This is a genomic window from Streptomyces sp. NPDC001728, assembly GCF_040297565.1.
GTDB lineage: Bacteria > Actinomycetota > Actinomycetes > Streptomycetales > Streptomycetaceae > Streptomyces.
Genome location: NZ_JBEOZK010000034.1, coordinates 1 through 56,149, shown reverse-complemented (window position 1 = coordinate 56,149; position 56,149 = coordinate 1). Strand labels below are relative to the sequence as shown.

The following is a 56,149-nucleotide window of genomic DNA, read 5'->3' as shown; positions in this document are numbered from 1 at the left end:
CGCTTCGACACGGCGCGCGACGACACGGCCGGCTGCCGCTGAACCCGTCTCGCACCGCCCCGAGCCGACCCGCCCCACCCCGAGCGAACCGAAGCGCACCTCACCTCACCGCTTGCCCATCCGAACGGAGTCGTCCCATGGAACAGTCCACCCCCCTCCTCTCCCCCGCCCCCCAGTCGCCGCCGCCCCTCGGCGAGCACCTGCGTTCGCCCCAGTTGCGCGCCGCCATGCTGGTCCAGCAGGAAGCCCTTTACTCGGCGCGGGAGTTCCTGCGCGGCGAGGGGTTCACCGAGCTGCTGCCGCCGCTGGTCGGGCCGGTCACGGACCCGGGCGGGCGGGGTGCGAAGGCCCTGGACGTGGACTACTACGGGCACCCGTACAAGCTGATGACCAGCGCGATCCTCTACAAGCAGGCCTCGCTGCACGGTTTCCCGAAGCTCTTCTACATCGCGCCCAACGTCCGTGTGGAGCCCGAGGAGACCGCATCGACGGGACGGCACCTGGTCGAGTTCCACCAGATCGACGTGGAGATCGCCGGGGCGAGCCGGGAGGACGCGCAGGACGTGGCCGCCGGGATGCTCACCCACATCGTCGAGCACGTATGGACGGCCCTTCCCGAGGTTCTGGCCGAACTCGGCCGGGAAGAACTGGACTTCGCCGAACTGCGTACCGGCAAGTTCGACTCGTGCAGCCACGAGGAGGCCGTCACCCGCCTGGTCAACGGCGGGCATCCGCAGAGCCCGGACGCCGAGATCGACTGGACGGGCGAGCGCATCCTCTCCCTGGAGGCCGACCGGCCCTTCTTCGTCAACGACTACCCCAAGGGCTCGCGCGGCTTCTACGACCGCGAGGACCCCCAGAACCCGGGCGTGCTGCGGAACTTCGACCTGCTCGCGCACGGCGGCTACGGCGAGCTGGTGAGCGGCAGCGAGCGCGAGGCCGACTACGCCACGATCGTCACCCGGATGCGCGAGAGCGGTGAGAACCCGGCCAAGTACGCCTGGTACCTGGACCTGGCCCGCGAGGGCATCCCGGCCAGCGCCGGCTTCGGCATGGGCCTCCAGCGGCTCGTCCGCTTCCTCACCGGGCTCGACTCGCTCTGGCAGGTCAGCGCCTACCCGAAGCTCCCCGGGGTGGTGGCTCCGTGAGCGGGCTGCGGGCGGCGGGCTTCCCCGAGGGCGCGGTGCGCGCGCGGGCCAGGAACGGCACCGCGGAGGTGTTCCCTCCCGCGGGCGGCTACGGCGAGGAGCTGTACGGCCAGACCGGCGGCGACCCGGCGGACGGACAGGCCGGTGCGGGGCTCGCGGCTCCGCCGCCGGACGCCTTGGACCGGGCGCGGGTCGCCCCGCCGGTGTTCATGCCCCGGCGGCTGGAGAAGCTGATCGAGCTGGGCCGGGAACCGGGCCACGACGACGTGGAGCTGCGTACCGACGTGGGCGGGTTCACCAGTGAACTCCCGCTGTTCCTGTCGGCGTTCGGCTCCACCAGGGCGGGCAGCGGTGATCTGGGCGTGGCCGCGAGCCGGCAGGCGGCGCGGCTCGGCATCCCGATGGTGATCGGCGAGAACATGGTGCCGGTGCACGGCTACCGGCGGGGTGCGGGGGATGGCGTGCGCTCGGCGCTGCTCGCCCGGATCGCCGCGTACACGGAGTGCGTGGCCGACGGGGTCGGCGGGGTGGTGGTCCAGCAGTCCACCGAGGACGCCGACTCGGAGGTGTGGAACCTGGTCTACAGCGACCCGGGGACCCGCCCGCTGCTCGATTCGGGGCGGCTCGCCTTCGAGCTGAAGACCGGCCAGGGAGCCAAGCCGGGCCTGGGCGGGATGACCGTCGTCGGCCGGGCCGACGCCGAGCGTCTCGCCGGCCGGTTCACGGTCCGCGACGTGCTCGGTGACGACAGGGACGGTGACGGCCATCGGCTGCGGTGCGCCACTCCCGGCACCTTCACCGAGGAGATCGTCCGCCAGCAACTGCGGTTCATGCGGAACAACTTCCCCAAGGCCCGCACCTGGGTGAAGTTCCACCCGGGCCGTGACGTGGCCCGCGCGGCGGCGACCGCCTGGCGGGCCGGCGCGGACGCCGTCACCGTCGACGGCGCCGAGGGCGGGACCGGCTGGGCCCCCCGGGTCTTCCTGGACCAGGTCGGTCTGAGCCTGGCGGACTGCCTGCGGCTGGTCGCCGCCTCGGGCGGGCGCCCCGAGGGCGCCCACGGGTGCCTGCTGGCCACCGGCCGCATGTGGGAGGGCGGCAGGGCGGTACGCGCGCTCGCCCTCGGCGCCCGCGCGGTGGGCCTCGGCCGGGCGGCGCTGATCGCGGTGGACGAGGACCCCGAGAACGGTCTCGTCCGTCTGGCCGAGGCGCTGGCCCTGGAGACCCGCCTGCTGGTGAGCGCCCTCGGCAAGTACGCGGCGGACGCCCTCGCGCCGGAGGACCTCTGGTGGCCCGGCGGCCCGTTCGCCGCCCCCGGAGCGGACGTTCCGGTCCCGGCGTCGCTGGACGCGGGCGGCTCCGGAGGCCCGTCATGACCGCGCCGGGAACACCGTGTCCCGGCGGCGACGGCCGCGGGCCGGGGAGCCGACGGCCCGGCGGGAACCCCGGCTCCGGCGGCACTGCGAGGGGGACGGGGGGCGGCGGCGACGCGGGGCTCGGCACCGTGTGCGCGCGGTTCGCGCTCTCCGAGCTGCCCGTGGTCACCGTGCGCCCCGAGCGCGCCGGACCGGCCCGCGCCGCCGCCGGGCGGGCCCTCCGCGCGGCGGGCCGGGGCTATCTGGGGGGCCGTCTCGAGCTGCGTACCAGGGGGCCCGCGCCGCGCACGGCCCGGCAGGCGGCGGCGCTGGTCGCCGCGGAGGAGAGGGTGGCGGCGCTCGCCGTGGCCTCGGCGCTGCGCGGCGGCCCGGGAACGGCCCGGCTGAGGGTCCGCCCGCGCGGCTGAAACGCAGGGGGGCGGGGCCGCACCCGTACCCGGACCCGCACCACCGCCGCCGCCGCCGCCATCCGCACCCGCACCCGCACCCGCACCCATGCCACTCCTCCAGTCCCTCCCCTTTCCCGAAGACCGCCTGACACCGAGAGAAAGAGCACCCATGGCCACGACATCCCCGGCGACCGTGCACTGGGGCAAGGTGGGCGCCCTCGTGGGCGGCCAGGCCGCGGTCCAGGGCGGCAGTTTCGCCCTGCTCATCGCCATGAACTGGACCGCCGTCCAGCTCGGGGGCACCCGGGCCGTCACCCTCCTCATGCTGGCGGCGACCGTCCCCCGGGCCCTGATGCTGATCTTCGGGGGCGCCGTCGCGGACGTCCTCGGTCCCCGGATCATCATTCTGCGGGCCACGTCGGCGCGCGTGGCGGTCCTCGCGGCCGGCGCCCTGGTGGTGGCCGGGACCGACCGGCTCTGGCCGCTCGCGCTCGTCGCCGTGGTCGAGGGGTCGCTGCTCGGTCTGACCGGTCCCGCGTCCGGGGTGCTCCTGCCGCACTTCGCCGCCCGCGAGCACCTGGCCCGCGCCAATTCGCTGTACGGGATGGTGCTCCGGGTCGCCCCGATCGCCGGCGCGCCCGCCGGGGCGTGGCTCATCACCGTGGGGCACCTGTGGGTGGCGCTCGCGGTGGCCGCGGGAAGCTGCGCCGTCTGGCTGGGGTGCGCCTCGTACGTCACCCGGGGCTTCACCCGGCCGCGCCGGGAGCCCGGGGTGTCGCTGGTGAAGCGTTCCGGTGACGGTTTCCGGCTGCTCGCGGCGCATCCCCGGCTGCGCTGGATGTTCCTGGCCTCCTTCACCATGGACCTGGCCTTCAGCTGGCCGGCCGAGGTGGCGCTGCCTCTGCTCGTGACCGATCACGGCTGGGGGGTCGCCGCGGTCGGTGGCGTCCTCGCCTGTTTCGGGGCGGGGGCGCTCGCTTCGAGCGCGCTCGGCGCGGTCTTCGCGCACCGCATCCCGCTGTTCGCGCGCCTGGTGGTGAGCGGCGCGGGCCTGGCCGTGGGCATCGTGGTGATGGCCCTGATGCCGTCCGTGGTCACGCTGGCGGCGGTGGCCGCAGGGGTGGGTCTGCTGTCCGGGCTGAACGGTCCGGCGATCGTGACGGTCTATCAGCAGGCGTCGCCCGAGGGCCACATGGGGGCGGCGATGTCCACCCTCGCGCTGGCCGGCATCGGTACGGCGCCGGTGTCCATCGCCCTGTTCAGCACGGTCTCGCTGGGCCTCGGGGTCCAGCGGACCTGGCTGCTCTGCGGGGCGGTGGCCGTGCTCTCCCCGGTCTTCGCGCTGTTCGCGCTGCGCGCCCCGGCCTCGGCGGACGTTCCGGCCGCCGCCGTTCCCGTTCCCGACGACTCCCCCGCCACGGTGTGAGGACGCCATGACCGAACTGATCACCACTTCGCCTCCGAAGCCCCCGCCGTCCCCGCTCGCCGCCGCGCCCGCGCTGGCACCCGCCTCGCTGGCCGCCGTGTACGTGGCTCCGCCGCCGGCCTCCTCGCCGGTGGCGGGCACGCCGCAGGTGTGGCTGGTCGACACGGCGGCCCACCGGGTCACCGCCGCGCGGTACGCCCCGTCCCTGCTGGACCGTCAGGAACTGGCGCGTGCGGCGGAGTTCCTGCGGGAGGCGGACCGGGACGCGTATCTCTGCGCCCATGTGGGGCTGCGCCGGCTCCTGGGCGCGTACCTCGGCCTCGCGCCCCGTGCGGTGACCGTCTCGCGCGCGCCGTGCCCGGGGTGCGGGGAGCCGCACGGCCGGCCGGTGCTGCCGGGGGACGCGCTGCACTTCTCGCTCTCCCACTGCGAGGGGTTGAGCCTGCTCGCCTTCGCGACCAGCCCGGTGGGCGTGGACGTGGAGGCGGTGCCGCCGCCGGCGACGGTCGCCGAGACCGCCGACGTCCTGCACCCCCGGGAGGCGGCGGAACTCGCCGCGCTGCCCGAGGCCGAACGCGCCCTCGCCTTCACCCGGGTGTGGACGCGCAAGGAGGCGTATCTGAAGGGCCTGGGGGTGGGTCTGTCCGAGGATCCGGCCGCGGACTACGTCGGTTCGGGGCCGGTACCCGCCGCGCCGCCCGGCTGGTCCCTCACCGATGTCGTCGTCCCTTCGGGACACTGCGCGGCGGTGGCCCTGAGCCTGCCGTGAGCCGGGGGCGGGGTCGTGCCGGCCGACGGCGGTGCGGGTCGGCCGGCAGCGGGAACAGGCCGTACCCGACGGCTTGTTCTCGTCCACCCCGGTCCTGAACCCGCTGGTCGCGGCCTCCTGCCCGGTGATCTACTGGCGTGAGCCCCGGAAGGACGTACCCCATGCACACTGAGACGCTGCGGATTCCCATGCCCGACGGCGAGGCCGACGCCTTCGTCGCCTTCCCCGAAGGCGGCGGGCGCCGGCCCGGGGTGCTGCTGTACCCGGACGCCATCGGTCTGCGGCCGGCGATCGAGACGATCGCCCGCGAACTGGCCGGGCACGGGTACTACGTCCTCGCCCCCAACCTCTACTACCGGCACGGCCCGGCGCCGGTGGCCGGGATTCCCGCGTACATCTCGACGGAGTCCAGGCCCGAGGTGTTCGCCAGGCTGACGCCGCTCGTCGAGGCGCACACCACCGAGCGTGTCCTGCGCGACGCCGACGCCTACCTCGGGTTCCTCGCCTCGCGGCCCGAGGTCGACGCCGGACCGGTCGCCGTGACCGGCTACTGCATGGGCGCCGTCCTCGCGCTGCGCACGGCGGCGGCGCACCCGGACAGGGTGGCCGCCGTCGCCGGGTTCCATCCCGGCACCCTGGTGACCGACGGACCCGACAGCCCGCATCTGCTCGCCCCGAAGGTGACCGCCGAGGTGCACTTCGGGCTCGCGGTGAACGACCTGTCGCCCGAGGCCTGCGGGAGGCTCGGCCGGGCCCTGGAGACCGCGGGGGTACGCCACACCCTGGAGGTCTACCCCGACACCGTCCACGGTTTCACCATGGCCGACACCGACGCGTTCAGCGCCTCCGGGACGCGGCGCCACTGGGAGCGGCTGCTCCCCCTGCTCGACCGCGCCCTGAAGAACGGCTGAGATCCCCCGGCGGGCGTCCGGGGTCAGCGGCGGGGAGCCTCGTGCTCGACGTACGTGCGGACCTTCCGCAGCGTGGCGGGGTCCGGTGCCTTGACGCCGTAGGTGCGGTCGGCGGTCACCGGGGTGACGGAGATCCGGCCGTCCCGGAAGAGGGCGGTGGAGTCGGCGTCCGCGCGGGTCTCGGTGCACGGCTCGCCGGGCACCTCGTCGCACAGGCCGAGGCCGATGGCGAAGGAGTCCTCGCCGACCTGCTCGTACGCGTGCCAGACGGCCTGCCCGTGGCCGACGCTCGTCCAGCGCGGCGGCCCGGCGGGGTGGCCCGTGCTCACGTCGGGGTAGTCGACCTTGAGCGCGAAGTCCGCGGTCAGGAGGCCGCGCTGCCGGAGGCCCCCGACGAAGGCGGCGCCGAACTCGGCGTTGGCACGGTAGTTGGCGCGGGGGAAGTACGCGTTGCTCTCGTCGCCCGCCGAGGAGAAGGCGAGTGCGGGGACGCCCTGGTCGATGGCGGCGACGGCGGCACCGACGGTGCCGGAGTCGTTGACGTTCGCGGAGATGTTCGGGCCGGAGTTGATGCCGGTGAGGACGAGGTCGGGGGCCTCGGTCCAGCCCGCCTTCGCCCGGAGTCCGGCGCGCAGGGCGAGCTTGACCGTGTCGGCGGGGGTGGCGCTCGGGGAGTCCTTGGCGCAGGAGCCGTCGGCGACGCACACGCCGTAGACGGCGCCCCGGGCGGGGGCTCCGGCACAGTCGTTCTCGTAACCGGCGGGCAGGGTGGTGCGGTGCTGGGCGGTGAGGACGCCGCCGTTGGTGACGGCGGTGCCCTTGCCGGACTGGACCTGCCAGGGGGCCATGACGACGACGTCGGCGCCGGCGGCGCACATCGCGCGGCGGAGCTCGTACAGGCCGAGACCGTCGGAGTTGCTCGCCTTCGCGGCCTGCATCGAGTCGTCGTTGGAGATCAGGATCCGCATGCCCGCGAGCGGGCGGGCGCCGGTGGCGCCGGCCTCGGGCCGGGAGGGGGCGGTGGCCACGGGCGTCGTGGCGTACGCGGTGACACCCATGGCGGCGAGCACCGCGGCTCCCGCTGCCGCGGTGCCGAGTCTGCGCATCGTCCTGGACATACGCGAGGTCCCTTCGATCAGGAGGGGTGCCGGGCGGCGCTCGGTCAGGTCGCGCCGCCCGGCGTCGCGGCTCCGGTGGGGCCGCGAGCGAGGGGGAAGGGAGGGGCCTCGGCGGCCCGGCACACCCTTCGGGGGCTCAGCGCACCGACTTGATGGGGATGACTGAGGCGGCGCCGAACATGGTGATCACCGCGGCCGCGATGTACAGGCCGTCGTAGCCCACCGAGGCGACGAGCATGGACGCCAGGAACGGGGCGAGGATCTGCGGTCCGGCGTTGGCGATGTTGAGGACGCCCATGTCGCGGGCGGCATCCTCGGCGCTGGGCAGGACCAGGGTGACGAGCGCGGTGTCCACCGCCATGTAGCAGCCGAAGGCCAGGCCGCTGATGACCGTGAAGATCAGCATGCCGGTCCAGTCGGGCTTCACCACGGGCACCAGCATCGCGACGCCGGCGAGGGCGGAGGAGAGCAGGACCATCGGCTTGCGGCGGCCGATGCGGTCGGAGAGGAGTCCGCCCAGGACCGTGGCGAGCAGGGTGCAGCCCGCGTCGATGGGCGCGATGAACGCGACGGCCTCGGTGGGGCTGGTGCCCGGGGGAAGCTTGATGTGGTCCTGGAGGATGTACAGCTGGAACAGCGCGACCGAGAAGAAGCCGAGCATCATCAGGAACCGGCCGATGAAGACCCAGCGGAAGTCGTGCGACCCGAGCGTCCGGGCGAAGGCGGCGAGCTGGCCGCGCAGCGGCGCGGGCGCCGCCGCGGGACGGCGCTCCTCCCGCACGACGGCGGTGAAGAGGACGGCGGCGCCGGCGATCACGGCGCCCATCAAGAGGTAGCCCGTGGAGACGTCGGCCGGCACGAAAAGGGCGGCGACCGAGATGCCGACGGCGGAGCCGATGGGGGTGCCGATGCCGACCATCGCCGAGGCCAGACCGCGGCGTTCGACCGGGACCCGGTCGGGGACGACGGCGGTCAGGGCCGCCTGGTAGATGTTCATCATCGCCTGGACCAGACACCAGCCGATGGTGACCAGGATGACGGTGCGGGCGGCACCGAGGAGGGCGAGGGCGCCCAGCGCGGCGAGGCCGCCGCCCAGGATCCACGGGTTGCGCCGCCCCGAACGGTCGGAGAGCAGTCCGGCGAGCGGGTTGAAGAGCGTGGCGAAGATCGCCGAGACGCCGGAGACCAGGCCGAAGTTGGCGACCTTGTCCGCCGGGTCGACGAGCTCGACCTGGATCGGGAGGAGAACGGCCCCGATGCCCATGTAGACCATGTACATCGCGGCGTTCGCCACGGTGAGCATGGGCATCAGCCGGAACAGGCTCCTGCGGTCGGTCGCGGCGCTGCGGGCCGGTTCCGGAGTCGCCGGTGCGTTCGGCCGGACGTCGGGTGCGTTCATGTGGGGTCTCCTGCCGCGCCGCGCCCCGGAGCGGGGTGCGGCGCGGGTGATGCGAAGGGGAAGGAAGAGCGGGCGGTGCGGCTGCCCGCTCAGCTGTCGAAGCCGAGACCGAAGCGGTCGAGGGTGCGCAGCCAGAGGTTGCGACGGCCCTGGTTGTGGTCGGCACGGGTCATGGCCCAGGTGGTGATGTTGATCCCGACCGAGCGGATCGGCTCGGGCGGGAACGGCAGGGGCTTGCGGCGTACGAGTTCCAGTCCGGTCCGCTCGGTGCTCTCGCCGGACAGCAGGTCGAGCATCACGTCCGCGCCGAAGCGCGTGGCGCCGACGCCGAGGCCGGTGAACCCCGCCGCGTAGGCGACCTTGCCGTGGTGACTCGTGTCAAAGAAAACGCAGAAACGTGTACTCGTGTCAATGGCTCCGCCCCAGGAATGGGTGAATCGGATGCCTTCGAGCTGCGGGAAGGTGGTGAAGAAGTGCCGCGCGAGGGTGGCGAACGTCTCGGGCCGCCGGTCGTGCTCGGCGCGGACCCGGCCACTGTAGTGGTAGATCGCGTCGTAACCGCCCCACAGGATGCGGTTGTCGGCGGAGAGCCGCACGTAGTGGAAGTGGTTGGCGCTGTCCGCGAAGCCCTGGCGGTTCTTCCAGCCGATGCCGGCCAGCTGCTCGTCCGAGAGCGGCTCGGTCATCAGCGCGTAGTCGTACACCGGCACGGTGTACAGGCGGTGGCGCCGGAGCAGGGAGGGGAACGCGTTGGTGGCGAGCGCGACCCGGCCGGCGGTGATCCGCCCGAAGGGGGTCTTGACGGTGACCACTGCGCCCTGTTCTTCGAGCGAGGTCGCGGGGGTGCGCTCGTGGATGCGGACGCCGAGGTCGAGGCAGGCCTGCTTGAGGCCCCAGGCGAGTCGGGCCGGGTTGACCATGGCCACGTCGTCCTTGTTCCACAGGCCGGCGAGGAAGGTCGGGGAGTTGATCTCGGCGCGGACGGCGTCGGCGTCGAGGAACACCGAGTTGCCGCCGTAGCGGGCGGAGGCCTCGGCCCCCTCCGCGAGCCATTCGACCTGGTGGGGCTCGGTGGCCACGGCGAAGGAGCCGGTGCGCTCCCAGTCGCAGTCGATGCCGTACCGCTCCAGGGTGTCCTGCATGCCCTGGAGGTTCTCGCGGCCGAGCCGCTCCAGGAGGCCGATCTCGTCGGGCCAGCGCTGGATGCCGTTCTCGAGGCCGTGGGTGAGGCTCGCCTCACAGAATCCTCCGTTGCGGCCGGAGGCGGCGCCGCCGACCTCGTCCGCCTCGACGAGGACCACGTCGGTGTTGGGGTCGCGCTCCTTGGCGCGGAGCGCGGTCCACAGTCCGGTGTAGCCGCCGCCGACCACCAGGAGGTCGCACGTGGTGCCGCCGACGAGGGCGGGGGCGGGCTGTGGGCGGCGGGGGTCGTCGAGCCAGAACGGGGTGGGGTCGGCGTCCCGGAGCGAAGCGAGGGGGTCCATGGGCGTTCCTTCGGTTTCGCGGAGGCGCCCCGGGCGAGGGGGAACCTCCGAATTGCCGATATGAGACTCCGCCGCACGCAACAAGGTCAATGGTGTTGACATAAGAACCGCCGACGGGGTGCCGTCAGGGCGCCCACCTGGGGCTTCGTCCCCGGCGGGCGAAGTACCGGAGGGGCTACGCCCCGGCCCCTCCGGCGGCCCGACCCCCTACGGCCGCCCGGACCCCTCTGCCGGCTCGGGCTCCTCCGGCGGCTCCCAGCGGTCGAGGATCTCCTCCGCGATCCGCCGGGCCCCCGGCTCGTAGCGCCCGGAGAGCTCACGGAAGAGCGCCTCCGCGCCCACCGCCGGCCAGTCGGCGGGCAGGTGTTCGGCCGGCAGGTGCGGGTCGCGCCGGACCAGGTCGAGCCAGTCGGTGTGGAGCAGGAGCAGGCGGCCAAGGTCGTCCCGGGCCTCGGCCGGGGCGGCGGTGTCGCCCCAGCGCGCCAGGAAGGCGTGGTACTCCCCGGCGATGGCGTCGATGTCGAAGGCGGTACGGAGCAGGGGCCCGGCCTCGGTGGGCGCGGCGGCCTCGCCGTGGAAGGCCTTGATACGGTCGCCGAGCCCGAGTTCCGCGGCGATGGGGGCGACCTCGACGCGGCCGGGTGCGACCCAGAGGCCGCTCTGCACGGGGCCGAAGCCGGCCCAGACGAGCCGTGAGCGCAGGTCGTGGCGTTCCCGGCGCCAGGATTCGGGCAGCGAGAAGCCGACCAGGGTCCAGGTGCCGTCCCAGTCGTCGTTGACGGCGCCCGTGCGCCGCACCCTCTCCTCGCCGTCGGCGAGGACCTGGGCGGCGCGGGCGGTGAGCGAGAAGTACATCCTGCGACCACGCCGGTGCCGGGCGAGCAGACCCCGGGCGACCATGCGCGTGAGGGTCGAGCGGACGGCGTCCTCACCCACCTCGACCCGGGCGAAGGCGTCGATGACGCTCGCCGAGGACAGGGCGGTGCCGGTGCCGAGGACATGGATGCCGAAGAAGCTCAGCATCAGGGACTGGGGGCGGGGCGGGACTCCGCGTCCGGCCGTCTCCGGGCCGGATTCGGGTCCCTGTTCCGGGTGGGGAGGGATCACGGGGACAGCGTAGGCGCGGAGACCGGCCTCGAACATCAATGTTCGGCAGTTGATTGACCGCAGACGAGAAAGTGCCTAACTTTGGCGCCGTCGGTGCGTGTTCCTGGCCGCGGCTCCTCGCGCGCCCCGCACCCGGCCTACGGAAGGACCCCCGCTCATGACTGATCTGGATCTCTCGGCCCGCCCCGCCCGCGTGGACCTCACCGGCAAGGTCGCCGTCGTCACCGGCAGCGGCCGCGGACTCGGTCTCGCCTACGCCCGTTCGCTGGCCGCCGCGGGCGCCGCCGTGGTCGTCAACGACGTGGACGCCGAGGCCGCCGCCGACGCCGTGCGCCTGATCACCGCCGACGGTGGCCGCGCCGTCGCCGAGGTCGTGCCGGTCGGCTCCACCGAGGCCGCCGAGGCCCTGGTCGCCCGCGCGGTCGACAGCTACGGCCGCATCGACGCCATGGTCACCAACGCCGGCGTCCTGCGCGACCGGGTGCTCTGGAAGATGACCGACGACGACTTCGACACCGTCGTCGAGGTGCACCTGCGCGGCACCTTCACCTGCGTCCGCGCCGCCGTCGAGCGCATGCGGGCCCAGGGTGAGGGCGGCCGGATCGTGGTCGCCGGCTCCCCGGCCGGCCAGCGCGGCAACTTCGGCCAGACCAACTACGCCGCCGCCAAGGCCGGCATCGCCGCCATGGTCCGCACCTGGGCGATGGAGCTGGCGAAGGCCGGCATCACCGCGAACGCCGTCATCCCGGTCGCCGCGACCGCGATGACCAAGACGATCCCCGTCTTCGCCCCGCACGTCGAGGCGCTGGAGCAGGAGGGCATCGCCTTCCCCGACAGCCTCCGCAAGGGTGAGGGCTTCGGTACGCCCGAGGACGTCGCCGGTCTGGTGACCTTCCTCGCCTCGGAGGCCTCGGCGGGCATCACCGGCCAGTGCGTCGGCATCGGCGGCGACAAGCTCGCCCTGTGGTCGCACCCGCAGGAGGTGTCGGTGGCCTACGCCGACGGGGGCTGGAGCGCGGAGGCCATCGCCGCCGCCTGGCCTTCGACCGTCGGCCGCACCCCCGAGACCTTCGGCATCCCCGCCCCGAAGCTGTGAAGGGACCCGGCATGCTGAACCTCGACGAGCTCGTCGCCATCGACATGCACACCCACGCCGAGGTGTCCGAGAAGGGCGGGGCCTCGCTCTCCGCCGAGCTCGACGCCGCGGCGGGCGCGTACTTCAAGGCGGAGCACCGCCACCCGACACTGCCGGAGATCGCCGCGTACTACCGCGAGCGCCGGATGGCGTGCGTGGTCTTCACCGTGGACGCGGAGTCCGCCACCGGCACCCCGCCGGTGCCGAACGAGGAGATCGCCGAGGCGGCCCTCGCCAACCCCGACGTGATCATCCCGTTCGCCGGGGTCGACCCGTACAAGGGAAAGGCGGCGGTCCGTCAGATCCGTCGGCTCGTCGAGGAGTTCGGGGTCAAGGGCTTCAAGTTCCACCCGAACATCCAGGCCTTCCACCCGAACGACCGCATGGCGTACCCGCTGTACGAGGCGATCGAGGAGGCCGGCGCGATCGCGGTCTTCCACACCGGACAGACGGGCATCGGCGCGGGCGCTCCCGGTGGCGGCGGCATCCGGCTGAAGTACTCCAACCCGATGGACGTGGACGACGTCGCCGCGGACTTCCCCGGGATGAAGATCATCCTCGCCCACCCGTCGTTCCCGTGGCAGGACGAGGCGCTCGCGGTGGCCACCCACAAGCCGCAGGTGTACATCGACCTGTCGGGCTGGTCGCCGAAGTACTTCCCGCCGCAGCTGGTCCGGTACGCCAACAGCCTCCTGAAGGACAAGGTGCTGTTCGGTTCCGACTTCCCGCTGCTCGCACCCGACCGCTGGCTGGCCGACTTCGCGGAGCTCCCGATCAAGGACGAGGTCCGTCCGAAGATCCTCAAGGAGAACGCGGCCAGACTGCTCGGAATCACCGGAAGCTGAGGGATCACACCATGCGCAACCAGGGCATCGGCTCGTGGCCCGCACGCCGCGACCGCAGGTCGCCCCGGCGCACCGCTCTCCTCCACGAGGGCCGCGCGATCGGCTACGCCGAACTCCACGACCGCTGCACCCGGCTGGCCCACACCCTGCGGGGTGCCGGGATCGGACACGGCGACCGCGTGGCGTTCCTCGGCCCCAACCATCCGTCCTACCTGGAGACGCTCTTCGCGGCCGGCCTGCTGGGGGCGGTGTTCGTACCGCTCAACACCCGGCTCGCCGTACCGGAGCTGCTCCACCAGCTGACCGACTCGGGCAGCACCGTCCTCGTGCACGCCGGGCAGTCGCCCGAGCGGGTGGGGGAACTGGTGGAGGGGGCCGCTGTCGGCACGGTCCTCGCCGTGGACGGCGGGCCGGGGGCCTCGTACGAGGAGCTGCTCGCAGCCTCGTCCACCCAGCCGGTCGACGAGGAGGTGGGGCACGACGACGTCTGCCTCATCATGTACACCTCGGGTACCACCGGCCGCTCCAAGGGCGCCGTGCTCACCCACGGCAACATCATCTGGAACAGCCTCAACGTCCTCGTGGACACGGACCTCGCCGGCGACGAGGTGGCCCTGGTCGCCGCGCCGCTCTTCCATACCGGCGCCCTCAACATGAGCTGTCTGCCGATCCTCCTGAAGGGCGGCACGGTCCTTCTGGAGCCGTCCTTCGAGGCAGAGCGCACCCTGCGGCTCGTGGCACAGCACCGGGTGACCTTCATGTTCGGCGTGCCGACGATGTTCGACGCGATGGCGGCGACCGCCGGGTGGGCGGAGGCGGACCTGACCAGCCTGCGCACGCTGCTCTGCGGCGGCGCCCCGGTGCCGACCCGCACCGCCCACGCCTATCTGGACCGGGGCCTCGCCTTCGTCCAGGGGTACGGCATGACGGAGACCGCGCCGGGCGCCCTGATCCTGGACCGGGCGGACTCGCTGAGCCACGCCGGTACGGCGGGAGTACCGCACTTCTTCACCGACGTCGAGGTGCTGCTGCCCTCCGGCGAGGAGGCGGGACCCGGCGAGAAGGGCGAGGTCGTCGTCGCCGGACCGAACGTGACCCCGGGCTACTGGAACCTTCCGGACGCGACCGCCTCGGCCTTCCACGACGGGGGGCGCTTCCGGTCGGGCGACGTGGCCACGGTCGACGAGGACGGCTATGTGCGGCTCGTCGACCGGCTCAAGGACATGATCATCTCGGGCGGGGAGAACATCTACCCGGCCGAGATCGAGGACGCCCTGCTCGGGCACCCGGACGTCGCCGAGGCGGCCGTCATCGGCGTGCCCGACGCCCGGTGGGGCGAGGTGGGGCGCGCCGTCGTCGTCACCCGCGCGGGATCGACCGTCACCGCCGAGGAGCTGATCGCCCATCTGGAGGCCCGGCTCGCGCGCTACAAGATCCCCAAGAGTGTCGTCCTCGCACCGGACCTCCCCCGCAACGCCACCGGAAAGCTGCTCAAGGCCCCGATCCGGGCCCGCTACGGCAGCGACACCTGACATCCCCTCCCGTCCCCCCATCCCCCTGAGGAGTACCACCATGGCTCTCACCGTCCACGGCATCGACGAGATCAAGGCCCAGGCGGGCGCCGACCTCGGCCACAGCTCCTGGGTCGAGATCGCCCAGCCGCGGGTCGACACCTTCGCCGACGCCACCGACGACCACCAGTGGATCCACGTCGACGCGGAGCGCGCGGCGGCCGGTCCGTTCGGCGGCACCATCGCCCACGGCTACCTGACGCTCTCGCTGCTCATCCCGATGTGGAGCGAGCTGCTCCATGTCGAGGGCGTGTCCATGGCCGTCAACTACGGCCTGAACAAGGTCCGTTTCCCCTCCCCCGTGCGCGTCGGCTCGAAGATCCGTACGCACGGCCGTGTGGTGTCCGTCGAGGACGTCAAGGGCGGGGTGGAGGTCGTCGTGGACCTGACCGTGGAGATCGACGGCGTCGCCAAGCCGGCGTGCGTGGCGCAGGCGGTGTACCGCTTCTTCGCCTGATCCGCCGGATCCCGGAGGCGCGGCCACATGATGCGGCCGCGCCCTTCGGCGTACCTCCGTGTCCCCAGCCCGTCCCGGACGCCGGCCGCCGCCATACCCTCGGCCGCGCCCTTCGGCGTACCTCCGTGTGCCCAGCCCGTCCCGGACGCCGGCCGCCGCCATACCCTCGGCCGCGCCCCTCGGCGTACCTCCGTGTGCCCAGCCCGTCCCGGACGCCGGCCGCCGCCATACCCTCGGCCGCGCCCCTCGGCGTACCTCCGTGTGCCCCCGGACCCCGGCCGCCCTCACTCCCGACCGGATTCCTCCCCCGGAGGCAACAGCGCCGCCATCGAGCCCAGCATCAGTTCCAGGGCGAAGGGGTAGCCGCTGCCGACCATGTCGACGGCGAGCAGCGGGAAGGTCGCGGCGATGTGCGGATGGGTGTCCGGCGACAGCCTGCCGTACACCTCGTGCCAGACCGTCTCGTCCGCCTCCCTCGCCGCCGTCGGCAGGGCCAGGGCGGCGGCGTCCTGCGCCGCGAAGGCGAGGGCCTGATCGACGAAGGCGTGGTACGTCCGCACGGCGAGCGCGTCCGGGAATCCCGCCTTGCGCAGTATGCCGAGGATCCGCTCGACGGCCTGGGTCTCGTGGCGGCGTCCCGTGGTGCGGTGCGCCGCGAGGACCGCCGCCTGGGGGTGCGAGAGATAGCGGGCGTGGATCCGCAGGCCCATCGACCGCAGGTCCTCCCGCCAGTCACCCGTCTCCGTGTACCCCTCCTGCGCCCGGCCGATCAGCTCGTCCGCGAGGGCGAGGAGCAGGGCGTCGGTGTTGCGGAAATAGCGGTACAGCGCGCTCGGGTCGGCACCGAGCGCGGCCCCCAGCCTGCGTACCGACAGCGCCTCGGCGCCGTGCTGGGCGACCAGCCGCAGCGCCGTGTCGACGATCAGCTGCTCGGAGAGGACGGCGCCCTGCTTGGTGGGCCGGCGTCGCTGCCGGCTGCCTTCGGGAACCACACGTTCGGACATGGCCGGGACCTTACGTCAACACCATTGACGTGTAAACGCTCTTCCCGCTTCCATGGCGCCCACACCCACCGCCACCTCACGTTCTGGAGCATGCGCATGGCCAAGGCCGATCTGGTCTTCACCCGGGGTCCCGTCTTCACCGCGGACTCCGCCCGTACCCGGGCGTCGTCGGTCGCCGTCGTCGGCGACCGGATCGTGGCAGTCGGTCACGACGAGGTGCGGGAGCTCATCGGTCCGGGCACCGAGGTGGTGGACCTGACGGGGAAGCTGCTGATCCCCGGCTTCCAGGACGCCCACATCCACGCGGTGTCCGCCGGCGTGGAACTGGCCGAGTGCGACCTCACCGAGACGGTCGGTGTCGACGACTACATCAACCGGATCCGCGCCTACGCCGACGCGCACCCGGACCGCGCGTGGATCACCGGCGGCGGCTGGTCGATGGAGAGCTTCGAGGGCGGGCTGCCGACCCGGCAGCTGCTGGACGCCGTCGTCTCGGACCGGCCGGTCCTGCTGTCGAACCGCGACCACCACGGCGCCTGGGCCAACACGCGGGCGCTGGAACTGGCGGGCATCACCGCGGACACCCCCGACCCCGCCGACGGCCGCATCGAGCGCGAGGCGGACGGCACCCCGAGCGGCATGCTCCAGGAGGGCGCCACGGCGCTGGTCTCCCGGCTGGTGCCGCGCGGCACGCCGAAGGAGAGCCTCGACGGGCTGCTCCGGGCCCAGCGGCTGCTGCACTCCCTGGGCATCACCGCGTGGCAGGACGCCATGCTCGGTGAGCTCATGGGCCAGCCGGACCCCTCGGACGCCTACATGGCGGCCGCGCTCGACGGCTCGCTCACCGCCCGGGTGACCGGCGCGCTGTGGTGGGACCGGACGCGGGGCGCCGAGCAGATTTCCGAGCTGGTCGCCCGGCGCGAGAAGCTGAACACCGGCCGGTTCCGCGCGACCTCGGTGAAGATCATGCAGGACGGCGTCGCGGAGAACTTCACCGCCGCGATGACCACGCCCTACCTGGACGGCTGCGGCTGCGCCACCGGCAACTCCGGCCTGAGCTTCGTCGACCCCGAGGCGCTGCGCGGCTACGTGACCGAGCTGGACGCCCTGGACTTCCAGGTCCACTTCCACGCCCTGGGCGACCGGGCCGTGCGCGAGGCCCTGAACGCGGTCGAGGCCGCGGTGAAGGCCAACGGTCGCCGGGGCAACCGCCACCACCTGGCCCACCTCCAGGTGGTCCACCCCGAGGACCTGGCGCGCTTCGCGGAGCTGGGCGCCGTCGCCAACATCCAGCCGCTGTGGGCGGCGCACGAGCCGCAGATGGACGAGCTGACGATCCCGTTCCTCGGCCCGGAGCGCGCGGCCTGGCAGTACCCGTTCGGAGACCTGCTGCGGGCCGGTGCCACGCTCGCCGCCGGCAGCGACTGGCCGGTCAGCAGTCCCGACCCCCTCATGGGCATCCACGTGGCCGTGAACCGCAAGGATCCCGAGAACCCCGACGCGAAGGTCTTCTACGCCGAGCAGCGGCTCGACCTGACCACCGCGCTCGCCGCCTACACCGCCGGCACCGCGCATGTGAACGGTCTCGACAACACGGGCAGCCTCCAGGCCGGCAACCTCGCCGACCTGGTGGTCCTGGACCGCGACATCCTCACGGCGCCGCCGGAGGAGATCGCGGAGGCCAGGGTCGAGCAGACCTATGTCGGCGGCCGGCTCGTGCACTCCGTCTGAACGGCGCTGACCGACGACTCCCGTACGTGGAGGCGGGTGGGGACGATCGCCCCTGGCACCTCGCGGAGGCCGTGTTCCAGGACCGCCACCAGGTGCTCGACGCCCGCCTCCGCGACCGCCTCGGGCCGCAGGCTCAGGGTGGTCACGGTCGGGGCGGTGTGCTCGGCGGTGACGTCCTCGCTCACACAGACGAGGAGGAGGTCACCGGGAACTTCGTATCCGTGGCGGCGCACCGCCTCCAGGACGAGGGGCGGGCTCACCTCGGCCACGATCAGGAGGGCGTCGGGGCGGTCCTCCCCGGCACTCTCCAGGGCGGCCTCCACGGCCTGTACGACGGGACCGTTCCCGTGCGCGGTGACACGTACGACCCGCTCCGGCAGGCCGTGCGCGGCGCACCACGCGCGGTGGGCGGCGACGACCTCGACGTGGAAGCGGGTGGTGCTGTCGGGCACGACGAGCACCGGCCGCCGGGCGCCCTGGTCCCGGAGGTGGTCCAGGGCCTGGCGCACGGCGGCTCCCGCGTCGACGTCGATCCAGTACGCCCCCGGCCGTCCTTCGACCGAACGGTCGCTGAACACCGGGATGCGAGCGGCGATCAGGTCCTCCACGACCGCGTCGTCGGCGACCGGGTCGGCGACGATCACGGCGTCGAGCGACAGGTCGGCCCATTCGCTCTGCAGGGAGCCGGCGGGCAGCAGCACCACGGCGTAGCCGCGTCGCAGCGCGGTCGCCGAGGTCGCCGCGGTCAGCCGGGCGAAGTACGGGGATTCGAGGAAGCTCCACGGGGCGTCCGCGAACTCCCCGATCACGTAACCGATCAACCGGGCCCGTCCCGCGCGCAGGTGCCGCGCGGTGGCGTTGGGCCGGTAGCCCATTCTGCGCGCGGTGTCGCGGGCCTTCTCCCGGACTTCGGGAGAGAGCCTTCCGGTGCCGTTGAGCGCCGCCGAGACGGTCGTCTTGGACAGCCCCGCCTCGCGGGCCACGTCGATCAGGCGGACGCGCGGGAGGGGCGGCGAGGGCTGCCCTCCGGGCTGTGGGACATCAGTCATGGAAACGATGTTGCCACCCTCGCGACCTGCGGAAAACCGTTCCCGCAAACCCTTGTGCGGGAACGTTCCCGCATCAATACTCGCTCCATCCCCCAGCGCCCGTCACTACACCCGTAAAGGGGTGGGTCTGCATGCGCATGCCCCGAGCCATCGCTCTACTCGCCTGTACCGCCGCTCTCGCGGCCACCACCGCCGCCTGCTCCGGCGCCACGACGCAGCAGCCGACCGTCGGCGGCGGCACCGGCGGCGACTTCAAGGTCACCCCGCTCTCGCCCCCCGCGAAGGGCAACCTGGACTCGTTCACCTGGTCGCTGTACGCCGAGCCGTACACGCTCGACTACGCCCTCGCGTACGACTACCCGCCGAACACCGTCCTCGCGAACGTGTGCGAGCAGCTCTTCCGTGTCACCCCCGACATGAAGATCGAGCCCGGTCTCGCGCTGAAGTACACCCAGCCGGACCCGCGCACCCTCGTCTACACACTGCGCCCGGGGGTCAAGTTCCACGACGGCACCACGATGACCGCCGACGACGTCGTCGCCTCGCTCAAGCGGCAGATGAACCCGGCCACCGGCTCCCCCTGGGGCTCCGTCTTCAAGAACGTCGACGCGATCGAGAAGACCGGCCCGCTGGAGGTGACGCTCCGCCTCGGCAAGGCCGACGTCCTGCTGAACGAGCTGATGGCCGCCTCCCCCGGCACCATCGAGAGCGCCGCCTACCTCGCGAAGGCCGGCAAGGACTACGGAACCCCCAAGGGCGGGGTGAACTGCACCGGCCCGTACGCCCTCGACAAGTGGTCGCAGGGCTCGGACATCACCCTGAAGAAGCACGACGCCTACTGGGACCCGAAGCTGGCCCCCAAGTCGGCCGCCGTGAAGTTCACCTTCATCGAGGACGCCGCGGCCCGCGCCAACGCCTTCCGCTCCGGCACGGCCGACGGCGGTTACATGGTGCCGTCCTCCTCCTTCGGCCAGTTGCGCTCCAGCGACAAGGGATCGCTCCTCTTCGGCCCCAACACCGCCGCGTCGAACCTCGCCGTCCTCGACTTCCGCGGCACGCTCCGTGACCTCCGGGTCCGCAAGGCCCTCTCGATGGCGCTGGACCGGAAGAACATCATCAAGGCCGCGGCCGGCGGTGTCGGCGTCCCCGCCAAGGCTCCCGCCGCACGCGGCGCCTGGGCGCTGGCCCCAGAGAAGACCGCCGCGCTCTACGACACGTTGCCCGAGCCGGCGTACGACGTCGAGGGCGCGAAGAAGCTCATCCAGGAGGCCGGCGCCACCGGCCGCACGCTCACCGTGGCCACCAGCACGCTCTCCCCCGAGATCAGCGTCGTCGCCAACGCCGTGCAGGCCGCCGGCCGCCAGATCGGCCTGAACGTGGAGCTCAAGTCCGTCTCCCCGGACGCGTACAGCAGCATCTTCGTCGACCCGAACGCCCGCACCGGGCTCGATCTGGTCATCACCAACGGGTACGACAACACGCCCGACCCGCTGGAGTTCTACCAGTACCTGCGCACCGGGGACTTCGGCAACTACGGCAAGTGGTCGAACGCCGAGTACGACGTCGCCTTCGACCGTGCCAACTCCGAGCCGAACCCCGCCGCCCGCGCGGAGCGGACCGCCGAGCTCCAGCGCATCGCCATGGCCGAGCTCCCGATCATCCCCGTGTACGAGGCCCCCTTCACGGTCTTCCTCGGCAAGCGGATCACCGGCGCGCCCACCGGCATCGCCCAGCTCTACTACCCGTGGGCCGCGACGATCGGGGCCGCGAAGTAATGACCCGCTACCTCGTCGGACGGCTCCTGGGCCTGGTGGCGGTGCTGTTCGTGACCTCGCTCGTGGTCTTCGGCAGCGTCCACCTGGCCCCCGGCGACCCGGTGTCGTTCCTGCTCCACGGCCGCCCCGCGACCCCCGAAGCGGTGGAGGCCCTGCGGTCCCAGTACCACCTGGACGACTCACTGCCCTCGCAGTACCTCCAGTGGCTCGGCGGTGTCGTGCGCGGTGACTTCGGCACCTCCGCCCAGTTCCACCAGGACGTGGCCGAGCTGATCGGCTCACGTCTGGCCGGCACCGCGCTACTCGTCGGCTACGCGGCCGTGCTCGTCGCGGTCCTCGGCGTGACGGCCGGTATCCTCGCCGCGCTGAAGCCCGGCCCGCTGGACCGGGTGGTGCTGATGGGCACCGGCGTCGCCACGGCGACCCCGTCGTTCGTCACCGCCATCGCGCTCGTCTCGGTGTTCTCGGTCCAGCTGGGCTGGTTCCCCGGGCCGGGCGGCACGCCCACCGGCCTGTCGGAACGGCTCTACCACCTGACGCTGCCCGCCGTCGCCCTGGCGCTGACCTTCGCCGGTCTGCTCGCCCGGGTGACCCGCTCGGCCATGCTCGACGAGCTGGGCCGCGAGCACGTCGAGGTGTCCCGGGCCCGCGGTGTCGCGGGCCGGACCGTGATCCGCCGGCACGTGCTGCGGAACGCGCTGGGCCCGGTCGTCACCGTCGGCGGCACCATGCTCGCCGGACTCCTCATCAGCACCTCGATCGTCGAGACCGCCTTCGACGTGCCCGGCCTCGGCTCGCTGCTGGTGCAGTCGGTCACCGCCAAGGACTTCGCAGTCGTCCAGGCGATCACCCTGCTCAGCGTGGCCGCGTTCGTCCTCGTCAACCTCGTCGTCGACCTGCTCGCCCCTCTCATCGACCCCCGGCTTTCACTCCACGGGGAAGGCTCCTCATGACCACCACCACCGCCGCCACGCCGGTGCCCTACCGCAGGCCCGGCCTGCGCGGCCTGCGCCTCCTGTCGCAGGGCCCCCTCTTCACCCTCTCGGTCGTGGTGCTCGCCGCGCTCGTCCTGGTCGCCGTGTTCGCCCCCGTCCTCGCCCCGTACGACCCCGAGGCGCTGGACCTGTCGGCGAGCCTGACCGGGACCAGCGGTACCCACCTGCTCGGCACCGACCAGTCGGGGCGGGACATCCTGTCCCGGCTGCTGCACGGCGCCCGGACCGGACTGCTCGGTCCCCTGCTCGTCGTCGTCGTGTCCACCCTGCTGGGCACCCTGCTCGGCGTGGTGGCGGCCTGGCGCGGCGGCTGGGCGGACTCCGTCCTGTCCCGCTCGATGGACATGATCTTCGCCATCCCCGGCCTGCTCCTCGCGATCCTGCTGGTCTCGGTCGTCGGCTCCGGCATGACCGCGCCGGTGATCGCGATGGCCGTGGCGTACACCCCGTACGTGGGCCGTCTGGTCCGCGGGATCGCCCGGCAGGAGAAGGCACGCCCGTACATCGAGGCGTACCGGGTGCAGGGCTGGTCCGGCTGGACCGTCTGTGTGCGCCACCTCCTGCCGAACATCGCGCCCACCGTCTTCGCGCAGTCCGCGATGAACTTCGGGTACGCGCTGATGGACCTGGCGGCGCTCTCCTTCCTCGGCTTCGGCGTGCAGCCGCCGACCGCCGACTGGGGCGCCATGATCAACGAAGGCCAGTCGGCCGTCCAGCAGGGGGCGATGCTGCCCGCCCTCGCCCCCTCGGTGTGCATCGTGCTCGCCGTGGTGGCGTTCGGCATCGTCGGCGAGGGGCTCGCCGACCGGATCGCTCGGCGGGAACGGTGAACGCCATGACAGAACAGACGGACCGGGCACCGGTCCTGGAGATCGAGGACCTCGGGATCCGGCTGGACGGCGACCGCGCCGCCCGCCCCATCCTGGACGGCGTATCGCTGACCGTGCGGCCCGGGGAGACCGTCGGCCTGGTCGGCGAGTCCGGTTCCGGCAAGTCGGTGGCCTGCCGCAGCGTCCTCGGACTGCTGCCGTCGGGCGCGCACACCAGCGGCCGGGTCAAGGTGGCCGGCCGGGACGTGCTCGCCATGAGCCGTACGGAGCTGGCCGCGACGCGGGCCCGGAAGGTCGCCATGGTCTTCCAGGACCCGCGCGCCTCCGTCAACCCGCTGCGCCGGGTCGGCGACTTCCTCACCGAGGGACTGCGCGCGGCCGGTACACCCGCGAGTGAGGCCACCGCGCGCGCCGAGGAACTCCTCCACGCGGTCGGCATCCGCGACCCGCGCGGGGCCCTGCGCCGCCGGCCGCACGAGTTCTCCGGCGGCATGCTCCAGCGGGTGGTCATCGCCGCCGCCCTCGCCGCCGAACCGGACCTGCTCGTCGCCGACGAGCCCACCACCGCCCTCGACGTCACGACGCAGGCCGAGATCATCGCGATCCTGACCCGCATGCGCGCCGAACGCGGCACCGGACTCCTCTTCGTCACCCACGACCTGGAGCTGGCCTCGGCGATCTGCGACCGCGTGTACGTGATGTACGCCGGCCGGATCGTCGAGACCCGGGGCACCGACGAGCTGTTCGACCGGCCCCGCCACCCCTACACCGCGGGCCTGCTCGGCTGCACCCCGCGCATCGAGGCGGGCGCACCGGCCCCCCGGCCCATCCCGGGCCGGCCCGTGTCCCTCGCCGAGCAGCCGCCCGGCTGCGCCTTCGCCGCGCGCTGCGCCCACGCGCTGCCGCGATGTACCGAGGAGGCACCCGTGCTCGCCCGGCACGGCGAGGGATTCGCCGCCTGCCACCGCGCCGACGAAGGGATCACGCTGTGACCGTGTTGACGAAGGAGGGCCTCGTCGTCGAGGGCCTGCGGAAGCGGTACGGCGACCACACCGCGGTCGACGACGTGTCCTTCACCCTGGCGCCGGGCAGGTCCCTCGCGCTCGTCGGGGAGTCCGGCAGCGGCAAGACGACGACCGTCCGGATGCTCGTCGGTCTGGAGCGCCCCGACGGCGGCAGCGTCCGCCTCGACGGCCGGGACCGCTCCACGCGGCCCCGGGGCCGGGCCGAGCGGCTGTCCAGGGCCCGCGAGATCCAGATGGTGTTCCAGGACCCGTACCTCTCGCTCGACCCCCGGATCACCGTGTCCGGCTGCCTCGACGAGGTGCTGCGCCTGCACACCGACCTGGACCCCGCCGCCCGCAAGGCCAGGGTCGGCGAGCTCCTGGACCAGGTGGGCCTGGGCGCCCGCGAGGCGGGCGCCCTCCCCCGGGGTCTCTCCGGCGGGCAGCGGCAGCGGGTCGCCATCGCGCGCGCCCTCGCCGTGGAGCCCCGGGTGCTCGTCCTGGACGAGGCGGTCGCCGCGCTCGACGTGTCGATCCAGGCCCAGATCCTGGACCTGCTCGCCACGATCCGCCGCGAGGCCGGCATCGGCTACCTGTTCGTCACCCACGACCTGGCGGTGGTCCGGCACATCGCGGACGAGGTCATGGTGCTGAAGTCCGGCCAGGTGGTGGAGGCGGGTCCGACCTCACGGGTCCTGGACGCCCCGGAGCACCCGTACACCCGGCTCCTCCTGGCCTCCGTGCCGCGGCGAGGCTGGTCCCCGGAAGGGCTGCGGACGCGCGGGGAGGGAGCGTAGCGACGCGCTATCCGGCGCGTTCGCTCGGCGCGTTCTGACGCCGGGCGGGCCCTGACGCGTCCGTCCCCGCGCGTGGGCCCCGGGGGTTGCGGGGGTCAGTCCCGCAGCCGGCCGAGGACGGCCCGCATCGCCCGTTCCACGGCCGCGCGGGACTCCTCGGTGCGGTCGGTCACCTCGAAGCCGTGGTGGCCGTTCGGTACGTCGACGATCTCGACGTCGGTCCCGTTCCTCACGGCGGCGGTCAGGAACTCCTCGACCGTCGCCGTGAAGGCCGGGTGTTCGAGTCCGGCCCGGGTCAGCACGATCGGCGGCCCGGCCTCCGTGCCGAGCGCTTCCGCCGGGCGGAAGCGGGACTCCACCGTCCGCCAGCCGGGCAGCGGCGCCAGGGCGGGATAGGTCGCGGCCAGGCACCGCAGCCACGGCGGGGGCGCGGCGAGCCAGTCCGCCGCGAGCAGCCCGCCCGTGGAGAAGAACCAGAGCGCGATCCGGTCCCCGTCGACCCTCGGATCGGCGCGCACCAGCGCGACGGCCTCCGTCAGGTCCTCCGCGGCGAGCGGGTAGTCCGCCAGACCGTGCAGCCGGTGGTCCAGGGTCACGCCGACCACGCCCAGGCTCGCCGCGTAGCGGCCGTACCCGAGGAAGAACGGGGTGTCGCGCGGGGTGGGCCGCTGCTCGGGGGCGACCGGGCCGCCGTGCACGAACACGACGGCTGGCCGGGGCCGTTCGCCGTCCGGCAGATGGAGATCGACCCTGCCCCGGCGCTCGCTGTACCCCTCGGGCACGTCGAGGAGGAACGGCACATCGTGCGCGGGCCGCTCGTGAGCCTGCTCCGGTGCGGTCACGCGGTGGCCCTCCCCGGCCGCCGCGCGCAGCAGCGCCCCGGCGAGCGCGGCGGGGGCCGAGAGCATCGGCCAGTGCCCGGTGTCGATCTCGAGGAAGCGCACCCGGTCGTCGGCGAGCGCGAGGAACTGCGGCGGCCCCGATTCCACCAGCATCCGCACCAGGTCGATGCTCCCCCCGTTAGCGGTGCACAGGACGCCCGTGGACGGCAGCGCCGCCGCCGCGCCGGTCAGCCGGAGCGGCCCGGTGAGCGTGCCGGCCGGCTGCGGCACGGCCCGTCGCTCCAACCGTTCCAGTGCCTCGGCCGGTACCCCTTCCGTACTGCCCCAGCGCGCCCGGTCGCCCGGTCGCGGCGGCGCGACCCACGCGATGTCCTCGCCGTCGCGGGCCGCCTCGGCCAGCCGTGCGCGGACCTCGGGGTCGGGTACGGAGTCCACCCAGGCCGCGCCGTTCTCGGGAAGCGCCGTGTCGACCGAGACGATCCGGGCGACGCGGCCGGCACGCCGGTCGGCGGCGCCGAACACCGGGAACAGGCCGTATCCGTGCCCCACGAGGACCACCTCGGGTGCGTCGATCCCGTCGACCAGCCGTACGAGGTCCTCGACGTGCGTCTCCAGATCGATTCCGGCCTCTTCCCCTGTCTCGTCCCGCCGTTCCCCGAGGCCGGGCAGGGTCACCGGGTACGCCTCGGCTCCCGCCTCCCGCAGCAGGGCGGCCACCTCCGCCCACACCCAGCCTCCGGTGAAGGGGCCCGGCACCAGCACGAACGCCGTCATGGTCGTCTCCTCGGCACATCAGTGGGTCGCTGTGCCGCCACGCTAGGAACTCCCCCTGCGGGAGATTCAAGTCCGGCGGAGGACCGGTCAGGCCGTACGGCGGGGCGGCCCCGTGCCGCACACTGAACGCGTCCACCAGAGACGTACGCGGGGCTCCGGCAGGGCCCCTGAGGGAGGCTCACGACGTGTCGACCGACGGGCTGTGGAGCATCGGGGAACTCGCCGAACGCGCGGGGACCACGGTGAAGACCGTGCGCTACTACTCGGACCGGGGACTGCTGCCCGAGGGCGTGCGCAGCTCCGGCGGGCACCGCAGGTACGGTCCCGAGGCGCTCGACCGGCTCGTCCTGATCCGCTCCCTGCGCTCCCTGGAACTGCCCGTCCCCGCCGTCGAGCGGGCCCTCGACGGCGACGAGGCCCTGGAGGAGGCCGTGTCGGGCCGGTTGTGCGAGCTGGGCGGCCAACTGGCCGCGCTGCGCTGGCGCGAGGCGTCGCTGCGGCTGGTCAGGGACGCCCCGCCCGAGGAGCGGTCTGACCGCTTGCGGCTGGTCGGCGCGGTGCCGCTGCCGCCCGACACGACGGCCCTCACCCGGTTCTGGCGCCGTGTCCTGCCGGCCCGGCTGCCGGGCCGGGTGGTGACGGCGGTCCTGGACTCGGTGGTGCCGACGGCTCCGGCGGAGCCCACTCCCGCGCAGGTACTGGCCTTCGCGCGGCTGCACGCGCTCGTCTCGGGCCGTCGCCCGGACGACGCCGAGGTGCGGGCGGCGCGCCCGCTGCCGGACGGGGAGTACCGGCCCGACGTGCTGTACGAGGGGCTGGCGGAGGCGTACGAGGCGTCCTGGAACGCGGTACGGGCCGGGCTGGGCCCTGCGGAGGCGGGCGCCCTGGACGGATTCGTCGCCGCCTACGCCCACGCGCTCGGGGTCCGTGACACCCCGGCGTTCCGCCGCCGGCTGACCGGTCTGCTGGCGGCCCAGGAGGGTCCGCTGATCGTCCGCTACTGGAAGCTCGCCGGGGCCCTGTTCGCCCCTGACGAGCCGGTCCTCGGCGTCCTCCACCACCAGCTCTCCACCGCGCTGCGGGCCGAGGTCCGGGAGCGCACGGCCTGACGCCGTCCCGTCTCCCGCGCCGGTGTACGGGCCTACGCCTCCTGGGCGGCGCGCTGGGCCGCGCGGGCGAGCCGGGGTCCCGCCGCCGTGTGAAGGTGCTGGGCCCTCGGCCGTACCGGCGGGGCGGCCCGCAGGGTGTCGGTGAGGGCGTAGCCGCAGGTCAGCGCGGTCCGGCAGGAGCCCTCGTTGCCCACCGCGTGCACGAGCTCCAGGGCGCGCCCCGCGAAGGGCCCGTCGCCGTGCGCCGCCCACCGGGTGACGAGCGTGAGGGCCCGGGTGGCGACCCCGCGCCCGCGCGCCTCGGGGGCCGTCCAGTAGCCGACGCGTACGGGTGCCGCGCCCGCGCCGGTGAGGGAGATGTGGCCGAGCGCCGGCGAAGGGCCCGTCGCGGTGTCCTCGGTGACGGCGAACGCCGCCCGGTGTCCGGCCGCCCACCCCTCGTTCTGGGCGTCCACCCAGGTGCGCGCCTGCTCGGCGGTGTCCAGGTGGGTGGCGAGCCAGGCGCGCAGCTGCGGGTCGCGGTGGTGGCGTACGAGCGTCCCGACGTCCTCGTACGCCCACGGGCGGAGCAGCAGGGAGACGGTGGGGTGCGTTCGGCCGCCGTCACCCGCCCTGCGACCCGTGCCTTCGGGGGATTCACGGAGGGTGACGTACGGCGAGCGCATGACCGGACGGTATCCGTCCTCCCGGCGCCCGGCGCACCCGGGCGGGTGGAGATCGGCGGCAGACGGGTGAACCGGCGCATGCGCCGTCACGAGGCGGGGATGGCGCGCACGACGCACGCTGGAGGCAGGACGAGGAGGTGGTGCCGGTGTCGGGGCCGAAGACCGGGGAGGCGATGGGAGCACCGTGCTGGCTGAATCTGGCCGCACGGGATCTCGGCGCGGCGAAGGGCTTCTACGGGGCGGTGCTGGGCTGGACGTTCCGGCACGGTTCCCTGGGCGAGGCGTTCGCGGTGGCCGAGCGGGACGGCGTACCGGTGGCCGGGATCGCGGCGCTGGCCGCCGAGCCGGCGATGCCGGTGGCCTGGACGGTGTTCTTCGCCGTCGACGACGCCGATACGGCGGTCGCCCGGATCAGGGAACGCGGCGGCACGGTCGGGGTGGGCCCTGTCGCGTTCCCGCCGGGCCGTGCGGCGCTCGCCACCGATCTGGAGGGCGCGGCGTTCGGGGTGTGGGAGGGGGAGCTGATGTCGGGCTGGCACGTCGGTGAGCGGCAGGCGCCGGCCTGGCTGGAGCTGCACACCCGCAACGCGTTCGACGCGGCGGTGTTCTACGGCGGGGTGCTCCGGTGGGCGGACGGGACTCCGGGCTGCTGCGAGGTCTCGTACGAGCACGACGCGGTGGTGCTGCGGCGCGAGGGCGAGGCCGTGGCCCGCCTGGACAGCGGTCCGGTCGAGTCCGCCTCGTCGACTCCGCAGACGCGGCCCCGGTGGCTCGTACGGTTCCGGGTGCGGGACCTGGAGGCGGCGAAGGCCTCGGTCGTGGAGCACGGCGGGGAGCTGGTCCCGGGCGGCGAGTGGGGCGGGGCGCACTCTCCGGCGGGCGAGGAAGGACGCCGGGCGGTGGTGCGGGACCCGGACGGGGCTCTGTTCACGCTGGAGGCGGAGGACCGGGGCGCCGCGCCGGGCGGGGCCGGGTCGTAGGGCGGTCGCCGTACGGCGAAGGGTCCCGCCCACCGCGTCTCTGCGGTGGGCGGGACCCTTCCCCTGAGGGCTCTCGGGATGTCGGTCTCTCAGGCGGTGGCCTCGGACGGGGCCACCGGAGCGCTCCCGGCGCCGGCGCCGGCCGGGTCGCCCGCACCGGCCGCCGCGAACCGGGCCGGGATCAGGGCGGCGACGACGGCGGCGACCAGGCCGACCCCGCAGCCGATGAGCATGGCGACGCGGAAGCCGTCCTCGGAGGGCAGTGCGTGGCCGCCGAAGTCCGTGGTCATCTGGGCGAGGACGACACCGATCACGGCGGCGGACACGGAGGTGCCGATGGAGCGCATCAGGGTGTTGAAGCTGTTCGCGGAGGCGGTCTCCCGCAACGGGACGGCGCCCATGATGAGGGCCGGCATGGCTCCGTAGGCGAGGCCGACGCCGGTGTTGCAGATGAGGGTCACGGCCAGCAGCCCCCAGGTGGAGCCCATCAGGGCGAGCGAGGAGCCGTATCCGGCGGCGATGACCAGGGCGCCGACGGAGAGCGTGACCTTGGGGCCGCGGGCGGCCGAGAGCCTGGCGCCGAGCGGCGCGAGAATCATCATCATCAGGCCGGCCGGGGCCATCCACAGGCCCATGGCCATCATCGACTGGCCGAGTCCGTAGCCGGTGGCCTCGGGCAGCTGGAACAGCTGGGGGACGACCAGGGACTGCGCGTACATGGCGAATCCGACGAGGACGGACGCCAGGTTGGTCATCAGGACGACCGGGCGGGCGGTGACGCGCAGGTCGACGAGGGGCTCGGGGGTACGCAGCTCCCAGCGGCCCCAGGCGAGCAGGACCACGACGGCGACGGCGAGGAGGCCGAGGGTGGTGGCGCTGCCCCAGCCCCAGGTGGCGCCCTTGGAGACGGCGAGCAGCAGGGCGACGAGTCCGACGCCGAGACCGAGGGCTCCGGGGATGTCGAAGCGGCCCGTGGCGGGGGCGCGGTGGCCCGCGGGGGCGACGCGCCAGATCAGGAGGCCGACGACGACGCTCAGGCCGGCGGCGACCCAGAAGAGCACGCGCCAGCTGGCGTTCTCGGCGACGGCGGCGGAGAAGGGCAGGCCGAGGGCGCCGCCGACGCCCATGGAGGCGCTCATCAGGGCGATGGAGCCGCCGAGCTTCTCGGGCGGCAGGATGTCGCGCAGCAGGCTGATGCCGAGGGGGACGACGCCCATGCCGAGGCCCTGGAGTCCGCGTCCGACGATCATCGGGACGACGGAGGAGGCGAGCGCGCAGACCACCGAGCCTACGACGAGCGGGACGACGGAGACGAGCAGGACGCGCCGCTTGCCGAGGGTGTCGCCGAGCCGTCCCGCGACGGGGGTGGCGACGGCGCCCGCGAGCAGGGTGGCGGTGATGACCCAGGACGCGTTGGACGCGGTGGTGTCGAGCAGCTTGGGGAGGTCGCCGATGAGCGGCACCACCAGTGTCTGCATGAGTGCGGCCACGATGCCCGCGAGCGCGAGGACGCCGACGACGCCTCCGGGTCGGGCGTCGGGCTTGGAGCCGTCCACGGGTTCTCCCTCGGTGCTTCTTCGATTCTTCGGAACTGTAGTATGCATCATGCACATCGATTGCAGCATGCACAAGTTGTGCTGGATGCATACACTCCGGCGGCAGGGGAGAATGGACGCATGGACAAGCCCACCCACCTGGTCGAGTTCGAGAGCATGCTGATCGGACGCCACGCCCATCTGTACGGGCCGCGCTCCCGGGCGGCCGGCGGCCACCTCGACCGCAGCGCGTACGTCCTGCTCACCCGCATCCGGATGCACGGGCCGATGTCCATCGGACAGCTCAGCGAGGCCTTCGGCCTCGACGCCTCCACCCTCAACCGGCAGACGGCGGCGATGCTGCGCGCCGGGGTCGTGGAGCGCATCCCCGACCCGGACGGCGGGATCGCCCGCAAGTTCCGCATCACGGAGGAGGGCGAGCGCCGCCTCGAGGCCGACCGGACCTCGAACATCGAGGGCCTGGAACGGGTGATGGAGCACTGGTCCCCCGAGGACGTGGCCCACTTCGCCGCCTACCTGCAACGCTTCAACCGGGACATCGAACGCCTGGAGGGCCGCCCCTGGCCCCGGCCGTGACCCACCCCGTCAGACGTGGCGCGGCGCCGACTCCCGGGCGCCGCGCCGACTGAACCCCCTCAGGCGCCCCGCCGCATCGCCGCCCGCCGGTCCGTCGTCGCCAAGGTCGTGTTGACCAGCGCCACCGCCGCGAACGTCATCGCCCAGCCCGGCCGGTCCAGGGCGTAGAGGGCGAGTGCCGCCGCGCCGAAGACCAGGGCCTTCACCGCCAGGACCGCCGCCGGCGGCACGTTGATCCGGGCCTTCGGGGCGGCGAACAGGCCCCAGACGACGGCCGCCAGCGCGGGCGCGGCCAACGCGAGCAGCAGCCGTAGCGCCGTGTTCTCCGCGCTGTCCCAGCCCCACCAGGCCAGCGCCGCCAGGGCCGCGAGCTCCAGCAGGAACGCCAGCCCTTCGTTGAACGCGCTCAGCGCGGCGGGCAGTTTCATCGGGAACCTCTCGACGTTCCTCACACATACGGGCCGCCCCGAGCGTAGACGCCGCCTCCGCCCCCGCGACCGCCACCACCGGGGACGCGCCCACGACGCCCGCCACCGGGAAGCCGCTGGGCACCGACTCGCGCAAGGACCCGATCTGCTTCGTCCTCACCGCCCGCTTCAACGGCGGCGACCCGTCGAACAACCGCGGCGGCAGCCAGCACACCAAGTCGGGCACAAGTCGGGCAACGCCGCGAACGACGACCCCATGTGTCGAGGTCCTTCCAGCTCCCGTCCTCCCGCGGCACCCATCGGGGTGCGGCGGAGAGCTCGGCGGTGAAGCCGCCCTCGGGCTCGGCGAAGACCCGATCGGCGATGCCTCGCTGTGATACGTCCTCGACTGGGCGGCCGGTCTCCCCGGCCTCCTCGACGGCCTCCTGGGTCACCGCGTTGAGACCGGGAAGCGTCGGCTCCGGTTCTTCGGCGGACCCGAGCCCGAGCAGCAGATCCCGGGCGACCGGTGGCGACGGACACGGTGTAGGGCTGGCGGGATGGAGCGTGGTGTCAAAGGTGGTCCGAGTCCTGTGCGACGGGACCCGGCCCCAGCCAGCGGGCGGCCGCAGAGCTGGCCCCAGACTCCTGGCGCCCGTGCTAGGTACGCTCGGCTTGGCGTTCGTATGTGACGGCGCACTGCTTGCAGTCGCCGCACAGGTGCGGGTGGGTCTCCCCGTGACACGTCCCACCCGGCGGGCTCGATGACCTTCCACCGCTCGTCGGTGAACTTCGTGCCGCAGTCGGCTCGCACGGGACGGCGGGCCTCCCGCTCAGCCGCGCCTCCCGCGCCACGCGGCGCAGCCGCTCCTGTACTGGCGCTCGCAGGCTTCGTACTCGGCCCGCTGGTGAGCAGCGTGGGCTTCGCGGCGGTCCGGGAGCAGCTACCACACCCCCGTCCACAGCGGGTTCTCGGGCATGAACGTCATCGGCATGCGCATGCACATGCACACGCACATGAAATTCGGCGACGCGTCGAACGCCTTCTTCAACGGCAAGGACTCGGACGACAGTTACAACGACGCCACCTACAACGTCGTCTACGTCGACAGCCGCGACTACGGCCCGAACAAGTCGAGCGAACGGTACGCGGGCGGCACGGACGCCTGGGCCGAGAACATGTCCCTGATGTGGACCTTCCGGGGCATCCCGACGCTCTACTACGGCTCCGAGATCGAGTTCCAGAAGGGGAAGAAGATCGACTGCGGGCCGACCTGTCGGCTCGCCGACACCGGTCGCGCCTGCTTCGGTGACCATGTCGCGGGATCCGTCACGGCCTCCGACTTCTCCCGGGTCACCTCGGCCTCCGGAGCGGTCGCGACGACCCTGCGGCAGCCCCTGGTGCAGCACCTGCAGCGGCTCGACCTGATCCGGCGCGCGATCCCCGCGCTCCAGACGGGCCAGTACTCCACCGAGGGCATCTCCGGCGGCGTGGCGTTCAAGCGCCGCCACACCGCGGGCGGGACGGACAGCTTCGCCCTGGTCACGGTCACGGGCGGCGCCACCTACACGGGCATCCCCGACGGCACGTACACGGACGCCGTCACCGGCGACGTCCGCGTCGTCACCGGCGGCACCCTCACCGTCGCCGCCCCCGGCCAGGGCAACCTTCGGGTGTACGTCCCGAACGGCCCCGGCAGGATCGGGACTTCGGACCCGTACCTGAAGTAGCCGAAGGGCCGGCCCCGCTATGCCAGGGGTGTGCGGTGCAGGGTGACAAGGAGGCGCCAGACCTGGTGGGCGATCCGGTCGGGGTCGCCCTCGACCAGGCCGTGCAGCCAGTCCGCCAGCACCCCGGCGAAGGTCGCGGCGACGGCCGAGGCGATCAGCTCCGGCTCGGGGGCGCCCGCCAGGCTGCGCTCGTGGAAGCTGCGGGCCCGCAGGTCCTCGTGGAGCACGAGGCCGAGCGGTCCGCCGCCTCCCGGGCGCAGCAGGGCGCGGTAGAGGCCCGCGTGCGGGGCGAGGCCGGTGAGGAACTCGCGGAGCGCGGGCGGTGGGGCCGCGGGGTCGGGGACGCCGCGCCAGGCGTGCAGGGCGTCGACCGCCTCGCGCACCACGTCGGCGCAGGCGTCGACGGCCAGCGCCTCCAGGTCGGCGTAGTGGACGTAGAAGGTGGCACGGCCGACTCCGGCCCGGCGGACCAGGGTGGCGATGGTGACCTCGGGCAGCGGGCGCTCGGCGCACTCGTCGAGGAGGGCCTGCCGCAGCCTGGCCCGGGTCCTGGCGGCCCGGGGGTCGCCCGGTGCCGCCTCCGCCGGCCGGTTCACCGGCTGAGGAGTACGGCGCCGAGGGCGAGCGCGCCGGGGAGCGCCTGGGCGACCAGGATGCGGCGGTTCGCGGTGGCACCGCCGTACAGGCCCGCGACGACGACGAAGGCGAGGAAGAAGATCTGCACCCGGTATCCGGTGGGGTCCCCCGCGATCAGCCCCCAGACGAGTCCGGCGGCGAGGAAGCCGTTGTAGAGGCCCTGGTTGGCGGCGAGCGGCGCGGTGGCGCGGGCCATCTCGGCGTCGAAGCCCGACAGTTCGCGCCCCGGCCTCCGCTCCCACAGGAACATCTCCAGGACCAGGATGTACGCGTGCAGGGCGGCCACCAGGCCCACCAGCACGTTCGCGGTCGTCTCCATCGCCTGCTCCTGCGCCTCTGACTTCCTGGACAGATGTCCAGCATAGATGGACACCTGTCCAGGATCTCCCCGGGCCGTGTCCGAACGCTTCCTTCCGCCCGGGGAGTCTGGGATCTTGCCTCCACCCCACACACCACAGGGCCCGGCGGGCGCCACCCGCGCCACCGGACCATCGGAGGACGCATTGTTTTCCCACATATCCGGCCGGATGAGACTCTCGGCCCTCGCGCTCGGCACCACCCTGGTGCTCGGCACGACCGCCGGCCTCGCACAGGCCGCCCCCCTGGACAACGAGCCCCTCGCCGCCCGCCCGGCCGGTCCGGCCGCCGCACCGGCAGCCGCCGCTGCGCCCGCCGCCTGGGCCGCGGGCACCCGCGCCTACCTGGTCGTCACGACCCCGGGCGACACCACCGCCGTCCGCACCGCCATCGCGAACAACGGCGGCTCGGTCTTCTCCTCGTACGACGCGATCGGCGTGATCGTCGCACACTCGACCTCCGCCACGTTCGCCGCCACGATGCGCGGCGTCTCCGGCGTCCAGAAGGTCGGCGCGACACGTACCTCCGACGTCCCCGCCGACGCCTACAACCCGGCGCTCCCGGCCAATCCGGCACAGTCCGCAGCCCCCACGACGGAGCCGGTCCGCTCGGACATGACCCAGATCAAGGCCGACCAGGCCTGGGCCGTCAACCCGGGCTCCGCCTCGGTGAAGGTCGGCATCCTGGACACCGGCGTGGACGACCAGCACCAGGACCTGGCGCCGAACTTCAACGCCGCGGACTCGGTCTCCTGCGCGTACGGCAAGACGGACACCCGCGCCGGAGCCTGGCGCGACGTCGACCAGCACGGCACCCACGTCGCCGGCACGGTCGCGGCGGCCAAGAACGGCAAGGGCGCCGTCGGCGTCGCGCCGGGCGTGAAGATCTCCTCGGTGCGCATCGCCGAGCCCGGCAGCACCCTGTTCTTCGCGGAGAACACCATCTGCGGTCTGGTGTGGGCCGGTGACCACGGCTTCAAGGTCACCAACAACAGCTACTACACGGACCCGTGGCAGTTCAACTGCCCGAACAACCTCGACCAGGCGGCCATCCTGGAGGGCGTGGGCCGCGCCCAGGCGTACGCCGAGAGCAAGGGCTCGCTCCAGGTCGCGGCGGCCGGCAACTCCAATGTCGACCTGGCCAACAAGACCACGGACTCGTCGAGCCCCAACGACTCGACGCCGGTGACCCGGACGATCACCAACGACTGCCTCGACATCCCGGCCGAGCTGCCGGGCGTGGTCACGGTCGCGGCGAACGGCACCAGCGGCTCGTCCAAGGCCTCGTTCTCCAACTACGGCCGTGACGTCATCGAGGTCTCGGCCCCCGGCGAGTCCGTCTACAGCACGATCCCCGGCGGCAAGTACACCTCGATGAGCGGCACGTCGATGGCCTCCCCGCACGTGGCGGGCGTGGCCGCGCTGCTGGCCTCCGCCAACCCGGCGTACACCCCGGCGGACATCCGGGCGAAGCTCGGTGAGCAGGCCACCGACCTGGCCTGCCCGGCGGACAACCGCTGCACCGGCACCACGGCGAAGAACAGCTTCTTCGGCGAGGGCCGCGTCGACGCCCTCAAGGCGACCGGCGGCTCCACCCAGCCCCCCGGCGCGTACTTCGAGAACCTCACGGACGTCACGATCGCGGACAACTCCACGGTCGAGAGCCCGATCACGGTCAGCGGGGTGACGGGCAACGCCCCGGCCACCCTCAAGGTGGGCGTCGACATCAAGCACACCTACATCGGTGACCTGAAGGTCGACCTGGTGGCCCCGGACGGGACCGTGTACACGCTGCACAACCACACGGGCAGCAGCACGGACAACATCGCCCAGACGTACACCGTCAACGCCTCCTCGGAGGTCGCGAACGGGGTCTGGAAGCTGCGCGTGAACGACAACGCGAGCCAGGACTCGGGCAGGATCGACGCCTGGAACCTGACCTTCTAGCCCCCCCGACAGCACAACCCGACCAGCGCGTCCCGACCAGCACGTCCTGGCCCGGGGAACGGGGCCGGAGCCGCCATGGCTCCGGCCCCGTTCGCGTACCCGGGCAGCCCGGTGGAGAGAAAGTCCGTACCGAAGGGTGGGCCTCCCGCGGCTCTTGCTATACGTTCCGTCTAACAAGCTTGCTAGACGCGGAGTCTAACAAGCGCCCGAGCCGACCGAGCGACCCCGAGGAGCCGCACCATGGCAAGCAGCAGCGTTCGCCCGGAGAACCACGACCAGGACGACGTCGCCGAGCGGCTGCTCCGGTCGGCCGCCAAGCTCTCGTACGACCCCGCCGTCGAGGTGGACTGGGACACCCCCCTCGACAAGGACTTCCACGGCCAGAGCCCCGAGTGGAACAGCCTCTACGGCACCGCGTACTGGAACGAGATGACCGAGGACCAGCGCAAGGAGCTGACCCGGCAGGAGTCCGCCTCGGTGGCCAGCACCGGCATCTGGTTCGAGATGATCCTCCAGCAGATGGTGCTCCGCGACATCTACCTCATGGACCACACCGACCCCCGGTTCCAGTGGGCCCTGACCGAGATCGCCGACGAGTGCCGGCACTCCATCATGTTCGCCCGCGGCTCCCAGAAGCTCGGCGCACCCGCCTACCGGCCCCGGCGCACGGTCCTCGAACTCGGACGCTTCATGAAGACCGTCGGCTTCGGCGAGGCCGCGTACGCCGGCATCCTCGTCGCCGAGGAGGTCCTCGACGTCATGCAGCGCGACTGGATGCGCGACGAGCGGGTGGTCCCCTTCGTCCGCACGATCAACAACATCCATGTCGTCGAGGAGTCCCGGCACATGAAGTTCGCCCGGGACGAGACCCGCCGCCACCTCGCCCGAGCGAGCCGCGCCCGCCGCCGGTTCCAGTCCCTCGTGGTCGCCATCGCCGCGTACTACATCATCACCAACCTGGTGAACCCCGAGGTGTACGTGCGCGCCGGGCTCGACGCGGAGCGCGCCCGCCGCGAGGCCGCCGCCAACGAGCACTACAAGTCCCAGCTCCGCGCCAGCTGCGCCGGGCTGATGGAGTTCCTCTCCGACGTCGGCATGCTCACCCGTCCCGCGCTCTTCTTCTACAAGCGCGCCCACCTCCTCTGAGCCGCCCCCGCGGACCCGGCTCGCGCGCACGCCGCGCCGACCCGCCCGCGCGGCCCCGCCGAGACCCACGAGCAGACCCCGACGAGCAGAGCCGAGCCGCTGCCATGACCTACGCCATCACCCAGACCTGCTGCAACGACGCGACGTGCATCGCCGTCTGCCCGGTCAACTGCATCCACCCGACGCCCGAGGAACCGGACTTCGGCACCACGGAGATGCTGTACATCGACCCGCGGACCTGCATCGACTGCGGGGCCTGCGCCGACGCCTGCCCGGTCGACGCGATCTTCCCCGCGGACCGGCTCACCGGACGGCTCCGTGAGTACGAGGCGATCAACGCCGCCTACTACGCGGGCCGGACACCCGCGCCGACGCCCGCCTCCCCCACCTTCCACCCCTGGGGCGCGCCCGCCTTCGCCCGGTCGCTGCCCGCCGATTTCGGGCCGCTGCGCGTCGCGGTCGTCGGCACCGGACCGGCCGGCATGTACGCCGCCGAGGACCTGCTCCTCCACACCAACGCCCAGGTGACGCTGATCGACCGGCTCCCGGTCGCCGGCGGACTCCTCCGGTACGGCGTGGCACCCGACCACCCCGCCACCAAGGGCGCGGGCGACACCTTCGCCCGCTTCCACTCCCACCCCCGGGTCACGATGCGGCTCGGCGTGGAGGTCGGCAAGGACGTCACCGCGGGGGAACTGGCCGCGCACCACGACGCGGTGGTCTACGCGGTCGGCGCGCCCTCCGACCGGCGGCTCGGCATCCCCGGCGAGGAACTGCCCGGCAGCGTCTCGGCGACCTCCGTCGTCTCCTGGTACAACGCCCACCCCGAGACCGGCGCCGACGCCGTCCACCTGGCCGCCTCCACCGAACGGGTCGTCGTCGTCGGCAACGGCAACGTCGCCCTGGACGTCGCCCGCGTCCTCGTCATGGACCCCGCCGAACTCGCCGCCACGGACATCGCCGACCACGCGCTCGCGGCACTGCGCGCCACCCCGGTCCGCGAGGTCGTACTCCTCGGCCGCCGGGGCCCCGAGCACGCGGCGTACACCGGCTCCGAACTCCTCGCCCTCAAGCACCTGCCGGGGGTGGACCTCGTCGTCGACGACCGCGACCCGCGCACCGGAGCGGCCGTCGACGCGGCGGCCACCGGCGAGAAGGCCGCGCTCCTGAGCGATGTCGTCCGCGAGACGGTGGACTGGACGCGGCCCCCCGCTCCGGGCCGGCGCCGGATCGTCCTCCGCTTCCACTCGGCCCCGGTCGAGGCGCTCGGCGACGGTTCGGTACGGACCGTTCGGGTCACCGAGGAGGGTTCGCCCTCGGGTACGGAGATCGGCACGGGTCTCCTCGTCCGCGCGATCGGCTACCGGGGCGTCCCGCTCGCCGGGCTGCCCTTCGACGAGGCCGGCGGAACGGTGCCGCACGAGGCGGGACGCGTGACCGGGCTGCCCGGGAGCTATGTCGTCGGCTGGATCAAGCGGGGGCCGTCCGGCGGCATCGGCGCCAACCGGTCGTGCGCGGAGGAGACGGTCGGGACACTGCTCGCGGACGCGGTCGCCGGGGCGCTGCCGAAGCCCACGGGTACGGCCCAGGAGTTCCGCCGGCTGACGCGGACCCGCAGCCGGCACCTGGTCGACGCGCGCGGGCTCGCGGCCATCGAACGGGCCGAGCGGGCCAGGGGGAGGGACGCGGGGCGCCCCCGGGTCAAGATCGCCACGGTTCCTGAACTGGTCGCGGCGGCGCGGGCGGGACGGCGGCGGCTCAAGGGCTGAGGTGTCGCGGGAAGGCGCGGAGGTACGGGGGCGGGCGGGTGCCCATGTGTTGGCGCTGTGCGGTGCGCGGTGCCCGGGAGCTCGTACGGGGTTCCGGCCCGGGACGGCGGGCCGGTACGGCGCAGTAGGGCGTACGTCCACGAGGACGCACGACGGCCCACGGTCGCGTACGACGGACGGCGACGGGGAACGTCAGGCCGCGAGGCCCAGGGCCTGGCGGACCACGATCGCGTTGAGCCGCACCGCGAAGGGCACCACGTCCGTCAGCTCCAGGGCCACGGCCTCGGTCTTCGGCAGCTCGACGGTCACGTCGACACAGAAGGCCAGCGCGTACATGTGCCCGCCCGTCTCCTCGTCCTGGAGGGCGAAGAACAGGTCCCGGTAGAAGCGGGTCCGCTCCCCCGACTCCTCGTAGAAGGAGAGCCCGGGCTGCCCCTCCTGCGCGGCGAGGCCCGTGAGGGCCCCGACGAGTTCCCGCTCGACGGTGGCCCAGAAGCCGGCCTCCGCGCACTCCGGAGGCAGGGCCTGCCGGACGGCCTCCTTGAGCGAGAGCACCATGACGAGGACGGGGGCGTACTCCTGGAGCCCCCACCCCCGCACCATCTTCACCACGGTGCTGTCCGGGACGGCCGCTGCGGCCTCCCGTATCGCGTCGAAGTCGAAGTTGACGGTCGCCGGGGCGATCGCGTCCTGGAACACCCGGTCGATGGACCGGGCCTGGTCGAGGTGGTCCGGTGCGACCTCGACGACGGTCCTGAAACTGGCGGCCAAAGCTCCTCCTGCGTGATCTCGGTGATCAGGAGGGGTCAGTATGCAGGAGGGGCGGTACGGAGGATCAGGACTTCCGGCGCGGCTTCCCACCGGTACGGCCCTTGCCGGAGCCCCCGGCGGCGCCGCCGCTCTTGCGGGCCGCGGGCCTGCCCGCCGTACGGGAGCCGCTCGCCGGCTTCCCCGGCCTGGCGGGCTTCCCCGACTTCTGGCCGCCCTTCTGTTCCTTCGGCTGCTTCTGGCCCTTCTGGGCCTCGGCGCGGCGGCCCCGGGTGCTGTTCACCGTGCGACCGCGCACGATGCCGATGAACTCCTCCACCAGGTCGGGCGCCTCGTCGGCGGCGAGCCAGGAGAGCGCCACCCGCGACTGCGGGACCTCGGTGAGCGTCCGGTAGGTGAGGTCCTTGCGGTGGTGCAGCCGGGCGAGGGACTGGGGGAGGGCGATCAGGCCGACACCGGCGGCGACCAGTTCGATCGCGTCGGCGGTCGTCTCCGGGCGCTCGTTGGCCGCGCGGCCCGGCGGGCGCTCCCAGCCGAGGGTGTCGTCGAGGGGGTGCAGGACGAGCTCGTCGGCGAGGTCGTCGGCCGAGACCTCCTCGGCGGCGGCGAACAGGTGGTCCTTGGGGAGGACCACGACCGTCGTCTCGGTGTAGAGCGGGATCGCGCTGAGGTCGTCCCGGTCCACGGGCAGCCGGACCAGGCCGGCGTCGGCCGTGCCCTCCCGGAGCGCGCCGAAGGCCTCGGCGGGCGTCACGGCGAGGAGGGAGAGGGGGACGTCGGGCAGCCTCTCGTTCCAGACCCGCACCCACTTGGAGGGCGTCACACCGGGCACGTACGCCAGCCGGAACGGCGGGGAGCCGGCGGGGGAATCCGTACGGGGATCTGAGGGAGAAGCGTCCGAGCCAGTCACCCGGCCAGGTTACCGGTAGCTGCCGTGGTCGGAGTTCGTCCGCACGCTCGATACCCTTGACCCCATGACGTCGCACCAGAACACCCAGACGATGAAGCCCGCCACCGCGGCGAAGAAGCTGGGTGTGTACCTCGAGGCCACCCCCGCAGAGTTCCAGGAGGGTGTCGTCTCGCGCACCGAGCTGACCGAGCTCCAGGCGAACCCGCCCGCCTGGCTCCAGGAGCTCCGGAAGAACGGCCCGCACCCCCGCCCGGTGGTCGCGCAGCGCCTCGGCATCTCCATCGCCGGTCTGGCGCGCGGCGGCATCACCGAGCCGCTCACCACCGAGCAGATCGACGAGCTGCGCCAGGAGCTGCCCGAGTGGCTCCAGAAGGAGCGCGCCACGCAGGCGGAGGTCCGCAAGGAGACCGTCCGCATCAAGGAGCGCGACGCCGAGCGCGCGGCGCGGAGCGAGCAGGGCGCCTGACCGCTCCGTCCGGGGACCGGGCGGCCCGTCGGGCCGCCCGGTCCCGACTTCTTCTGACCGGTGTGGCGTACGGGCGGGTGCGGGAGTCATTCCTCCATGAGTGACACGAGCACCGCGTCCGAGCCGCCGGTCGTCGTCGGCGTGGACGGGTCCGAGCACAGCCTCCGCGCCCTCGAATGGGCCCTGAGCTCCGCCGAGCACCTGGGATCACCGCTGGTCGTGGCCCATGTCCGCTCCGACGCCCTCCAGCTCGGCGCCGCCCGCATCGCCTCCCTGGGCCCGGCCCCCGAGCTGCCCGACACGGTGCTGGACGCCGTGCGGACCGTCGTCGAGGAACGCGGGCACCGCGCACCCGTTCGGTACGAGTCCCTGGACGGGACCGTGAACGACGCCCTGCCGGTGGCGGCGCGAGGCGCCCGGCTCCTGGTGACCGGTTCCCGTGGACACGGGGGCGTCGCCTCCCTGCTCCTCGGTTCCACCAGCCGTACGCTCGCCGCGACCGCGCCGTGCCCGCTCGTGGTCGTCCCGCACGCGGCACGCGCGGCCTCCCTGGACGGCGGGGCGGAGGCCGGCCGGGTCCTGCTCGGCCTGCACGTGGAGGAGACGGCGGACGAGGTGGTGGCCTTCGCGTTCGAGGCGGCGCACCACCGGGGCGTACCGCTGGAGGCCGTGACCGCCTTCCGGGTCCCGCCGCAGCCGGGCGCGCTCGTCGTCGCCCCCTCCCCCGCCCTCCAGGTCCCGCCGCCGCCGGCCTTCGCGGACGACACGGAGGAGCTCGTACGGGAGGCGGAGCGGGAGCAGTCCGAACGGCTGCGTCCCTTCGCCGAGCGCCGGCCCGGGGTCGAGCTGGTCCCCGCGGTGGTCCCCGGAGACGCGGCGGGCCGCCTGGTGGAGGGCTCGCGCGACGCGGCCCTCCTGGTCGTGGGCCGCCACCACCGCCACCGCCTGGGCTCCCTGCTCATCGGCTCGGTGGCCCACGCGGTCCTCCACGAGGCCCACTGCCCGGTGGCGGTTGTCCCACCGGCACCGCCGACGGCCTGAGAGGACGGGAGGCCCGGGTCGGCTGTCAGTGCGTGCTGGTAGAAGTGCGGGCATGAGCAACAGCACCGACCGGGCCGCCACCGCCCGGCGCAATGTCCAGCCGCCGCCCGCCCGTGCCTCCCTCGGCGCGGGGGTCGTCGTGACCGACGACGCCGGGCGGGTACTCCTGGGACTGCACCGCTCCGGGGTGTGGGAACTGCCCGGCGGACAGGTCGAGCCGGGGGAGTCCGTCGAGGAGGCGGTGGTCCGCGAGCTGGCCGAGGAGACGACGCTCGTCGCGGAGGCCGCCGACGTGGAGGTCATCGGGCTGCTCCTGGACTCGGTCACGTCCACGCAGCTGACCCGGATGACCGCCGCCACCGTCCTGCGCGGCTTCCGTGGGGTGCCCGCCGTGGCCGAGCCGGACAAGATCGAGCGCTGGGAGTGGACACGTCCCGATCGCCTGCCGACGGCGCTGTTCCTGCCCTCCGCCCAGGTGCTGCGGGTGTGGCGGCCCGAGCCGCCGCTGGCGGACGCGCGGTTCCACCGGTACGTCCTGGGCAGGATGCCCGGCTGAACCGGCCCGGCGGTCGGCCCTTCCCGGTGGTCGACGCGGGCCGATGGTCGACGCGGGCCGGGCGGTCAGCCCGGGAGAGTGCGGGCCAGGCGGAAGCCCACGTCGTCCAGGGTGAGGGTGGGGTGGCTGCGGCGGCGGACCGAGGCCCGGCAGCTCCAGTGGGGGTCGAACCAGCCGCCGCCGCGCAGGACGCGGTACGAGCCGTAGACCTCGGCGTCGTACAGGTCCCAGCACCATTCCCAGACGTTGCCCAGCATGTCGTGGAGGCCCCAGGCGTTGGGGCGCAGTCCCGCCACCTCGTGGAGGCGTTCGCCGGAGTTCCCCCGGTGCCAGGCGATCTCGTCGAGCGGGCCGTAGCGGGGCTCCGTGGTGCCGGCGCGGCAGGCGTGCTCCCATTCGGCCTCGGTGGGGAGGCGGTAGCCGTCGGCGGTCCGGTCCCAGGCGGGCCCGTACTCGTCATCGGGATCGGTGGGGACCCCGTACGCGGGCCGGAGTCCCTCCCTGGCCGAGAGGGCGTCGCAGAAGCGGACCGCGTCCTGCCAGGACACGCCCTCCACCGGCAGCCGGTCGCCGCGGGCGGTGCCGGGGTGGTCGCCCGTGACCTGCTCGTACAGCTCCCGGGTGACCGGGACGGCGCTCAGGCCGTACGGGGCGAGGTCGACCGTCCAGCTCCGCTCCGTGCGGCGGTCCGACAGCGTGACCCGCCCCCCGGGCACCTCGATCATGGCGTCGCCCCCCTGTGTCCTCATGCCGTGCATGGTCGCAGCATTCGGGGCCGGTCACATCGCGTCACCGAGCGCTCCGGGGCGAGCGTGGCTAGCGTGGCACACAGGAACACGTCATCGAGGCGGGCATCGTGCCCGACATCGTCACCCTGTCGAATCGGAAGTGGGAGTCACCGTCATGGCCGCACGACCTGAAGGCACGCCGGTCTGGACCGACGCGATGTTCACCGACGTCGAGGGCGCCAAGACGTTCTACGGCGACGTGCTCGGCTGGACCTTCGGCGAGTCCTCGTCGGAATTCGGCAACTACACGCAGGCGTACAAGAACGGCAAGGCGGTCGCGGCCGTCGTGCCCCCGATGCCGGGCCAGGACGGGGAGCCGCAGTCGGCCTGGTGTCTGTACTTCGCCTCCCCGGACGCCGCCGCGACGGCGGAGAAGATCCGCCGCGCGGGCGGCACGGTCCTGATGGAGCCGATGCAGGTCGGCGACTTCGGCTCGATGTGCATCGCCCAGGATCCCTCGGGCGTGGCGTTCGGCGTCTGGCAGGCCGGGCAGCACGCGGGCTTCGAGCTGGAGGGCGAGACCGGCTCGTACGCCTGGGCCGAGGTCTTCACCCGGGAGCCCGCGAAGTCCGACGCGTTCTTCACCGAGGTCTTCGGCTACAGCTCCCAGAAGATCAAGGACGAGCACATGGACTACCGGGTCTTCGACCTCGGTGGCCCGCAGCCGGTGCTCGGCCGGATGGTGATGACGGCGGAGGGCTTCCCGGCCGAGATCCCGCCCTACATCCAGCTGTACTTCGGCGTCGACAACTGCGACAAGGCCGTCGAGGCGGCCGAACGGCTCGGCGGGCGCAAGGTGTTCGGTCCGATGGACAGCCCCTTCGGCCGGTTCGCGGCGATCCTGGACCCGCAGGGTGCCGCCTTCGCGGTGATCGACATGAAGACCACCGTCGGGAAGACGCCCGATATGGAGTGAGCGGTACGGGAGACCGCCCCGGGACACGCGTCCCGGGGCGGCTGTCGTGTGTCCGGGCGGGGTCAGGCGCTGCCGCGGACCGCGACGATGCCGTTGAAGACGCCCACGTACGCGGTGCCGTCGGGCCCGAGGGTGATCGGAGCCCCGTTGTTGTCGTAGGAGAGGCCGGTACCGGTGAAGCGGCTGAAGACCCGCTGTGAATCTAGGGAGAACCAGTACCGCCAGGGGCACTTCACCTCTGCGGCATCAAGCCCGTCAACCCGATGCCTACCGCCACCCACATCCTCGGCACCGCCGTACGCCCTCACCACATGACCGCCCCGGGCGACAAGATCCAGCCCACCCCGTCGGCAAAGTCGACCACCGCCCGCGCCTCCGCCGACCCGCTCGAACAACTGGCCGACAAACTCGGCGCACGGGCCGCCGCACGAGCCGTGGAAAGGAAGCCACCCTGCCCCAAGACCACCGTCGTGAAGATCCTTTCCACGCTGGTCACCGCAGACGCCGGCGACCTGATGACACTCGTCGCCCGGCACGCCCGGTCCGGCGGTGCCCCGGGGCCGGCTGCCGTGCCCGACCGGCCCGTCCCCCGCCGGGTCGTCACCGGCGGGCACGACGTGTTCCTGCCCCCTCGACCGCTTGAGGCCGCCGTACACCGGCGGCTCGGCGTCGAGCTCGGCGTCATCGAGGGCGCCGGACACCTCGTGATCGAGGATGAGCCCCACCTCATCGCCGATCTCGTGGACCGCGTGGCCCGCTGGGCTCCGTCCAGGCGTGCCGCCTTGGCAGCGGGCGCGGCGTCAGGGCTGCGGCAGGATTCCTCCGGATCGGCGCGGGCGACGCCCGTCGACGTCCAGGCTTCCCCCATGGACAACTCCCTTCGCGACATGGGCTGCGGGCTGACGCTCCCGACCGCCGCGATTCCGGCGACGGCAGCGAGCGGGGCGTCCCATACCGCCGAGTGGCTACGACGGAGGACGCGCCGTGTGGGGAACCGCTGCCGGAAGAGTGAGCGCCATCGCGAACCGTGGCCCGGACGCCACGGAGTCCAGCGTGCCGCCCATGGCCTCGGCCAGATCGCGGGCCAGCCGCAGGATCACGGTGTCCGTCGGTGGGCTCGCATCCGTCATCGACGCCGCGCTGCCCGACCCGGCTCCGGTTCCGTCCCCCACTCGTATCACCAGCCGACCGGACCGTACCTCGGCGGTCAGGCGTGCGGGCTCCTCGGGCGGGGTGTGGCGCAGGGCTTCCGCTGTCAGCGCGGCCAGTACGCGGGTGAGCACCGCCGCGTCGGCGATCGCGTCGGGTAGGTGCTCCGGCAGGGTGCAGCGGATCCTGTCGCTGCCGGGGCCGAGGGTGTCCAGGACCGCGGTCAGTACCTCGTCGAGGTCGACCGGGCGTAGGTAGAGGTCCAGGGATTCGGCACGCAGGCGGCTGAGGTCGTCGAGGTCCGTGACGAGCTGGGTGGCACGGCGTACCGATGACCGGGCCGTGTCGAGGAGCCGGGCGTCGTCGCGCTGGACGGACGGCCGTCCGTCCGCTGCGGCGGGAGGGGAAGGGAGGCGTCGCAACGCCTCCTCGGCGGCGTGCAACGGGGCCCGCAGATCACGGCTCGCGGCGAGAAGCAGCGAGGACCGCGTGTGTTCCGCCTCGGCGCGAAGGCCGGTCTCGGCCGCCAGGGCGGCGAGCCGCCCGTGCGCGTACGCCATGACCAGCTGCGCGGCGCACGCGCCCAGCAGGAGCTGGTCGTCACCGCTGAGGGTGCGACCGCGGGCCGCCAGTGTCGGTCCGTCGGCGGCGGGGCTGTCGACGGGCGTTTCGACGTTCGCGTCGTACGGACGTTCCGGAGGGTTCTCTCCGGCCGCGGCGACGACCGACCAGCGAGGATCGGCAGGGTGCTCCGTGTCCTCCTGCAGCAGGCTGACCGCGTCCAGGCCGAAGTCCTCGCGAACCTGTTCGAGAAGGGTCGGCAGGTCCTGGCCGTGCATCAGGGAGGTGGCGAGCCTGCTCAGGGCACGCGCCTCGGACCGCGCGCGGACGGCCTCGTACGTGCGGCGCGCGGCTGTTCCCGAGGCCGAACCGACTACGACGGCCGTGACGACGAAAACCAGCAGGGCGGCGGTGTCGGACGTGTGCTCCACGTCCAGCGAGTGCAGGGGCAGGGTGAAGTAGTAGTCGGCGAGCAGTCCCGCGGCCAACGCTGCGAACAGGGCGGGCGGCAGACCACCGAAGAGGGCGATCACGACGACGGTCAGGAGGTAGAGCACGAGCACGAGGGCCAGGTCCACGTGCCCCCGTAGCGCGACCAGGAGCAGGGTCAGTGCCGGAAGCACCACCGCTGCCAGCAGCATCGCGCCCCAGAACCGACGTGGTCCGGTGGCGCGTGTCGGGTGCGGCAGCCGCAGGGGCGAGGAGGAGCCGGCGGCCTCCTCGTGGGTCACGACGAGCACGTCGATCGGGCCTGAACGCTGGATCGTCCGGTGTCCCACGCTTCCGTACAGGAAGGTGGAGAGCCGTCCGCGCCGGCTGGCGCCCAGCACGATCTGGGTGACGTTCTCGGCCTCCGCGAACTGCAGCAGGGTCTCGGGGAGGTCGTCGCCGGTCGTCTGGTGGTAGCTGCCGCCCAGCGACTCCACCAGGGCACGCTGGGCGGCGAGGGCGGCCGGGTCGGCATGGACGAGTCCGTCGCTCGGGATGACGTGCAGCGCCAGAAGCTGGCTGCCGGGCGTTCGGGCGGTGACCCGGGCCGCGCGGCGGATCAGGGTCTCGCCCTCCGGGCCGCCTGTCAGGGCGACCATGACGCGTTCGCGGGTCTCCCAGGGTGCGGTGATGCCGTGCTCGGCACGGTAGCGCTGCAGTCCTTCCTCCACGCGGTCGGCGAGCCACAGCAGGGCGAGTTCCCGCAGGGCGGTGAGGTTTCCGACGTGGAAGTAGTGGGTGAGGGCGGCCTCGACGCGGTCGGCGGGGTAGATGTCTCCGTGCAGCATGCGGCGGCGAAGTAGCTCCGGTGGAAGGTCGACCAGCTCGATCTGGTCCGCGCGGCGCGCGACCTCGTCGGGCAGGGTCTCGCGCTGCGGGACGCCGGTGATCTGCCGGACCACGTCGCCCAGTGACTCCAGGTGCTGGACGTTGAGGGTGGTGACGACGTCCGTCCCGTCGTCGAGGAGTTCCTCGACGTCCTGCCAGCGCTTGGCGTGGCGGCAGCCTGGTACGTTCGTGTGGGCCAGCTCGTCGACCAGGGCGACCTGCGGGTGCCGGGCGAGCACCGCGTCCAGATCCATCTCGGTGAAGGCCGCCCCGCGGTGAGTCATGGTGCGTCGGGGGATCGTCTCCAGCCCTTCGGCCATCGCGGCGGTCGGCCGTCGCCCGTGCGGCTCGACGAAACCGGCGACGACATCCGTGCCGCTCGCACGCAGCCGCTGCCCTTCCTCAAGCATGGCGTACGTCTTCCCCACCCCCGGGGCGGCCCCGAGGTAGATCCGCAATCGTCCTCGCGCCATCGGAGGCTCCTACCGACACGCCACACCCACACGCTCTCCCTCCATCATGCGCGCCCGGCCCCCGTCACACTCCGGCACCGGCGCCGACACCACAAGTTTGACGTGTTCCTGACGCTAGAGGCGCATCCCCGGGTCCCGCTCAGCCGTCCTGACCAGTGTCGAACCGGGTTCATGAAGGAGGGCGCCAGGGGGAGCGCAGTGGTCGGAGTCGTCGTCCTGGCCGTCTTCGTTCTGTTGCTGATGCGCAGTGGGACGCGTGTGATCAATCAGGTCGAGCGGGGTGCGGTGTTCCGCTTCGGAAGGGCGCTGCCTGGCCATCGTCAGCCCCGGCATCACCGTCCTGATCCCGGTCGCGGACCGCATGCGGAAGGTGAACGTCCAGGTCGCGACGCTGCCGATCCCGACGCACGAGGGCATCACCCGGGACAACGTCTCGGTCAAGGGCGACGCGGTCGTCTACTACCGGGTCACCGATCCCGCCCGCGCCACGATCGAGGTGCAGGACTACGCCTTCGCCGTCGGCCAGGTCGCGCAGTCGCCGCGTGATGCCTTTCCCGGTGGAGCCGCTCCGCTACTTCGACCGGGCGGCCCGCAACCTCGACGCCGCTGCGGCGCCGACGCCGGAGACGCCGGAAACCCAGACGGGCACCGCGACCGATCGGTCCGCCCCGGCGGATGCCTCCTGATCGACGGACCGACGGACCGACCGGCCTACGGTCCGTCGGTGGCCAGTTCCGACAGAGCCGGGTCCGCCCCTGCGCGGCAGATGCCGCCCGGGGTGGAAACGCCCAGGCCCGGACGCCTGAACGTCCGTTCCTCGTGCCGGCTCACCCGGGGCAGCCGTGGCGGGCCGTCGACGTGGCCGCGAAGCGGCCCAGCAGCTCCTGGACGTCGGCGGGCCGGAGGTCCCCCGGACCGCCCTGGCCGCCGGACGGACCGACCAGCTTGACGTACGCGGTCCCGAGGGCTCCCTCGCAGGTGGGGGCGCGCGTGGTGGCGCCCCTGACGCTGCCGGGGTAGCGGCCGTCGAGATACATCTCCTGCTCGGCGGAGGCTCCGTAGTAGGCGGTCAGATCGGCGACCGTCGTCGCCCCGCGCCTCAGCGCGCAGGCCTCCGTCAGCGCGCGGCCGGCCGGCTTCTCGGACACCGCCGTGACACCCAGTCGGGCCGCCGTCGCGGCGGAGACCACGTCGCGGCAGGTTCCGGTCGCGCGGGCGGGCGGGACATCGCGCCAGCCACTGAGGTCCACGCCGGAGGGACGTGTGCCGAGTGGTCCCTCGCAGTGGAAGCGGCCGGCCGCGGTCCGGGCCGTCTCCGTGGCGAGCCGGGCGACCTGGAGGAGCTGCGTCCTGGTGAGGTCCTCGGTTTTCGCGGTGGCCTCGGCGAGTATCAGGAGGCCCTTGCCGGGCAGCGCGGCGCAGTCGACGAGGACCGCCGCCTCGGGCCGGTTCCGGCTGACGAACGAGCCGTCCCATCCGTGTCCGAGTGGCGTCGCCGAGGACTCTTCCGCCGCACCGCTGGCCCGGTGTGCGGCGACCGGGCGGATCTGCAGCCGCAGGGTGGGCCCCGAGGCCTGTCCGCGCGCCGTGACCGAGCACCACTCCGTGTCGTATCCGACCCATTCACCGGTGTGCCCGCGCACTTCCAGGTCGGCACCGGCGAAGAACGTCCGGGCCTCTCCTACCGCCAGCGACCCCCGGCAGCCGTCCCCCAGGTCGTCGCCGGTCGCCGTGCCTCCGGCGAATCCGAACCAGACCGCACTACCGGCCGCCGCCATCGCCAGGGCGGCGGCGAGTGCCTTGACCCCGGTCATGCGCGCCTTCGTTCGCGAGTGCTCCGTCTCGCTCACCAGCACTCCCCCTTCGTCCGCGTCCTCGGTGCCCTGCCGGCACCCTGGTGGATGACTGATCATCCGGCCGTACGGTTCCGAGCGGTCACGTCGTCGCGGTCGTCGCCTCGGGGTGGAAGGGCGGGGCGCCGTCCTCCCTGCGGAGGCTGATGGTCATGGTCAGGCCGCCGCCCGGGGTGTCCTCCGCCGTGACCGTGCCGCCCATGGCTTCGACGAAGCCGCGGGCGACGGCGAGGCCGAGGCCGACTCCCGCGCCCCGCGGGGCGTCGCCGTGGCGCTGGAAGGCGCCGAAGATGCGGTCCTTGGCCTCGTCGGGCACGCCCGGGCCACGGTCGACGACCCGGAGTTCGACGCGCTCGGCGATCGCGCTGGCGGCCACGAGGACCGGGGTTCCGTCAGGGCTGTACTTCACCGCGTTCTCGACGACGTTGGCGACGGCCCGTTCGAGCAGGCCGCGGTCGACGACGACCATGGGCAGGGTCTCGGGGATGTCGAGCTCGACACTGTCGTCGGGCACGCCGACGAGGGCCATCGGAACGACCTCGTCGAGGTCGGTCTGCCGCAGGACGGCGGTGACGGTGCCGGTCTCCAGGCGGGAGACATCGAGGAGGTTGCCGACGAGGTGGTCGAGCCGGTCGGCGCCCTCCTCCACGTTCGCGAGCAGGTCGGCCCGGTCCTCCTCCGACCACTCGACGTCCTCCGCCCGCAGCGAGGAGACCGAGGCCTTGATGCCGGCGAGCGGGGTGCGCAGGTCGTGGCTGACGGCGGAGAGCAGCGAGGTACGGATCTTGTTGCCCTCGGCCTGTCGGCGGGCTTCCTCCGCCTCGTCGACGAGCCGCTGCCGGTCCAGGACGACCGCGGCCTGCGCGGCGAACGCGCCGAGGACGCGCCGGTCCTCTCCCGGCAGGACGCGGCCGGTCAGCGCGAGCGCCAGGTGGTCGCCGACCGGCATGTCGACGTCCGCGTCCTCGGGCCGGCCAGCCGGGCGGCAGGGGCCGACGGCGGCGACGCACGTCCACGGCTCGGTGTCGTCGTGGCGCTCCAGGAGCGCGACGGACTCCATGGCGAAGGTCTCCCGGAGCCGTTCGAGCAGTGCGTCGAGTCCGGTCTCGCCGCGCAGCACGCTGCCGGCGAGGAAGGAGAGCGTCTCCGCCTCGGCACGCAGGCGGGCGGCCTGGTGGGTGCGGCGGGCGGCAAGGTCGACCACGGAGGCGACGGAGATCGCCACTCCCACGAAGATCACCAGGGCGACCACGTTCTTCGGGTCGGCGATCGTGAGCTCGTGTATCGGAGGGGTGAAGTAGTAGTTGAGCAGCAGCGACCCCACGGCCGCCGAGGCCAGGGCCGGGCGTAGGCCACCGAGGAGTGCGGCGGCGACGGTGAGCGTGAGGAACAGCAGGACGTCGTTCGCGAGACCCATGTCGGGCAGGGCGCCGCTGAGCAGCAGGGTGAGCGCCACCGGGCCGGCGAGGCCGACCACCCAACCCCAGATGGTGCGGGACCGCCCGAGTTTCGCGCGACGCGCCACGGGCAGCCCGCGGCCCTTCGCCGCCTCGTCGTGGGTGACGATGTGGACGTCCAGGTCCGGACCCGACTCGCGGGCGACGGTGGCGCTGACACCGGGGCTGAAGGCGTACTGCCAGGAGCGGCGGCGGCTGACGCCGAGGACGATCTGCGTCGCGTTGACGCCTCGGGAGAAGTCGAGGAGGCCGGCCGGGATGTCGTCGCCGACGACGTGGTGGAAGGTGCCGCCGAGGTCCTCGACGAGAGTCCGCTGGACGGCCAGTTCCTTCGGGGAGGCAGAGGTGAGGCCATCGCTGCGGGAGATGTAGACGGCCAGGACCTCGCCGCCCGCGCCCTTCTCGGCGAGGCGGGCGGCCCGGCGGATCAGGGTACGGCCCTCGGGGCCACCCGTGAGGCCGACGACGATCCGCTCCCGGGAGCCCCAGATCTTCGAGACCCGGTGTTCGGTGCGGTACTCCTGGAGGTATTCGTCGACCCGGTCGGCGGTCCAGAGCAGGGCCAGTTCGCGCAGGGCCGTCAGGTTGCCGGGGCGGAAGTAGTTGGACAGGGCCGCGTCGACCTTGTCCGGCTTGTAGACGTTGCCGTGGGCCATCCGCCGCCGCAGGGCCTGCGGCGACATGTCAACCAGCTCTATCTGGGCGGCGCGGCGCACCACCTCGTCCGGGACGGTCTCCCGCTGCCGTACCCCGGTGATCGACTCGACCACGTCGCCGAGCGACTCCAGGTGCTGGATATTGACCGTGGAAACGACGTCGATGCCGGCCGCGAGCAGCTCCTCGACGTCCTGCCAGCGCTTGGCGTTCCGCGAGCCGGGGATGTTGGTGTGGGCCAGCTCGTCCACGAGCACGACGGCGGGCTTCCGGGCGAGGACCGCGTCGACGTCCATCTCGGTGAAGACCGTGTCCCGGTACGCGATCTCCTTGCGCGGCATCGCCTCCAGGCCGCGCAGCATCACCTCCGTACGCGGCCGGCCGTGGTGCTCGACGAAGGCGACGACGCAGTCGGTGCCGCGCTCCACCCGCCGGTGGGCCTCCGAGAGCATCGAGTACGTCTTGCCGACGCCCGGTGCCGCGCCGAGGTAGATACGAAGCTTTCCGCGTCCCATGGTGTCGTTTCTCGTCGATGTCGGACAGAGCGGGTACGTGTGCGGGCGAGGCGTCACGTCTCGAATCGATATCCCATGCCGGGCTCGGTGATCAGATAGCGAGGGTGTGACGGATCCGCCTCCAGCTTGCGGCGCAGCTGCGCCATGTAGACCCTCAGGTAGTTGGTCTTGGTGCCGTAGCTCGGCCCCCACACCTCCTTGAGGAGGCGCTGCTGGCTGACGAGGACGCCGGGGTTGCAGATGAGGATCTCCAGCAGGTGCCACTCGGTCGGTGTGAGCCGGATGTCGCGGTCACCGCGGCGTACCTTCTTCGCCACGAGATCGACTGTGAAGTCATCGGTCGTGACCAGGCCGCCCGCCACTCCGGTGCCCGTCCGCGCATGCACGGGCGACTCCTCCAGACGGCGGGTGGCCGCCCTCAGCCGGGCGAGGAGTTCGTCCATGCTGAAGGGCTTGGTCATGTAGTCGTCCGCACCCGCGTCGAGGGCGCGGATCTTGTCCTCGGACCCGCTGCGGGCGGAGAGCACGAGCACCGGAGCCCGGTTCCAGCCTCGCAGCGCCCGGATGAGGTCGATGCCGTCCATGTCCGGCAGCCCGAGATCCAGGAGGATCACGTCCGGTGGCTCGGTGGCCGCGAGCCGGAGCGCGGTGGCGGCGTCGTGGGCCGCGTCCACGTCGTACGTGCGTGCTTTGAGGTTGATCGTCAGAGCACGCGCGAGCTGCGCGTCGTCCTCGACGACCAGGACCCGGGTCATCCGCGTACTGCCTTTCGTCTTGAGCATGGCGTCGGATGCGCGTCGGGAGCCGGCAGCCGGGGCGTTCCCGGGCTGCCGGCTCCCTTGCGTCGTGCGTAAGACCATCAGCCCTTGGCCGTCACGAGGTTCTTCAGCGCGATGTTGAGCTGGAGGACGTTGACGCGGGGTTCGCCGATGAAGCCGAGGATGCGGTCGTCGGTGTGGTCGGCAACCAGCTTCTCGACGGCAGAGACGTCCAGGTGGTTCAGCTCGGCGACCCGGTGGGCCTGGAGTTTCGCGTACTCCGGGGAGATGTGCGGGTCCAGGCCCGATCCGGAGGACGTGACGGCGTCGGCGGGGACGTCGGACGGCTTCACCTTGAAGTCGGGGGTGGAGTTGTCCTTGACGACGGCGGCCTTGGCATCCGTCACCTGGGCACACAGGGTGCCCTCCTCCGGCTTCTCCGGGCAGACGGCCTTCCCTTCCTTGTCGGTCACGGCGCCGTTGTCGCCGGAGCGGTTGGTGGCACCAGAGAGGATGAGCTTGTACTGGGTGTTGACGGAGTTCACGCCGAGGCCGTTGGACGGGCGCGGCTGGAACCACTTCAGGTCCGCACTCGCGGTCTCCTCGCCGTCCTTCAGCGGGAGGTTGTAGGTCTGGCCGATGAGCTCGGAGCCGACGACCTTGCCGCTCGCGTCCTTGATCTCGGAACCGTTCGCCTTGCCCGGGAAGGCGAGCTGGGCAAGCCCGGTGACGGCGAGCGGGTAGAGCACGCCCGTCACCACGGTCAGGACGAGCAGGGCACGGAGAGCGGCCCAGAGCAGACGTCCCGCGTTTCCTACGGAGTTGTTCGTCATGGTCAGCCGATTCCGGGGATGAGGGAGATGAGCAGGTCGATGATCTTGATGCCGATGAACGGGGCGATCAGGCCGCCGAGTCCGTAGAGGCCGAGGTTGCGGCGGAGCATCGAGTCGGCGCTGGACGGCCGGTAGCGCACGCCCTTCAGGGCGAGCGGCACGAGCGCGATGATGATCAGCGCGTTGAAGATGACCGCGGAGAGGATCGCGGACTCCGGCGAGGCCAGGCCCATGATGTTGAGCTTGTCCAGCGACGGGTAGGCGACCGCGAACATGGCCGGGATGATCGCGAAGTACTTCGCGACGTCGTTGGCGATGGAGAAGGTGGTCAGCGCGCCTCGGGTGATGAGGAGTTGCTTGCCGATCTCGACGATCTCGATGAGCTTGGTCGGGTTGGAGTCGAGGTCGACCATGTTGCCGGCCTCCTTCGCGGCCGACGTGCCCGTGTTCATCGCCACGCCCACGTCCGCCTGCGCCAGCGCGGGGGCGTCGTTGGTGCCGTCACCCGTCATGGCGACGAGCTTGCCGCCGGCCTGCTCGCGCTTGATGAGGGCCATCTTGTCCTCGGGGGTGGCCTCGGCGAGGAAGTCGTCGACTCCGGCCTCCTCGGCGATGGCCTTGGCGGTCAGCGGGTTGTCGCCCGTGATCATGACCGTACGGATGCCCATGCGGCGCAGCTCGTCGAACCGCTCGCGCATGCCGTCCTTGACGACGTCCTTGAGGTGGATGACGCCGAGAACGCGCGCCCCCTTGCCGTCCTTGACCGCGACGAGGAGGGGCGTGCCGCCGGCCTCGGAGATGGCGTTGGCGAGGGTGTCGGCGTCGTCGGAGACCTGGCCGCCCTGCTCCTTCACCCAGGTGACCACGGAGCCCGCGGCACCCTTGCGGATGCTCTTGCCGTCCACGTCCACGCCCGACATCCGGGTCTGGGCGGTGAACTCGATCCACGTGGCGCGCGCCAGCTCGCCCTGGTGGCGCTCGCGCAGCCCGTACTTCTCCTTGGCGAGGACGACGATCGAGCGGCCCTCGGGGGTCTCGTCGGCGAGCGAGGAGAGCTGGGCGGCGTCGGCGACCTCCGCGTCAGTGGCGCCCTTGACCGGGACGAACTCCGAGGCCTGGCGGTTGCCGAGGGTGATGGTGCCGGTCTTGTCGAGCAGCAGCGTCGACACGTCGCCGGCGGCCTCGACGGCCCGGCCGGACATCGCGAGGACGTTGCGCTGGACGAGGCGGTCCATGCCGGCGATGCCGATCGCGGAGAGCAGCGCGCCGATGGTCGTCGGGATGAGGCAGACGAGGAGCGCCGCCAGCACGATCATCGAGGTCTGCTTGTCGGCCCCGGCGTAGATCGCGAAGGGCTTGAGGGTGACCACGGCGAGCAGGAAGACGATGGTGAGGGACGCCAGCAGGATGTTGAGGGCGATCTCGTTCGGGGTCTTCTGCCGGGCCGCGCCCTCGACCAGGTTGATCATCCGGTCGATGAAGGTCTCGCCCGGCTTCGTCGTGATCTTGATGACGATCCGGTCGGAGAGCACCTTCGTGCCGCCGGTGACCGCGCACCGGTCGCCGCCCGACTCGCGGATGACGGGGGCGGACTCGCCGGTGATCGCCGACTCGTCGACGGAGGCGACGCCCTCGACGACGTCGCCGTCGCCGGGGATGATGTCGCCGGCCTCGCAGACCACGAGGTCGCTGATCCTGAGCTCGGTGCCGGGGACCTGCTCCTCGCTCTTGCCGTCCTGGGTCAAGCGGCGGGCGATGGTGTCGGTCTTGGCCTTGCGCAGGGTGTCGGCCTGGGCCTTGCCCCGGCCCTCCGCGACCGCCTCCGCCAGATTGGCGAAGATCGTCGTCAGCCACAGCCAGACGGTGATCGCCCAGCCGAACCAGTCACCCGGGTGCGCCACCGCCAGCCCGGTGGTGACCACCGAGCCGACGAGCACCACGAACATGACCGGCGACTTGACCATCACGCGCGGGTCGAGCTTCCTGATCGCGTCCGGGAAGGACCTGACCAGCTGCTTCGGATCGAACAGGCCCCCTCCGACCCGTCCGCCCTCGGGCTTGTGCCCCGTGGGTACGTCCGGGTGCGGTGCCCGGGGAGGAGTGATGGCGCTCATGCTGCGAGCCCTTCGGCGAGCGGTCCCAGCGCGAGGGCCGGGAAGTAGGTGAGACCGGTGATGATCAGGATCGTGCCGACGAGGAGGCCGGTGAACAGCGGTTTCTCGGTGCGCAGGGTGCCCGCGGTCTCGGGTACGGGCGTCTGCTCGGCGAGTGAACCGGCCAGCGCGAGGACGAACACCATCGGCAGGAACCGGCCGAGCAG

General features: G+C 72.8%; 50 protein-coding genes and 3 pseudogenes (1 of these 53 cut by a window edge). 30 read left to right on the top strand and 23 right to left on the bottom strand.

The features are described 5' to 3' along the window. From ABT154_RS32915 to ABT154_RS32885, 7 genes are all read left to right on the top strand, one after another. Nucleotides 1-42 carry the end of a methylaspartate mutase gene (locus ABT154_RS32915; RefSeq protein WP_351861906.1) on the top strand. It extends 1,320 nt beyond the left edge of the window, so 42 of the gene's 1,362 nt are visible here — the last part of the coding sequence; the start codon falls outside the window, past its left edge; it ends in the stop codon at nt 40-42. Between the two features lie 95 nt (nt 43-137). Beyond that, nucleotides 138-1,148, top strand: coding sequence for an asparagine synthetase A (locus ABT154_RS32910; RefSeq protein ID WP_351861904.1), 1,011 nt, complete (start codon nt 138-140; stop codon nt 1,146-1,148). Continuing rightward, on the top strand, nt 1,145-2,524 hold the full coding sequence (locus ABT154_RS32905; RefSeq protein ID WP_351861902.1) for a glutamate synthase-related protein: 1,380 nt from the start codon (nt 1,145-1,147) through the stop codon (nt 2,522-2,524). Before ABT154_RS32910 ends, ABT154_RS32905 begins: the two co-directional genes overlap by 4 nt. 128 nt (nt 2,525-2,652) lie before the next feature. Further along, nucleotides 2,653-2,931, top strand: coding sequence for a hypothetical protein (locus ABT154_RS32900; RefSeq protein WP_351861900.1), 279 nt, complete (start codon nt 2,653-2,655; stop codon nt 2,929-2,931). Nucleotides 2,932-3,082: 151 nt separating this feature from the next. Further along, nucleotides 3,083-4,339, top strand: a complete 1,257-nt coding sequence (locus tag ABT154_RS32895; protein WP_351861899.1) for an MFS transporter — start codon at nt 3,083-3,085, stop codon at nt 4,337-4,339. A gap of 7 nt (nt 4,340-4,346) precedes the next feature. Further along, entirely contained in the window at nt 4,347-5,108 is a 762-nt protein-coding gene (locus ABT154_RS32890) for a 4'-phosphopantetheinyl transferase family protein (protein WP_351861897.1), read from the top strand. A 161-nt stretch (nt 5,109-5,269) separates the two neighbouring features. After that, nucleotides 5,270-6,019 (top strand): dienelactone hydrolase family protein, encoded by a 750-nt coding sequence (locus tag ABT154_RS32885; protein ID WP_351861895.1) that lies wholly within the window; start codon nt 5,270-5,272, stop codon nt 6,017-6,019. 23 nt (nt 6,020-6,042) lie between these two features. On the opposite strand, the gene surE is transcribed toward ABT154_RS32885, so the two are convergent. The 4 genes from surE to ABT154_RS32865 all read right to left on the bottom strand — a co-directional run bounded on the left by surE (nt 6,043) and on the right by ABT154_RS32865 (nt 11,127). Continuing rightward, nucleotides 6,043-7,137, bottom strand: a complete 1,095-nt coding sequence (gene surE / locus ABT154_RS32880) for a 5'/3'-nucleotidase SurE (protein WP_351861893.1) — start codon at nt 7,135-7,137, stop codon at nt 6,043-6,045. A gap of 136 nt (nt 7,138-7,273) precedes the next feature. Beyond that, the gene (locus ABT154_RS32875) at nt 7,274-8,536 is read right to left on the bottom strand and encodes an MFS transporter (RefSeq protein WP_351861892.1); all 1,263 of its coding nucleotides are present in this window, start codon (nt 8,534-8,536) and stop codon (nt 7,274-7,276) included. An 89-nt stretch (nt 8,537-8,625) separates the two neighbouring features. After that, nucleotides 8,626-10,020 (bottom strand): NAD(P)/FAD-dependent oxidoreductase, encoded by a 1,395-nt coding sequence (locus tag ABT154_RS32870; RefSeq protein WP_351861890.1) that lies wholly within the window; start codon nt 10,018-10,020, stop codon nt 8,626-8,628. A 207-nt stretch (nt 10,021-10,227) separates the two neighbouring features. Beyond that, nucleotides 10,228-11,127: a PaaX family transcriptional regulator gene (locus tag ABT154_RS32865; RefSeq protein ID WP_351861888.1), complete on the bottom strand. Its 900-nt coding sequence runs from the start codon at nt 11,125-11,127 to the stop codon at nt 10,228-10,230. A 157-nt stretch (nt 11,128-11,284) separates the two neighbouring features. On the opposite strand from ABT154_RS32865, the gene ABT154_RS32860 reads away from it, so the two are divergent. From ABT154_RS32860 to ABT154_RS32845, 4 genes are read left to right on the top strand one after another with little or no spacing between them, the layout of a single operon-like run. Then, a complete protein-coding gene (locus ABT154_RS32860) occupies nt 11,285-12,223 on the top strand; it encodes an SDR family NAD(P)-dependent oxidoreductase (protein ID WP_351861886.1) in 939 nt (312 codons plus the stop codon). Between the two features lie 11 nt (nt 12,224-12,234). After that, nucleotides 12,235-13,107 (top strand): amidohydrolase family protein, encoded by an 873-nt coding sequence (locus tag ABT154_RS32855; RefSeq protein ID WP_351861884.1) that lies wholly within the window; start codon nt 12,235-12,237, stop codon nt 13,105-13,107. Between the two features lie 11 nt (nt 13,108-13,118). Continuing rightward, a complete protein-coding gene (locus tag ABT154_RS32850; protein WP_351861882.1) occupies nt 13,119-14,639 on the top strand; it encodes an acyl-CoA synthetase in 1,521 nt (506 codons plus the stop codon). Between the two features lie 40 nt (nt 14,640-14,679). After that, nucleotides 14,680-15,135, top strand: a complete 456-nt coding sequence (locus ABT154_RS32845) for a MaoC family dehydratase (protein ID WP_351861881.1) — start codon at nt 14,680-14,682, stop codon at nt 15,133-15,135. A 284-nt stretch (nt 15,136-15,419) separates the two neighbouring features. On the opposite strand, the gene ABT154_RS32840 is transcribed toward ABT154_RS32845, so the two are convergent. Continuing rightward, nucleotides 15,420-16,139: a TetR/AcrR family transcriptional regulator gene (locus ABT154_RS32840; RefSeq protein WP_351861879.1), complete on the bottom strand. Its 720-nt coding sequence runs from the start codon at nt 16,137-16,139 to the stop codon at nt 15,420-15,422. 96 nt (nt 16,140-16,235) lie between these two features. Here ABT154_RS32840 and ABT154_RS32835 point away from each other — a divergent pair, with 96 nt between their 5' ends. Further along, nucleotides 16,236-17,870 (top strand): amidohydrolase, encoded by a 1,635-nt coding sequence (locus tag ABT154_RS32835; protein ID WP_351861913.1) that lies wholly within the window; start codon nt 16,236-16,238, stop codon nt 17,868-17,870. On the opposite strand, the gene ABT154_RS32830 is transcribed toward ABT154_RS32835, so the two are convergent. Then, the gene (locus tag ABT154_RS32830; protein ID WP_351861878.1) at nt 17,837-18,919 is read right to left on the bottom strand and encodes a LacI family DNA-binding transcriptional regulator; all 1,083 of its coding nucleotides are present in this window, start codon (nt 18,917-18,919) and stop codon (nt 17,837-17,839) included. The two genes, ABT154_RS32835 and ABT154_RS32830, sit on opposite strands and share 34 nt — an antisense overlap. 131 nt (nt 18,920-19,050) lie before the next feature. Between ABT154_RS32830 and ABT154_RS32825 the strand changes: the two genes are divergently transcribed. From ABT154_RS32825 to ABT154_RS32805, 5 genes are read left to right on the top strand one after another with little or no spacing between them, the layout of a single operon-like run. Further along, on the top strand, nt 19,051-20,694 hold the full coding sequence (locus ABT154_RS32825; RefSeq protein ID WP_351861876.1) for an ABC transporter substrate-binding protein: 1,644 nt from the start codon (nt 19,051-19,053) through the stop codon (nt 20,692-20,694). After that, a complete protein-coding gene (locus ABT154_RS32820) occupies nt 20,694-21,647 on the top strand; it encodes an ABC transporter permease (RefSeq protein ID WP_351861874.1) in 954 nt (317 codons plus the stop codon). Before ABT154_RS32825 ends, ABT154_RS32820 begins: the two co-directional genes overlap by 1 nt. Further along, nucleotides 21,644-22,519, top strand: a complete 876-nt coding sequence (locus tag ABT154_RS32815; protein WP_351861872.1) for an ABC transporter permease — start codon at nt 21,644-21,646, stop codon at nt 22,517-22,519. The genes ABT154_RS32820 and ABT154_RS32815 overlap by 4 nt, the downstream gene beginning before the upstream one ends. A gap of 5 nt (nt 22,520-22,524) precedes the next feature. After that, nucleotides 22,525-23,511 (top strand): ABC transporter ATP-binding protein, encoded by a 987-nt coding sequence (locus tag ABT154_RS32810; protein WP_351861870.1) that lies wholly within the window; start codon nt 22,525-22,527, stop codon nt 23,509-23,511. Between the two features lie 5 nt (nt 23,512-23,516). Continuing rightward, on the top strand, nt 23,517-24,320 hold the full coding sequence (locus ABT154_RS32805; protein ID WP_351861911.1) for an ABC transporter ATP-binding protein: 804 nt from the start codon (nt 23,517-23,519) through the stop codon (nt 24,318-24,320). A gap of 95 nt (nt 24,321-24,415) precedes the next feature. On the opposite strand, the gene ABT154_RS32800 is transcribed toward ABT154_RS32805, so the two are convergent. Then, nucleotides 24,416-25,936, bottom strand: a complete 1,521-nt coding sequence (locus ABT154_RS32800; protein ID WP_351861868.1) for an alpha/beta hydrolase — start codon at nt 25,934-25,936, stop codon at nt 24,416-24,418. A 185-nt stretch (nt 25,937-26,121) separates the two neighbouring features. Here ABT154_RS32800 and ABT154_RS32795 point away from each other — a divergent pair, with 185 nt between their 5' ends. Further along, a complete protein-coding gene (locus tag ABT154_RS32795; protein WP_351861866.1) occupies nt 26,122-27,045 on the top strand; it encodes a helix-turn-helix domain-containing protein in 924 nt (307 codons plus the stop codon). Nucleotides 27,046-27,077: 32 nt separating this feature from the next. On the opposite strand, the gene ABT154_RS32790 is transcribed toward ABT154_RS32795, so the two are convergent. After that, complete coding sequence (locus ABT154_RS32790) at nt 27,078-27,710, bottom strand: GNAT family N-acetyltransferase (RefSeq protein ID WP_351861864.1); 633 nt, start codon at nt 27,708-27,710, stop codon at nt 27,078-27,080. Between the two features lie 173 nt (nt 27,711-27,883). Between ABT154_RS32790 and ABT154_RS32785 the strand changes: the two genes are divergently transcribed. Further along, complete coding sequence (locus ABT154_RS32785) at nt 27,884-28,690, top strand: VOC family protein (RefSeq protein WP_502969654.1); 807 nt, start codon at nt 27,884-27,886, stop codon at nt 28,688-28,690. Between the two features lie 89 nt (nt 28,691-28,779). On the opposite strand, the gene ABT154_RS32780 is transcribed toward ABT154_RS32785, so the two are convergent. Further along, on the bottom strand, nt 28,780-30,246 hold the full coding sequence (locus ABT154_RS32780; protein WP_351861860.1) for an MFS transporter: 1,467 nt from the start codon (nt 30,244-30,246) through the stop codon (nt 28,780-28,782). A gap of 120 nt (nt 30,247-30,366) precedes the next feature. Between ABT154_RS32780 and ABT154_RS32775 the strand changes: the two genes are divergently transcribed. Continuing rightward, nucleotides 30,367-30,822: a MarR family winged helix-turn-helix transcriptional regulator gene (locus ABT154_RS32775; RefSeq protein ID WP_351861858.1), complete on the top strand. Its 456-nt coding sequence runs from the start codon at nt 30,367-30,369 to the stop codon at nt 30,820-30,822. A 59-nt stretch (nt 30,823-30,881) separates the two neighbouring features. Here ABT154_RS32775 and ABT154_RS32770 read toward each other — a convergent pair whose 3' ends face one another. After that, a complete protein-coding gene (locus ABT154_RS32770) occupies nt 30,882-31,250 on the bottom strand; it encodes a YrdB family protein (protein ID WP_351861856.1) in 369 nt (122 codons plus the stop codon). A 32-nt stretch (nt 31,251-31,282) separates the two neighbouring features. On the opposite strand from ABT154_RS32770, the pseudogene ABT154_RS32765 reads away from it, so the two are divergent. Both ABT154_RS32765 and ABT154_RS32760 read left to right on the top strand, forming a co-directional pair. Further along, nucleotides 31,283-31,518 (top strand): annotated as a pseudogene (locus ABT154_RS32765) (hypothetical protein); the annotation flags it as partial. A gap of 647 nt (nt 31,519-32,165) precedes the next feature. Then, a pseudogene (locus ABT154_RS32760) lies at nt 32,166-32,960 on the top strand (alpha-amylase family protein); the annotation flags it as partial. Nucleotides 32,961-32,977: 17 nt separating this feature from the next. On the opposite strand, the gene ABT154_RS32755 reads toward ABT154_RS32760, so the two are convergent. Both ABT154_RS32755 and ABT154_RS32750 read right to left on the bottom strand, forming a co-directional pair. Beyond that, nucleotides 32,978-33,556 carry a TetR/AcrR family transcriptional regulator gene (locus tag ABT154_RS32755; RefSeq protein WP_351861854.1) on the bottom strand — a complete coding sequence of 193 codons (579 nt, stop codon included), beginning with the start codon at nt 33,554-33,556 and terminating at the stop codon, nt 32,978-32,980. Beyond that, complete coding sequence (locus ABT154_RS32750) at nt 33,553-33,915, bottom strand: DUF1304 domain-containing protein (RefSeq protein ID WP_351861852.1); 363 nt, start codon at nt 33,913-33,915, stop codon at nt 33,553-33,555. The genes ABT154_RS32755 and ABT154_RS32750 overlap by 4 nt, the downstream gene beginning before the upstream one ends. Before the next feature lie 208 nt (nt 33,916-34,123). On the opposite strand from ABT154_RS32750, the gene ABT154_RS32745 reads away from it, so the two are divergent. The 3 genes from ABT154_RS32745 (at nt 34,124) to ABT154_RS32735 (ending at nt 38,814) form a co-directional block, all read left to right on the top strand. Beyond that, nucleotides 34,124-35,899, top strand: coding sequence for a S8 family serine peptidase (locus ABT154_RS32745; RefSeq protein WP_351861850.1), 1,776 nt, complete (start codon nt 34,124-34,126; stop codon nt 35,897-35,899). Nucleotides 35,900-36,139: 240 nt separating this feature from the next. Next, on the top strand, nt 36,140-37,045 hold the full coding sequence (locus ABT154_RS32740) for an AurF N-oxygenase family protein (protein WP_351861848.1): 906 nt from the start codon (nt 36,140-36,142) through the stop codon (nt 37,043-37,045). 104 nt (nt 37,046-37,149) lie between these two features. Then, nucleotides 37,150-38,814: an FAD-dependent oxidoreductase gene (locus tag ABT154_RS32735; RefSeq protein WP_351861846.1), complete on the top strand. Its 1,665-nt coding sequence runs from the start codon at nt 37,150-37,152 to the stop codon at nt 38,812-38,814. A gap of 192 nt (nt 38,815-39,006) precedes the next feature. On the opposite strand, the gene ABT154_RS32730 is transcribed toward ABT154_RS32735, so the two are convergent. Then, nucleotides 39,007-39,585 carry a Type-2Aa cytolytic delta-endotoxin gene (locus ABT154_RS32730; RefSeq protein ID WP_351861844.1) on the bottom strand — a complete coding sequence of 193 codons (579 nt, stop codon included), beginning with the start codon at nt 39,583-39,585 and terminating at the stop codon, nt 39,007-39,009. A gap of 64 nt (nt 39,586-39,649) precedes the next feature. Continuing rightward, nucleotides 39,650-40,492: a LysR family substrate-binding domain-containing protein gene (locus tag ABT154_RS32725; RefSeq protein ID WP_502969652.1), complete on the bottom strand. Its 843-nt coding sequence runs from the start codon at nt 40,490-40,492 to the stop codon at nt 39,650-39,652. A gap of 64 nt (nt 40,493-40,556) precedes the next feature. Between ABT154_RS32725 and ABT154_RS32720 the strand changes: the two genes are divergently transcribed. The 3 genes from ABT154_RS32720 (at nt 40,557) to ABT154_RS32710 (ending at nt 42,555) form a co-directional block, all read left to right on the top strand. Continuing rightward, nucleotides 40,557-40,958 (top strand): DUF5997 family protein, encoded by a 402-nt coding sequence (locus ABT154_RS32720; protein ID WP_317875397.1) that lies wholly within the window; start codon nt 40,557-40,559, stop codon nt 40,956-40,958. Nucleotides 40,959-41,054: 96 nt separating this feature from the next. Next, nucleotides 41,055-41,999, top strand: coding sequence for a universal stress protein (locus ABT154_RS32715; RefSeq protein ID WP_351861840.1), 945 nt, complete (start codon nt 41,055-41,057; stop codon nt 41,997-41,999). A 52-nt stretch (nt 42,000-42,051) separates the two neighbouring features. Then, nucleotides 42,052-42,555 carry a nucleotide triphosphate diphosphatase NUDT15 gene (locus ABT154_RS32710; protein WP_351861839.1) on the top strand — a complete coding sequence of 168 codons (504 nt, stop codon included), beginning with the start codon at nt 42,052-42,054 and terminating at the stop codon, nt 42,553-42,555. Nucleotides 42,556-42,620: 65 nt separating this feature from the next. Here ABT154_RS32710 and ABT154_RS32705 read toward each other — a convergent pair whose 3' ends face one another. After that, nucleotides 42,621-43,304: a formylglycine-generating enzyme family protein gene (locus tag ABT154_RS32705; RefSeq protein ID WP_351861837.1), complete on the bottom strand. Its 684-nt coding sequence runs from the start codon at nt 43,302-43,304 to the stop codon at nt 42,621-42,623. Nucleotides 43,305-43,458: 154 nt separating this feature from the next. Between ABT154_RS32705 and ABT154_RS32700 the strand changes: the two genes are divergently transcribed. Next, nucleotides 43,459-44,259 (top strand): VOC family protein, encoded by an 801-nt coding sequence (locus tag ABT154_RS32700; protein WP_351861835.1) that lies wholly within the window; start codon nt 43,459-43,461, stop codon nt 44,257-44,259. A gap of 62 nt (nt 44,260-44,321) precedes the next feature. Here the strand turns inward: ABT154_RS32700 and ABT154_RS32695 are convergent, their stop codons facing one another. After that, nucleotides 44,322-44,984: a hypothetical protein gene (locus ABT154_RS32695; protein ID WP_351861915.1), complete on the bottom strand. Its 663-nt coding sequence runs from the start codon at nt 44,982-44,984 to the stop codon at nt 44,322-44,324. Between the two features lie 240 nt (nt 44,985-45,224). Continuing rightward, complete coding sequence (locus ABT154_RS32690) at nt 45,225-47,759, bottom strand: sensor histidine kinase (protein ID WP_351861833.1); 2,535 nt, start codon at nt 47,757-47,759, stop codon at nt 45,225-45,227. A 361-nt stretch (nt 47,760-48,120) separates the two neighbouring features. Here ABT154_RS32690 and ABT154_RS32685 point away from each other — a divergent pair. Next, nucleotides 48,121-48,225: pseudogene (locus tag ABT154_RS32685) on the top strand (slipin family protein); the annotation flags it as partial. A gap of 361 nt (nt 48,226-48,586) precedes the next feature. Here the strand turns inward: ABT154_RS32685 and ABT154_RS32680 are convergent. The 6 genes from ABT154_RS32680 to ABT154_RS32655 form a co-directional block, all read right to left on the bottom strand. Beyond that, complete coding sequence (locus tag ABT154_RS32680) at nt 48,587-49,609, bottom strand: hypothetical protein (protein ID WP_351861831.1); 1,023 nt, start codon at nt 49,607-49,609, stop codon at nt 48,587-48,589. A gap of 85 nt (nt 49,610-49,694) precedes the next feature. After that, nucleotides 49,695-52,238: a DUF4118 domain-containing protein gene (locus ABT154_RS32675; RefSeq protein ID WP_351861829.1), complete on the bottom strand. Its 2,544-nt coding sequence runs from the start codon at nt 52,236-52,238 to the stop codon at nt 49,695-49,697. A 53-nt stretch (nt 52,239-52,291) separates the two neighbouring features. Then, nucleotides 52,292-52,993, bottom strand: a complete 702-nt coding sequence (locus ABT154_RS32670; RefSeq protein WP_351861909.1) for a response regulator — start codon at nt 52,991-52,993, stop codon at nt 52,292-52,294. Between the two features lie 104 nt (nt 52,994-53,097). Then, entirely contained in the window at nt 53,098-53,829 is a 732-nt protein-coding gene (locus ABT154_RS32665; protein ID WP_351861828.1) for a potassium-transporting ATPase subunit C, read from the bottom strand. A 2-nt stretch (nt 53,830-53,831) separates the two neighbouring features. Then, on the bottom strand, nt 53,832-55,943 hold the full coding sequence (gene kdpB, locus ABT154_RS32660; protein WP_351861826.1) for a potassium-transporting ATPase subunit KdpB: 2,112 nt from the start codon (nt 55,941-55,943) through the stop codon (nt 53,832-53,834). After that, a partial coding sequence (locus ABT154_RS32655) for a potassium-transporting ATPase subunit KdpA (protein WP_351861825.1) occupies nt 55,940-56,149 on the bottom strand: 210 nt, incomplete at its 5' end. The genes kdpB and ABT154_RS32655, both read right to left, overlap by 4 nt.

What these genes read in the sequence shown, in the direction of transcription:
- ABT154_RS32735 (WP_351861846.1), top strand. Translation starts at nt 37,150, where the DNA reads ATGACCTACGCCATCACCCAGACCTGCTGCAACGACGCGACGTGCATC.
- ABT154_RS32690 (WP_351861833.1), bottom strand. Translation starts at nt 47,759, where the DNA reads ATGGCGCGAGGACGATTGCGGATCTACCTCGGGGCCGCCCCGGGGGTG.
- ABT154_RS32840 (WP_351861879.1), bottom strand. Translation starts at nt 16,139, where the DNA reads ATGTCCGAACGTGTGGTTCCCGAAGGCAGCCGGCAGCGACGCCGGCCC.
- ABT154_RS32715 (WP_351861840.1), top strand. Translation starts at nt 41,055, where the DNA reads ATGAGTGACACGAGCACCGCGTCCGAGCCGCCGGTCGTCGTCGGCGTG.
- kdpB (WP_351861826.1), bottom strand. Translation starts at nt 55,943, where the DNA reads ATGAGCGCCATCACTCCTCCCCGGGCACCGCACCCGGACGTACCCACG.
- ABT154_RS32895 (WP_351861899.1), top strand. Translation starts at nt 3,083, where the DNA reads ATGGCCACGACATCCCCGGCGACCGTGCACTGGGGCAAGGTGGGCGCC.
- ABT154_RS32855 (WP_351861884.1), top strand. Translation starts at nt 12,235, where the DNA reads ATGCTGAACCTCGACGAGCTCGTCGCCATCGACATGCACACCCACGCC.
- ABT154_RS32705 (WP_351861837.1), bottom strand. Translation starts at nt 43,304, where the DNA reads ATGAGGACACAGGGGGGCGACGCCATGATCGAGGTGCCCGGGGGGCGG.
- ABT154_RS32810 (WP_351861870.1), top strand. Translation starts at nt 22,525, where the DNA reads ATGACAGAACAGACGGACCGGGCACCGGTCCTGGAGATCGAGGACCTC.
- ABT154_RS32785 (WP_502969654.1), top strand. Translation starts at nt 27,884, where the DNA reads ATGGGAGCACCGTGCTGGCTGAATCTGGCCGCACGGGATCTCGGCGCG.
- ABT154_RS32830 (WP_351861878.1), bottom strand. Translation starts at nt 18,919, where the DNA reads ATGACTGATGTCCCACAGCCCGGAGGGCAGCCCTCGCCGCCCCTCCCG.
- ABT154_RS32820 (WP_351861874.1), top strand. Translation starts at nt 20,694, where the DNA reads ATGACCCGCTACCTCGTCGGACGGCTCCTGGGCCTGGTGGCGGTGCTG.
- ABT154_RS32800 (WP_351861868.1), bottom strand. Translation starts at nt 25,936, where the DNA reads ATGACGGCGTTCGTGCTGGTGCCGGGCCCCTTCACCGGAGGCTGGGTG.
- ABT154_RS32745 (WP_351861850.1), top strand. Translation starts at nt 34,124, where the DNA reads ATGAGACTCTCGGCCCTCGCGCTCGGCACCACCCTGGTGCTCGGCACG.
- ABT154_RS32850 (WP_351861882.1), top strand. Translation starts at nt 13,119, where the DNA reads ATGCGCAACCAGGGCATCGGCTCGTGGCCCGCACGCCGCGACCGCAGG.
- ABT154_RS32860 (WP_351861886.1), top strand. Translation starts at nt 11,285, where the DNA reads ATGACTGATCTGGATCTCTCGGCCCGCCCCGCCCGCGTGGACCTCACC.
- ABT154_RS32870 (WP_351861890.1), bottom strand. Translation starts at nt 10,020, where the DNA reads ATGGACCCCCTCGCTTCGCTCCGGGACGCCGACCCCACCCCGTTCTGG.
- ABT154_RS32815 (WP_351861872.1), top strand. Translation starts at nt 21,644, where the DNA reads ATGACCACCACCACCGCCGCCACGCCGGTGCCCTACCGCAGGCCCGGC.
- ABT154_RS32740 (WP_351861848.1), top strand. Translation starts at nt 36,140, where the DNA reads ATGGCAAGCAGCAGCGTTCGCCCGGAGAACCACGACCAGGACGACGTC.
- ABT154_RS32700 (WP_351861835.1), top strand. Translation starts at nt 43,459, where the DNA reads ATGGCCGCACGACCTGAAGGCACGCCGGTCTGGACCGACGCGATGTTC.
- ABT154_RS32675 (WP_351861829.1), bottom strand. Translation starts at nt 52,238, where the DNA reads ATGGGACGCGGAAAGCTTCGTATCTACCTCGGCGCGGCACCGGGCGTC.
- ABT154_RS32890 (WP_351861897.1), top strand. Translation starts at nt 4,347, where the DNA reads ATGACCGAACTGATCACCACTTCGCCTCCGAAGCCCCCGCCGTCCCCG.
- ABT154_RS32775 (WP_351861858.1), top strand. Translation starts at nt 30,367, where the DNA reads ATGGACAAGCCCACCCACCTGGTCGAGTTCGAGAGCATGCTGATCGGA.
- ABT154_RS32720 (WP_317875397.1), top strand. Translation starts at nt 40,557, where the DNA reads ATGACGTCGCACCAGAACACCCAGACGATGAAGCCCGCCACCGCGGCG.
- ABT154_RS32825 (WP_351861876.1), top strand. Translation starts at nt 19,051, where the DNA reads ATGCGCATGCCCCGAGCCATCGCTCTACTCGCCTGTACCGCCGCTCTC.
- ABT154_RS32710 (WP_351861839.1), top strand. Translation starts at nt 42,052, where the DNA reads ATGAGCAACAGCACCGACCGGGCCGCCACCGCCCGGCGCAATGTCCAG.
- ABT154_RS32770 (WP_351861856.1), bottom strand. Translation starts at nt 31,250, where the DNA reads ATGAAACTGCCCGCCGCGCTGAGCGCGTTCAACGAAGGGCTGGCGTTC.
- ABT154_RS32790 (WP_351861864.1), bottom strand. Translation starts at nt 27,710, where the DNA reads ATGCGCTCGCCGTACGTCACCCTCCGTGAATCCCCCGAAGGCACGGGT.
- surE (WP_351861893.1), bottom strand. Translation starts at nt 7,137, where the DNA reads ATGTCCAGGACGATGCGCAGACTCGGCACCGCGGCAGCGGGAGCCGCG.
- ABT154_RS32835 (WP_351861913.1), top strand. Translation starts at nt 16,236, where the DNA reads ATGGCCAAGGCCGATCTGGTCTTCACCCGGGGTCCCGTCTTCACCGCG.
- ABT154_RS32845 (WP_351861881.1), top strand. Translation starts at nt 14,680, where the DNA reads ATGGCTCTCACCGTCCACGGCATCGACGAGATCAAGGCCCAGGCGGGC.
- ABT154_RS32910 (WP_351861904.1), top strand. Translation starts at nt 138, where the DNA reads ATGGAACAGTCCACCCCCCTCCTCTCCCCCGCCCCCCAGTCGCCGCCG.
- ABT154_RS32750 (WP_351861852.1), bottom strand. Translation starts at nt 33,915, where the DNA reads ATGGAGACGACCGCGAACGTGCTGGTGGGCCTGGTGGCCGCCCTGCAC.
- ABT154_RS32670 (WP_351861909.1), bottom strand. Translation starts at nt 52,993, where the DNA reads ATGACCCGGGTCCTGGTCGTCGAGGACGACGCGCAGCTCGCGCGTGCT.
- ABT154_RS32875 (WP_351861892.1), bottom strand. Translation starts at nt 8,536, where the DNA reads ATGAACGCACCCGACGTCCGGCCGAACGCACCGGCGACTCCGGAACCG.
- ABT154_RS32885 (WP_351861895.1), top strand. Translation starts at nt 5,270, where the DNA reads ATGCACACTGAGACGCTGCGGATTCCCATGCCCGACGGCGAGGCCGAC.
- ABT154_RS32665 (WP_351861828.1), bottom strand. Translation starts at nt 53,829, where the DNA reads ATGACGAACAACTCCGTAGGAAACGCGGGACGTCTGCTCTGGGCCGCT.